46 protein-coding genes are annotated in these 57,671 nt (G+C 76.2%); 30 read left to right on the forward strand and 16 right to left on the reverse strand.

All coding sequences use genetic code 11. The annotated features are described in order from the left end of the window. From ACPCUX_RS07525 to ACPCUX_RS07535, 3 genes are all read left to right on the forward strand, one after another. On the forward strand, positions 1 to 1,330 hold a 1,330-nt coding region (locus ACPCUX_RS07525; RefSeq protein ID WP_423388464.1), incomplete at its 5' end, for an MFS transporter. 240 nt (positions 1,331 to 1,570) lie between these two features. Continuing rightward, positions 1,571 to 2,692: an FAD-dependent oxidoreductase gene (locus ACPCUX_RS07530; protein WP_423388531.1), complete on the forward strand. Its 1,122-nt coding sequence runs from the start codon at positions 1,571 to 1,573 to the stop codon at positions 2,690 to 2,692. A gap of 40 nt (positions 2,693 to 2,732) precedes the next feature. After that, positions 2,733 to 4,184 (forward strand): MFS transporter, encoded by a 1,452-nt coding sequence (locus ACPCUX_RS07535; RefSeq protein WP_423388465.1) that lies wholly within the window; start codon positions 2,733 to 2,735, stop codon positions 4,182 to 4,184. A 102-nt stretch (positions 4,185 to 4,286) separates the two neighbouring features. On the opposite strand, the gene ACPCUX_RS07540 is transcribed toward ACPCUX_RS07535, so the two are convergent. Then, positions 4,287 to 5,258, reverse strand: coding sequence for a pentapeptide repeat-containing protein (locus tag ACPCUX_RS07540; protein ID WP_423388466.1), 972 nt, complete (start codon positions 5,256 to 5,258; stop codon positions 4,287 to 4,289). A gap of 142 nt (positions 5,259 to 5,400) precedes the next feature. Beyond that, positions 5,401 to 7,431, reverse strand: a complete 2,031-nt coding sequence (acs, locus tag ACPCUX_RS07545; RefSeq protein WP_423388467.1) for an acetate--CoA ligase — start codon at positions 7,429 to 7,431, stop codon at positions 5,401 to 5,403. A 343-nt stretch (positions 7,432 to 7,774) separates the two neighbouring features. Between acs and ACPCUX_RS07550 the strand changes: the two genes are divergently transcribed. From ACPCUX_RS07550 to ACPCUX_RS07560, 3 genes are all read left to right on the forward strand, one after another. Continuing rightward, entirely contained in the window at positions 7,775 to 8,449 is a 675-nt protein-coding gene (locus ACPCUX_RS07550; protein WP_423388468.1) for a response regulator transcription factor, read from the forward strand. Positions 8,450 to 8,574: 125 nt separating this feature from the next. Beyond that, positions 8,575 to 9,048: a hypothetical protein gene (locus tag ACPCUX_RS07555; protein WP_137279705.1), complete on the forward strand. Its 474-nt coding sequence runs from the start codon at positions 8,575 to 8,577 to the stop codon at positions 9,046 to 9,048. Positions 9,049 to 9,115: 67 nt separating this feature from the next. After that, complete coding sequence (locus tag ACPCUX_RS07560; RefSeq protein ID WP_021483279.1) at positions 9,116 to 9,832, forward strand: hypothetical protein; 717 nt, start codon at positions 9,116 to 9,118, stop codon at positions 9,830 to 9,832. A gap of 81 nt (positions 9,833 to 9,913) precedes the next feature. Here the strand turns inward: ACPCUX_RS07560 and ACPCUX_RS07565 are convergent, their stop codons facing one another. The 3 genes from ACPCUX_RS07565 to ACPCUX_RS07575 form a co-directional block, all read right to left on the reverse strand. Beyond that, on the reverse strand, positions 9,914 to 10,735 hold the full coding sequence (locus tag ACPCUX_RS07565) for a TrmH family RNA methyltransferase (protein ID WP_338074486.1): 822 nt from the start codon (positions 10,733 to 10,735) through the stop codon (positions 9,914 to 9,916). Positions 10,736 to 10,737: 2 nt separating this feature from the next. Then, entirely contained in the window at positions 10,738 to 12,210 is a 1,473-nt protein-coding gene (locus ACPCUX_RS07570; RefSeq protein ID WP_082774168.1) for an NAD-dependent malic enzyme, read from the reverse strand. 415 nt (positions 12,211 to 12,625) lie between these two features. Next, entirely contained in the window at positions 12,626 to 13,447 is an 822-nt protein-coding gene (locus ACPCUX_RS07575; RefSeq protein ID WP_409141337.1) for an HAD family hydrolase, read from the reverse strand. Between the two features lie 141 nt (positions 13,448 to 13,588). On the opposite strand from ACPCUX_RS07575, the gene ssd reads away from it, so the two are divergent. The 8 genes from ssd to ACPCUX_RS07615 all read left to right on the forward strand — a co-directional run bounded on the left by ssd (position 13,589) and on the right by ACPCUX_RS07615 (position 19,454). Continuing rightward, a complete protein-coding gene (ssd, locus tag ACPCUX_RS07580; RefSeq protein ID WP_409141338.1) occupies positions 13,589 to 14,305 on the forward strand; it encodes a septum site-determining protein Ssd in 717 nt (238 codons plus the stop codon). A 140-nt stretch (positions 14,306 to 14,445) separates the two neighbouring features. Next, a complete protein-coding gene (locus ACPCUX_RS07585) occupies positions 14,446 to 15,705 on the forward strand; it encodes a TadA family conjugal transfer-associated ATPase (RefSeq protein ID WP_249355827.1) in 1,260 nt (419 codons plus the stop codon). Positions 15,706 to 15,772: 67 nt separating this feature from the next. Then, positions 15,773 to 16,423 carry a hypothetical protein gene (locus ACPCUX_RS07590; RefSeq protein WP_043660460.1) on the forward strand — a complete coding sequence of 217 codons (651 nt, stop codon included), beginning with the start codon at positions 15,773 to 15,775 and terminating at the stop codon, positions 16,421 to 16,423. 43 nt (positions 16,424 to 16,466) lie between these two features. Then, entirely contained in the window at positions 16,467 to 17,066 is a 600-nt protein-coding gene (locus tag ACPCUX_RS07595; protein WP_085386547.1) for a type II secretion system F family protein, read from the forward strand. 115 nt (positions 17,067 to 17,181) lie between these two features. After that, positions 17,182 to 17,985 carry a phosphotransferase gene (locus ACPCUX_RS07600; RefSeq protein WP_423388469.1) on the forward strand — a complete coding sequence of 268 codons (804 nt, stop codon included), beginning with the start codon at positions 17,182 to 17,184 and terminating at the stop codon, positions 17,983 to 17,985. Between the two features lie 356 nt (positions 17,986 to 18,341). Beyond that, complete coding sequence (locus ACPCUX_RS07605; protein WP_043655695.1) at positions 18,342 to 18,548, forward strand: DUF4244 domain-containing protein; 207 nt, start codon at positions 18,342 to 18,344, stop codon at positions 18,546 to 18,548. Between the two features lie 4 nt (positions 18,549 to 18,552). After that, complete coding sequence (locus ACPCUX_RS07610; RefSeq protein WP_043655698.1) at positions 18,553 to 18,942, forward strand: TadE family type IV pilus minor pilin; 390 nt, start codon at positions 18,553 to 18,555, stop codon at positions 18,940 to 18,942. Positions 18,943 to 19,085: 143 nt separating this feature from the next. Beyond that, positions 19,086 to 19,454 carry an Rv3654c family TadE-like protein gene (locus ACPCUX_RS07615; RefSeq protein ID WP_163185851.1) on the forward strand — a complete coding sequence of 123 codons (369 nt, stop codon included), beginning with the start codon at positions 19,086 to 19,088 and terminating at the stop codon, positions 19,452 to 19,454. Positions 19,455 to 19,588: 134 nt separating this feature from the next. Here ACPCUX_RS07615 and ACPCUX_RS07620 read toward each other — a convergent pair whose 3' ends face one another. Beyond that, positions 19,589 to 22,156, reverse strand: a complete 2,568-nt coding sequence (locus ACPCUX_RS07620) for a DEAD/DEAH box helicase (protein WP_423388470.1) — start codon at positions 22,154 to 22,156, stop codon at positions 19,589 to 19,591. A 100-nt stretch (positions 22,157 to 22,256) separates the two neighbouring features. Between ACPCUX_RS07620 and ACPCUX_RS07625 the strand changes: the two genes are divergently transcribed. Continuing rightward, entirely contained in the window at positions 22,257 to 22,904 is a 648-nt protein-coding gene (locus tag ACPCUX_RS07625) for an SRPBCC family protein (protein WP_423388471.1), read from the forward strand. 105 nt (positions 22,905 to 23,009) lie between these two features. Here ACPCUX_RS07625 and ACPCUX_RS07630 read toward each other — a convergent pair whose 3' ends face one another. After that, positions 23,010 to 24,401, reverse strand: coding sequence for a M18 family aminopeptidase (locus ACPCUX_RS07630; protein WP_396049381.1), 1,392 nt, complete (start codon positions 24,399 to 24,401; stop codon positions 23,010 to 23,012). Between the two features lie 69 nt (positions 24,402 to 24,470). On the opposite strand from ACPCUX_RS07630, the gene ACPCUX_RS07635 reads away from it, so the two are divergent. Both ACPCUX_RS07635 and ACPCUX_RS07640 read left to right on the forward strand, forming a co-directional pair. Then, a complete protein-coding gene (locus tag ACPCUX_RS07635; protein WP_085386542.1) occupies positions 24,471 to 25,250 on the forward strand; it encodes an alpha/beta fold hydrolase in 780 nt (259 codons plus the stop codon). Positions 25,251 to 25,392: 142 nt separating this feature from the next. After that, positions 25,393 to 27,708, forward strand: coding sequence for a sodium-translocating pyrophosphatase (locus tag ACPCUX_RS07640; protein ID WP_423388472.1), 2,316 nt, complete (start codon positions 25,393 to 25,395; stop codon positions 27,706 to 27,708). A gap of 66 nt (positions 27,709 to 27,774) precedes the next feature. Here the strand turns inward: ACPCUX_RS07640 and ACPCUX_RS07645 are convergent, their stop codons facing one another. After that, positions 27,775 to 30,072, reverse strand: coding sequence for a glycoside hydrolase family 3 N-terminal domain-containing protein (locus tag ACPCUX_RS07645; protein ID WP_423388473.1), 2,298 nt, complete (start codon positions 30,070 to 30,072; stop codon positions 27,775 to 27,777). A gap of 123 nt (positions 30,073 to 30,195) precedes the next feature. Continuing rightward, positions 30,196 to 30,831 (reverse strand): TetR/AcrR family transcriptional regulator, encoded by a 636-nt coding sequence (locus tag ACPCUX_RS07650; protein WP_423388474.1) that lies wholly within the window; start codon positions 30,829 to 30,831, stop codon positions 30,196 to 30,198. A 95-nt stretch (positions 30,832 to 30,926) separates the two neighbouring features. On the opposite strand from ACPCUX_RS07650, the gene ACPCUX_RS07655 reads away from it, so the two are divergent. The 6 genes from ACPCUX_RS07655 to ACPCUX_RS07680 all read left to right on the forward strand — a co-directional run bounded on the left by ACPCUX_RS07655 (position 30,927) and on the right by ACPCUX_RS07680 (position 37,401). Continuing rightward, a complete protein-coding gene (locus tag ACPCUX_RS07655; protein WP_021482095.1) occupies positions 30,927 to 31,637 on the forward strand; it encodes a DUF981 family protein in 711 nt (236 codons plus the stop codon). A gap of 83 nt (positions 31,638 to 31,720) precedes the next feature. Then, entirely contained in the window at positions 31,721 to 32,332 is a 612-nt protein-coding gene (locus ACPCUX_RS07660; protein WP_144721555.1) for a hypothetical protein, read from the forward strand. A gap of 108 nt (positions 32,333 to 32,440) precedes the next feature. Continuing rightward, on the forward strand, positions 32,441 to 32,971 hold the full coding sequence (locus tag ACPCUX_RS07665) for a hypothetical protein (RefSeq protein WP_144721557.1): 531 nt from the start codon (positions 32,441 to 32,443) through the stop codon (positions 32,969 to 32,971). 110 nt (positions 32,972 to 33,081) lie between these two features. Then, positions 33,082 to 34,773 (forward strand): DUF7059 domain-containing protein, encoded by a 1,692-nt coding sequence (locus ACPCUX_RS07670; protein ID WP_423388475.1) that lies wholly within the window; start codon positions 33,082 to 33,084, stop codon positions 34,771 to 34,773. A gap of 42 nt (positions 34,774 to 34,815) precedes the next feature. Continuing rightward, entirely contained in the window at positions 34,816 to 35,787 is a 972-nt protein-coding gene (locus ACPCUX_RS07675; RefSeq protein ID WP_423388476.1) for a LysR family transcriptional regulator, read from the forward strand. 117 nt (positions 35,788 to 35,904) lie between these two features. Next, positions 35,905 to 37,401 carry a S1 family peptidase gene (locus ACPCUX_RS07680; RefSeq protein WP_034652773.1) on the forward strand — a complete coding sequence of 499 codons (1,497 nt, stop codon included), beginning with the start codon at positions 35,905 to 35,907 and terminating at the stop codon, positions 37,399 to 37,401. A gap of 84 nt (positions 37,402 to 37,485) precedes the next feature. Here ACPCUX_RS07680 and ACPCUX_RS07685 read toward each other — a convergent pair whose 3' ends face one another. Beyond that, positions 37,486 to 38,184 carry a vitamin K epoxide reductase family protein gene (locus tag ACPCUX_RS07685; protein ID WP_232322624.1) on the reverse strand — a complete coding sequence of 233 codons (699 nt, stop codon included), beginning with the start codon at positions 38,182 to 38,184 and terminating at the stop codon, positions 37,486 to 37,488. A 342-nt stretch (positions 38,185 to 38,526) separates the two neighbouring features. On the opposite strand from ACPCUX_RS07685, the gene ACPCUX_RS07690 reads away from it, so the two are divergent. Genes ACPCUX_RS07690 through ACPCUX_RS07700 form a run of 3 tightly spaced genes read left to right on the forward strand, consistent with a single transcriptional unit; the run spans position 38,527 to position 44,620 of the window. After that, complete coding sequence (locus tag ACPCUX_RS07690) at positions 38,527 to 40,203, forward strand: DUF3375 domain-containing protein (RefSeq protein ID WP_085386538.1); 1,677 nt, start codon at positions 38,527 to 38,529, stop codon at positions 40,201 to 40,203. Further along, positions 40,200 to 40,955, forward strand: a complete 756-nt coding sequence (locus ACPCUX_RS07695) for a DUF4194 domain-containing protein (RefSeq protein ID WP_423388477.1) — start codon at positions 40,200 to 40,202, stop codon at positions 40,953 to 40,955. Before ACPCUX_RS07690 ends, ACPCUX_RS07695 begins: the two co-directional genes overlap by 4 nt. After that, positions 40,955 to 44,620: an ATP-binding protein gene (locus ACPCUX_RS07700; protein WP_423388478.1), complete on the forward strand. Its 3,666-nt coding sequence runs from the start codon at positions 40,955 to 40,957 to the stop codon at positions 44,618 to 44,620. The genes ACPCUX_RS07695 and ACPCUX_RS07700 overlap by 1 nt, the downstream gene beginning before the upstream one ends. 4 nt (positions 44,621 to 44,624) lie before the next feature. Here ACPCUX_RS07700 and ACPCUX_RS07705 read toward each other — a convergent pair whose 3' ends face one another. Further along, a complete protein-coding gene (locus ACPCUX_RS07705; protein ID WP_423388479.1) occupies positions 44,625 to 45,338 on the reverse strand; it encodes a TetR/AcrR family transcriptional regulator in 714 nt (237 codons plus the stop codon). 148 nt (positions 45,339 to 45,486) lie between these two features. On the opposite strand from ACPCUX_RS07705, the gene ACPCUX_RS07710 reads away from it, so the two are divergent. Together ACPCUX_RS07710 and topA are read left to right on the forward strand one after the other, a co-directional pair. Further along, positions 45,487 to 46,620 (forward strand): phosphatase PAP2 family protein, encoded by a 1,134-nt coding sequence (locus ACPCUX_RS07710; RefSeq protein ID WP_232322623.1) that lies wholly within the window; start codon positions 45,487 to 45,489, stop codon positions 46,618 to 46,620. A gap of 155 nt (positions 46,621 to 46,775) precedes the next feature. Further along, positions 46,776 to 49,553: a type I DNA topoisomerase gene (gene topA / locus ACPCUX_RS07715; protein ID WP_085386534.1), complete on the forward strand. Its 2,778-nt coding sequence runs from the start codon at positions 46,776 to 46,778 to the stop codon at positions 49,551 to 49,553. Positions 49,554 to 49,740: 187 nt separating this feature from the next. Here the strand turns inward: topA and ACPCUX_RS07720 are convergent, their stop codons facing one another. The 3 genes from ACPCUX_RS07720 to ACPCUX_RS07730 form a co-directional block, all read right to left on the reverse strand. Next, positions 49,741 to 50,886, reverse strand: a complete 1,146-nt coding sequence (locus ACPCUX_RS07720; RefSeq protein ID WP_423388480.1) for a glycerol dehydrogenase — start codon at positions 50,884 to 50,886, stop codon at positions 49,741 to 49,743. Positions 50,887 to 51,032: 146 nt separating this feature from the next. After that, the gene (locus tag ACPCUX_RS07725; RefSeq protein WP_423388481.1) at positions 51,033 to 51,770 is read right to left on the reverse strand and encodes a hypothetical protein; all 738 of its coding nucleotides are present in this window, start codon (positions 51,768 to 51,770) and stop codon (positions 51,033 to 51,035) included. Further along, the gene (locus tag ACPCUX_RS07730) at positions 51,767 to 52,183 is read right to left on the reverse strand and encodes a PadR family transcriptional regulator (RefSeq protein ID WP_423388482.1); all 417 of its coding nucleotides are present in this window, start codon (positions 52,181 to 52,183) and stop codon (positions 51,767 to 51,769) included. The genes ACPCUX_RS07725 and ACPCUX_RS07730 overlap by 4 nt, the downstream gene beginning before the upstream one ends. Before the next feature lie 93 nt (positions 52,184 to 52,276). On the opposite strand from ACPCUX_RS07730, the gene ACPCUX_RS07735 reads away from it, so the two are divergent. Continuing rightward, positions 52,277 to 52,783, forward strand: coding sequence for a MarR family winged helix-turn-helix transcriptional regulator (locus tag ACPCUX_RS07735; protein ID WP_076403422.1), 507 nt, complete (start codon positions 52,277 to 52,279; stop codon positions 52,781 to 52,783). Position 52,784: 1 nt separating this feature from the next. Further along, positions 52,785 to 54,113: an MFS transporter gene (locus ACPCUX_RS07740; RefSeq protein WP_085386532.1), complete on the forward strand. Its 1,329-nt coding sequence runs from the start codon at positions 52,785 to 52,787 to the stop codon at positions 54,111 to 54,113. A 64-nt stretch (positions 54,114 to 54,177) separates the two neighbouring features. Here the strand turns inward: ACPCUX_RS07740 and ACPCUX_RS07745 are convergent, their stop codons facing one another. Beyond that, on the reverse strand, positions 54,178 to 56,832 hold the full coding sequence (locus ACPCUX_RS07745) for an ABC transporter permease (RefSeq protein WP_423388483.1): 2,655 nt from the start codon (positions 56,830 to 56,832) through the stop codon (positions 54,178 to 54,180). Next, positions 56,829 to 57,614: an ABC transporter ATP-binding protein gene (locus tag ACPCUX_RS07750; protein ID WP_144681809.1), complete on the reverse strand. Its 786-nt coding sequence runs from the start codon at positions 57,612 to 57,614 to the stop codon at positions 56,829 to 56,831. Before ACPCUX_RS07750 ends, ACPCUX_RS07745 begins: the two co-directional genes overlap by 4 nt. Positions 57,615 to 57,671: the final 57 nt, after the last annotated feature.

The raw sequence follows: 57,671 nt of genomic DNA on the forward strand, positions 1-57,671 counted from the left end.
TGAGAGGCAGGGCGGCATGGGCGCGTGCGCGGTCGAGGAGGCGGCGGAGGTTGCAGCAGGGCGGGTCCCGGGCCCGGCCCCGGCCCCGGTCCCGGTCCCGGTCCCGGCCCGGCCGGTCGGGGAACCGACGGGACCGGCCGTCTGGTCGCGGGACTTCCGGTTCTACTTCACCGCGCGCAGCGCGGGGCTGCTCAGCTGGGCGATGCTCCCGGTCGCGGTCTCGGCCGGCCTGCTCGCCTCGGGCTACGGGCTCGCGGTCGCCGGGTACGCGATGGCGTTCCTCGTCGCCCCGTTCGCGGGGCTCGTGCTCTTCGGCGGCGTGCTCGCCGACCGGTTCACCGCGCGCCGGATGATGATCGTCGCCGACCTCGCGAACCTCGCCGCGCACGTGCTCCTCGCGGTCCTGTTCGTCCGGGGGATCGACCACCTCTGGCACCTCTACGCCCTCCTCGCGGTCGCCGGCACGGCCAACGCGCTGTTCCAGCCCGGCGCCGCGTCGACCGTGCCCCTCGTCGCGCGCGACGTCCAGGGGGCCAACGGCGTCCTGCGGACCTCCGAGGCGATCACCGGGCTCGGCGGCCCGGCGCTCGCGGGCGTCCTCGTCGGGTTCGGGTCGACCGGCGGGGTGATGGTCCTCTCCGCCGTCGCCTACGCGACGAGCGCGCTGTGCCTGCTCGCGCTCCGGCTCGGCGTCGTGCCGGCGCCCCCGGCGGGCGCGGGCCTGTGGCGCAGCCTGGCCGTCGGGTGGCACGAGTCCCGCTCCCGCACGTGGCTGTGGGGCGTCGTCGTCATCTGGATGGTCTACGCGGTGCTCGCCTGGGGGCCGCAGCTCCCCCTGGCGGCGAGCGTCGTCGTGCCGACGCACGGGGCGACCGCGTTCGGCGTGCTCAACAGCGCGCTCGGGGTCGGGACCGTGGTCGGCGGGCTGCTCGCGATCCGCTACCGGCCGCGGCGGCCGCTCGCCGCGGGCGCCGTGGCGCTCGTGGCCTACCCGCTCTACCCGCTCGGCCTCGTGCTGGGCTGGCCGGTCGGGGCGCTCGCCGTCGCGCAGGTGCTCGTGGGCGTCGGGGTCGGGGTGTGGGGCGTCATGTGGGCGACGAGCGTCCAGACGCAGGTGCCGGGCGACGTGCTCAACCGGGTCCACGCCTACGAGGTCGCGGGGTCGGTCGGGATGTACCCGATCGGGGCCGCGCTGGCCGGTCCCGCCGTCGCCGCGTTCGGGACGGACCGGGTGCTCCTGGTGGGCGCGGTCGTGGGGACGCTCACGGTCGTGGCGCTCCTCGCCGTCCGGCCGATCCGCACGCTCCGGCGGGTCCCGGACCTCCCCTGAGCGCGCGCCGCACGCGCGGCGGCGCGTCGCCGAGCACGGGGTTGCTCGCCGTCGACCACGGGGTTGCGGTCGTTCAGAGCGCGATGACGACGGCAACCTCGTGTTCGGCACCTCACCTCGGGGTGGGGGAAGGTTCCGTGCGCCCGGGTCGTTGTGGTCGGCGTGAGCGAGCGGAACCACGGACGAGAGCCGGCGGCACCGGGCGCGGCGGGCGCGGACCTGCTCGGCCCGGGCGGGGCCGTGCACGACGTCGTGGTCGTCGGTGCGGGCCAGGCCGGGCTGTCGTCGGCGTACCACCTGCGGCGCGCCGGGCTCGACCCGCTCGTGCTCGACGGCGGTCGCGGCCCGGGCGGCGCGTGGCAGGACCGCTGGGACTCGCTCACCATGGCCGAGACGCACGCGGTGCACGACCTCCCGGGCGTCCCGCTCCCGGCCGGCGACCCCGGCGAGCGCGCCAACGTCGCCGTCCCGCGCTACTACGCCGCGTACGAGCGCGAGAACGACCTGCGCGTGGTGCGGCCCGTCACGGTGCACGACGTGCGCGACGACCCCGCGCTCCTGCTGGTCCGCGCCACGGTCGGCGCCGGGCCGGACGCGCGCGACGTCGTCGTCCGCACGCGCACGCTCGTCAACGCGACCGGCACGTGGACCCGCCCGTTCTGGCCGCGCTACCCCGGGATGGAGACGTTCCGCGGGCGCCAGCTCCACACGCACGACTTCCGCGCCGCCGAGGACTTCGCGGGGCAGCACGTGGTGGTCGTCGGCGGCGGGGCGTCGGCGACGCAGCTCCTGCTCCAGATCGCGCCGCACGCGTCGGGCACGACGTGGGTGACGCGCCGCGAGCCGGTGTGGGTCGAGGAGGAGTTCTCGCCCGAGCTGGGCCGGGCCGCCGTCGCGCGCGTCGCGGAGCGCACGGCCGCGGGGCTGCCGCCCGGGAGCGTCGTCTCGGTCACGGGCCTGCCGCTCACGCCCCGCTACCGCGCGGGGATCGCGAGCGGGGTGCTGCGGCGTCGGCCGATGTTCGAACGCGTCACGGCGACCGGCGTCGAGTGGGCACCCGGCGCGAACGACGACGGGCTCCTGCACCAGCCCGCCGACGTGATCCTCTGGGCCACCGGGTTCCGGGCCGCGCTCGACCACCTCGCGCCCCTCGGCCTGCGCGCGCCCGGCGGCGGGATCGTGCTCGACGGCACGACGGCGGCGAGCGACCCGCGCGTCCAGCTCGTCGGCTACGGGCCGAGCGCCTCGACGATCGGGGCCAACCGGGCGGGACGCGAGGCGGCGCGCGGCGTGCTGCGGGCGCTCGGCCGACAGCCCGGTCGCAGCCCTGCGGCAGGATCTCGGCGGCCGGTGGCGGTGTGAGGGCTCGTCAGCGCCCGCCGCGGAGCCCTAACGTGCACCCGTGAGCACCGAGTCCTCCCCGCCCCCCGACCCGCACCCCGCCCGCGGGCCCGCCCCGACCGCCGTCGACGCGCCCGCCCTCCCGACGCAGCGCCGCACCCTGACGACCCTCGCCGCGACCCAGGTGCTGTCCGGTGTCGGGGTCGCGAGCGGCATCGCCGTCGCACCCCTCGTGGCGTCGGCGCTGTCCGGGTCCGACGCGATCGCGGGGCTCACCTCGACCTCGGGCGTCGTCGGCGCGGCGCTCGTCGCGCTGCCGCTCGCCCAGGTCGCGGGCCGGCGCGGCCGGCGGCCGTCGCTCCTGCTCGGCTTCGGCCTCGCGACGGGCGGCGCGGTGCTCGCGACGGTCGCCGTCCTGCTGGGCTCGTGGCCGCTGCTCGTCGTGGCGATGCTGCTGTTCGGCTCCGGCACGGCCGCCGGTCTCGCCTCCCGCTTCGCCGCGACGGACCTCGCGACGCCGCAGCGCCGGGCCCGCGACCTGTCCGTGGTGGTCTGGGCGACGACCGTCGGGTCCGTCGTCGGGCCGACGCTCGCGGGCGTCGCCGACCGGGTCGCCGGGCCCGCCCTGCGCCTCGGGGACGCGCACGCCGAGCACGGGAGCACCGCGGGGAGCGCCGCGCCGAGCGCGGCCCCGTTCGTGCTCGCGACGCTCGCGTTCGCCCTCGCGGCGACCGTCGTCGCGGTGTGGCTGCGCCCGGACCCGCTGCTCGCGTCGCACGCGCCGTCGGGGGCGGGTGCGGCGGGGTCCGGCGCGGAGGGTTCCGGCGCGACGGGTTCGGGTGCGGCGGGCTCCGGTGCGGCGGGTGGCGACGGGGGTGCGCCGGGCGCGGGTGGAGCGCCGGGCCCGGCGTCGTGGCGCGACGGCCTGCGCGCCGGCTGGGCCGTCGTCGCGGCCAGCCCGACGGCGCGGCTCGCGCTCGGCGCGATCGTGCTGAGCCACCTCGTCATGGTCGGCCTCATGTCCATGACCCCGGTCCACATGAACCACGGCGGCGCGACGCTCCAGGTCGTGGGGCTCGTGATCAGCGCCCACATCGCGGGCATGTACGCGCTGAGCCCCGTCGTCGGGTGGCTCGCGGACCGGCTCGGGCACGCGCGCGTGCTGTACGCCGGGGGAGTGCTGCTCCTCGCGGCGGCGGTCGTCGTGGCGGGCGCGCCGGGCGAGGACTCCGCGCGCCTCACGGTCGGCCTCGTGCTGCTGGGGCTCGGGTGGTCGTGCGGGCTCGTCGCCGGGTCGGCGCTGCTCGTGGACGCGACGCCGGGGCCGTCGCGCACCGCCGTGCAGGGCCTGTCGGACCTCGCGATGAACACGGGCGGCGCTGTCGGCGGCATCCTCGCGGGGGCGATCATCGGGTTCTCGTCGTACGGCGCGCTCGCGTGGGGTGCGGCGGCGCTCGTCGTCGTGTGCGCGGTCGTGGCGGCTCCGCTCGCGCGGCGGGCTGCGCTCCGCTGACGACGGCCGCCGAGATCGGCACCCGGGGGTGGGATCGGCGGTCGCGACCGCCGATCCGGTCTGGGGGTGCCGATCTCGTGGGGTGGGCGGCCGCGGCCAGGGTCAGGCGAGCACGGCCGGGAGCGCCGTGCGCTCGTCCCGGCGGACGGCGCCGACCTGCGCCGGGGTGAGGAACAGCGCCCTGGAGAGGTCGGTGCCGCGCGCGTCCGCGCCCCGCAGGTCGGCGCCGAGCAGGTCGACGGCGTCGAGCCGGGCCCCGCGCAGGTCGGCACCGAGGAGCAGCGCGCCCCGCAGGTCCGACGCCGTGAGGTCCAGCCCGCGGAGGTCGGCACCGACGAGGTCCGCCCCCGGCCGCAGCCGACGTCGCACCCCCGCGCCCGGGGCCCGGAGTGCCGGCGAGGCGTCGGGCGGGGCCGCTGCGCGGGCGGTGCCGTGCGGCGCCGCGGCGCCGCGGCGGCCGTCCCGGTGCCGGCGGTCGCGCGCCTGCGAGCTGTCGCGCGCCGCGCCGCGGGCCGCGTCGCGCACGAGCGCGCTCGCGCGGTCGACCAGCGGGCCGACGGCGCGACGGACCGCGCCGACGTCGAGCGCGAGCAGGTCCGCCGGGGCGAGGTCGGCGAGCGGTGCGGTGCGGTCGAGCGCCTGCCGGGCGTCGTCGTGCACGGCGGTGGCCGCGGGGAGCGTGAGCACCTCCGCGAGGTACCAGAGCAGCTCCTGGAGCTGCGTGACGACGGGCAGGGCGGCGAACGCGTCGCGCGCGGCGGCGGGGTCGTCGCGCCAGGTCGCGCCGTCGTGCGCCGCCCGGACGGCGGCCGTCACGCGCCGGCCCGCGCCCAGGCAGTCGTAGGCGACGCAGCCGGGGAAGCCGGACTCGGGCAGCCGGGCGTGGATGCCGCAGCCGAAGTCGGTGCGCAGGTTCGGGCAGGGCGTGCCCGCGGGCTTGTCGATCGCGAAGTCGGCGGACCGCACGAGGTGCAGGCCCACGCAGCACAGGCCCGTGCAGCGGGAGCAGTCGCTGCGCAGGTCGAGCTGCTCGACGAGGAGGGCGCGGCCGTCGGCCGCGGGGACGCGGGGCACGCCTCGACGCTACGCCGTCGTGGGGACGCCGGGCACGGGCAAATCGCGGTGCGCACCGGCCGGGCGGTCGGCGCACGAGAACGGGGCCGGTGCCGTCGTCGCGCGGACGACGGCACCGACCCCGTGGTCGACGAGCGGCGCGTCAGTCGTCCGAGGACGACGGCTTCTGCAGGCCCGCCGAGATGAGCTCCATCACGGACGAGTCCGCGAGGGTCGTGGCGTCGCCCACCGTCCGGTTCTCCGCGACGTCGCGCAGGAGGCGGCGCATGATCTTGCCGGACCGCGTCTTCGGGAGCTCGGGCACGACGAGGATGCGCTTCGGCTTGGCGATCGGGCCGATCTCCTTCGCGACGTGGTTGCGCAGCTCCGTCTGCACGGCCGCCGCGCCGTCGGCGTCGGACGCCCGGCCGGCGTGCTCGCCGCGCAGGATGACGAACGCGACGACGGCCTGGCCCGTGAGGTCGTCGCTCGCGCCGACGACCGCGGCCTCCGCGACGATCTCGTGGGAGACCAGGGCCGACTCGATCTCCGTGGTGGACAGGCGGTGCCCCGAGACGTTCATGACGTCGTCGACCCGGCCGAGCAGCCAGATGTCGCCGTCCTCGTCCTTCTTGGCGCCGTCGCCCGCGAAGTAGATGCCCGGGAAGCGCGACCAGTACGTGTCCTTGAAGCGCTCGAGGTCGCCCCAGATGCCGCGCAGCATCGACGGCCACGGCTCGGACAGCACGAGGTACCCGCCGCCGCCGTTCGGCACGGAGCGCGCCTCGTCGTCGACGACGTCCGCCACGATGCCCGGCAGCGGCACCTGGGCGGAGCCCGGCTTGGCCGCCGTGACGCCCGGCAGCGGCGAGATCATGATCGCGCCCGTCTCCGTCTGCCACCACGTGTCGACGATGGGCGTGCGGTCGCCGCCGATGACGCGGCGGTACCACATCCAGGCCTCGGGGTTGATGGGCTCGCCCACCGACCCGAGCACGCGCAGCGACGACAGGTCGAACTTCGCGGGGATCTCCTCGCCCCACTTCATGCACGCGCGGATCGCCGTCGGCGCGGTGTAGAGGATCGAGACCCGGTACTTCTCGACGATCCCCCACCAGCGGCCCTGGTGCGGGGAGTCCGGGGTGCCCTCGTAGATCACCTGCGTCGCGCCGTTGAGGAGCGGGCCGTAGACGACGTACGAGTGGCCCGTGACCCAGCCGATGTCGGCGGTGCACCAGTAGACGTCGGTGTCGGCCTTGAGGTCGAACACGTTGCGGTGCGTGTATGCGGCCTGCGTGAGGTAGCCGCCCGTGGTGTGGAGGATGCCCTTGGGCTTCCCGGTGGTGCCCGACGTGTAGAGGATGAACAGCGGGTGCTCCGCCTCGACCCACACCGGGGTGTGCGTCGTGTCGGCGGCCTCGAGCGCGTCGTGCCACCACACGTCGCGGCCCTCGGTCCACGCGGTGTCCTGGCCGGTGCGGCGCACGACGAGGACGTGCTCGACCGTCGTCGGCTCCGCGCCGTCCTTCGGCGCGAGCGCCTCGTCGACCGCCGGCTTGAGCGCGGAGGCCGCGCCGCGGCGGTAGCCGCCGTCGGCCGTGATGACGAGCTTCGCCTCGGCGTCGGCGATGCGGCTGCGCAGCGCGTCGGCGGAGAACCCGCCGAACACGACCGAGTGCGGGGCGCCGATGCGCGCGCACGCGAGCATCGCCACGACGGCCTCGACGACCATCGGCAGGTAGATGACGACGCGGTCGCCCGTCTCGACGCCGAGGGCCGCGAGCGCGTTGGCCGCGCGCGAGACGTCGCGCTGCAGCTCGGCGTACGTGACCGTCCGGGTGTCGCCCGGCTCGCCCTCGAAGTGGATCGCGACCCGGTCGCCCAGACCTGCCTCGACGTGACGGTCCACCGCGTTGTACGCGGCGTTGAGCGTGCCGTCGGCGAACCAGCGCGCGACGGGCGCCTGCGACCAGTCGAGGGTCTCGGTGAACGGGGTCTGCCACGTGACGAGGTCGTTCGCCTGCCGCGCCCAGAACGCGAGCCGGTCGGCCCGCGCCTCCTCGTACAGCTCGGGCTGCGCGTTCGCCTGCGCGGCGAACTCGGGGCTCGGGGGGAAGCTCCGGGTCTCGTGGAGGAGGTTCTCCAGGCTGGACGTGGTGGCCGCTGCTGCGGCCTCGGGCTCGTTCTCTGGCACGCTGACCTCCGGTGCGCATCGACTCTGGTGCGGTCCCGCCGACCGCGGCGGCCGCCCGGGGGCGGCGTGACGGTACGACGGTACGACGGGGCGGACGGCCGCACGACCGGGGCCCCGACCTGGCGAGTGTAGACCTCCCGCGGTGAGCGCGGTCACATCCGTCCGGGATTCGGCGAGAGTGCTCGCAAAGGAACGGGCGAGTGCCCCGGACGGTGGGGGAGCGCGCCGTCGGGCGACCCGCCGGGCACCCCGGCGCGCTGTTGCCGCGCACGGGGTGGTGACCCACCATGGGCTCACGTTCCTCGCGGAGCGTGCGGCCTCACGGCGAGGCACAGGGGGCGGGTTGGCGTACGCGGCGGTGCGGGGCGCGCGGTCGCGCCCTGCCGCGCCCGCACGCCGGGACGACGGCGTCGACGTCGCCTCCCGGGACCGCGTGCTCGCCGTCGCCGTGGCCGCCGGGCTGCGCGCCGTCGGCCGCTGCGGGGCGCGCACGGTCCCCGAGGACGCCCTCCGGCCGGGGTCCGGCGGCCGCCGCGGGCTCGTGCTCGTGGCCGACGACGCGGGCTCCCTCCCCGGCCCGCCGCTGCTCGCGGTCCTGCGGCGCCCGGGCCCGGTCGTGGTCGTGGGCGGCGCGGTCGCGGCGGACCGGCTGCTCGTCGCCGCGCGGGCCGGCGCCCTGGTCGTCGCCGCGGAGCGACCGTTCGGCGACCAGGTGCGGACGGTCGCCCGCATGCTCGCGGGGGACGTGCGCGCGGGCGACGCGCTGCCGGTGGACCAGCTCGTCGGGGTCGTGCGCGACCGCCGGGCGGTGGCGTCGCTCACGGGGCGGGAGACCGAGGTGCTGGAGCACCTCGCGGGCGGACGGTCGGTGGCCGAGATCGCGGCTGCCCTCGTCCTGTCGGTCGCGACCGTGCGCGCCCACGTCCGCTCGATCCTCGGCAAGCTCGGCGTCTCGTCGCAGCTCGCGGCCTCCGCCGCCCTGGCCCGCGCACGGGGCGGCCGTCCCGTCCACAGATAGTCAGAACTGACGATGTGGGGCGGTCGGCGCCCGGCGGATCCTGGCGACGGACCCGGACGAAGGCACCGGGCCGACGGCGGGGCGACGCAGCCCCGCCGACGCACGAGAGGGGGCACGACATGCTGGTGGTCTGCACACAGGACGACGACATCCGCGAGGCCGTCGAGAGGCACGGTTCGGGGGCGGACGCGTGGGGCGAGGTCGTCCTGCTTCCGAAGGGCTCACGGGCCGCGGCGGAACGGGCGCTCGTCGCGGCGCTCGCGACGGCGCGGGGCCCGGTCTGCCTGTCCGCGCACGGCAACGACGAGGAGATCGGCGACGAGGGGCACGGCGCCGACGACTGGGGGTGGAACCGGCGGCAGGTCGCACGGCTCCTCGCCCGGGTGCCCGGGCCGGTCGGCCCGGTGCTCGTGCACGCGTGTGCCGAGAACGTCTCCAACTTCTCGGCGGGGCTCGCCCTCGCGCTCGAGGAGGAGCGGGCGCTCGAGGGCGTCTGGGTCTACGGCTACAACCGGCCCGTCCCGGCGACCGCCGGCTACCCGCGGCCGGACGCGCTGAGCAGGCAGGTCGACCTGCAGGGCACGCAGGTCGTCTTCTGACCTCGCGCCACGGGGGCGCGGCGGTCGCCGTGCTCCGACACCGCACCACACGTCATCGGAGGAAGTCATGTCGCTCGTGAGAGACATCGTCAAGCAGTTCGACAACAGCGACGAGCTCGCGCAGACGCAGCGCGAGGTCGTGGAGTCGCTCGCCCGGCTCGGGGAGACCAAGGCCGAGCTGTTCGAGGCGAAGATCCAGGAGTCGCTCCGCGGGGCGGGAGGCACGAACTCGACCGTGCCCATCACGTCCATCCTCGCGTCCAAGAAGGAGGTGCACGCCTTCACGTCCACGTCGACGGAGCACCTCGCCGACACCGTGAAGTCGTCGCTCAAGTCGTTCGTCTCGGGGACGGCGGACAGCATCATCGACGGGGTGGGCGGCCTCATCTCCGAGGCCCTCACCGTGTTCCTCGGCGGCGCGTCGGCGTCGACGGGCACGATGGAGGAGTACTACGTCGTGACCGAGGGCCTGTCCATCGTCCGGGTGGACCTCAAGGCGTGGTACCTCAACGTCTCGGCCCGCGGCATCTACGAGAAGATGGAGCGCATCAGCGCGTTCGTCGCGGTCAAGTCCACGGTGGACCTGACGAAGATCGACTTCAACACGTTCCTGTACCTCTACCAGAACCAGCTGACCGCGGCTCACCTCGACAAGAACCAGGTCAAGCAGGCGCTCCAGGAGGCGAAGGAGATCTACCAGGAGTTCAACGGGGCCGGCCTGCGCACGCAGGCGGTGCACCACATCACCCGCGCTCCGGGCAGCACGGCGCCGCGCTCGTCCTGACGCGGGGACGACGGCGGGTGCGGCGCCCCTCGGACGCCGCACCCGCCGTCGGGCGTGCGCCGACCGCCGCCGTGGGTGCCGTCAGCGCGCCCGGCGCTGGCGCACGGCCTCGTACAGCACGACCGTCGTCGCGCTCGCGGCGTTGAGCGAGCTCGCCGAGCCGAGCATGGGGATGCTCACCATGACGTCGCACGCCTCGCGCCAGCCTGCGCTGAGGCCTGTGGTCTCGTTGCCCGTCACGACGAGCGTCGGGCCCGTGAGGTCGTGCGCGGCGAGCTCGACGTCGCCGTGCTCGTCGGTCCCGAGCACGGTCAGCGGGACCCCGGAGGAGCGCTGCGCGGCGACCCAGTCGAGGACGTCGCGGCCCGCGGGGACGCGGACCGTCGGGACGGAGAAGATCGAGCCGGTGCTCGCGCGCACGGCGCGCGGGTCGTACGGGTCGGCCGCGTGCCCGGCGACGACGAGCCCGCTCCCGCCGAACGCGTCGAGCGACCGCGCGACGGTCCCCACGTTGCCCGGGCTCGTGGGCCGGTCCAGCACGACGCCGAGGAAGTCGGCGCTCACGGTGCCGCCGCCGATCCGGCCCAGGTCGTCGGGTGGCGTCGCGACGACGGCGAGGAGCTCGGGCGTCTCGTCCTCCTTGCCGCCGAGCTCGCGCAGGAGCGCGGACGACACGGCGAACCGCTGCGCGCGGACCCGGTCGAGCATCGCGTGGGCCCACGACGACAGCGACCGGTCGGCGTCGACGAGCCACGTCCGCACGGTCCACCCGGACTCGACGGCGAGCGTGATGGGCCGGACCCCCTGGACGACCATCTCGCCCGCCCGGTGCCGCTTCGTGCGGTTGGTGAGCAGGGCCTCCCACTGCTGGAACGCCGCGTTGCGGGTCGTGACGCGCTGCACGCTCAGGCCTCCGGGGCGGTGGTCGGGGCGGACGTCGTGGTCGCGACGCGCGGGAGGCCGCCGGTCAGCGCGGGCGGCTCGGCGACGCCGTCCTCGCGCGCGGCGCGCTCGACCGCCGCGGCGACGAGCGTCGTCACCTCGGGGTTGAACACGCTCGGGATGATGTAGGTCGGGTTGAGCTGGTCCTCGTGGATCGCGGACGCGAGCGCGCGCGCGGCGGCGAGCAGCATCGCGTCGGTGATCCGGTGCGACCGCGCGTCGAGCAGGCCGCGGAACACGCCCGGGAACGCGAGCACGTTGTTGATCTGGTTCGCGAAGTCGGACCGCCCGGTGCCGACGATGGCCGCGTGCTCCGCCGCCTCGACCGGGTCGACCTCCGGCCGCGGGTTCGCCATCGCGAACACGATGGCGTCGGGGGCCATGCGCGCGACGTCGTCGCCCGTGAGGACGTCCGGCGCGGAGACGCCGATGAACACGTCCGCGTCGACGACGGCCTCGCGCAGCGTGCCGGTGACGCGCCGCGGGTTCGTGTTGACCGCGGTCCACGCGAGCGACGGGGACAGGCCCGGGCGGCCCGGGTGCACGACGCCCTCGATGTCCGCGACGACGACGTCGTGCGCGCCCGCCGCGAGGAGCAGCTTGAGCACCGCGGTCCCGGCCGCGCCCGCGCCCGAGAGGACGATGCGCACGTCGGGCAGCTGCTTGCCCACGACCTTGAGCGCGTTGGTCAGCGCGGCGAGCGCCACGATGGCGGTGCCGTGCTGGTCGTCGTGGAACACGGGGATGTCGAGCTCGGCCCGCAGCCGCGCCTCGATCTCGAAGCACCGGGGGGCCGAGATGTCCTCGAGGTTGATGCCCGCGAACACGGGCGCGATCGCCTTGACCGTCCGCACGATCTCGTCGACGTCGGTCGTGTCGAGCGCGATGGGGAACGCGTCGATGTCCGCGAACCGCTTGAACAGGGCCGCCTTGCCCTCCATGACGGGCAGCGACGCGAGGGGGCCGATGTCGCCCAGCCCGAGCACGGCCGACCCGTCGGTGACCACCGCGATGGTGTTGCGCTTGATCGTCAGGCGGCGGGCGTCGTCGGGCTTGGCGGCGATGGCCTCGCACACGCGCGCGACGCCGGGCGTGTAGATCATCGACAGGTCGTCGCGGTTGCGGATCGGCACCTTGGACTCGATCTTCAGCTTGCCGCCCAGGTGCAGCAGGAACGTGCGGTCGGAGACGCGGTCCACGACGACGCCCGGGAGCGCGCGCAGCGCCTCGACGATCTGCCCGGCGTGCTCCTCGCCGCGCGTCGCGACCGTGACGTCGACCGTGATGCGTTCGTGGCCCGACGCCGTCACGTCCAGGGCGGTGACGATGCCCCCGGTGTGCTCGATCGCCGTCGTCAGCTCGCTCACGGCGGTGGGGCGGGCCTCGACCTGGAGGCGGGCGGTGATGGAGGAGGAGACACTCGGCGCTGACGTCATGGGCCCCAGTATCGCCCGGCCGGCGGGCCGCGACGCGGGAACGGGGCGCGTGAGCCCGGACACGACGACGGCGCCCTCGCGGACGCCGTGGTCGCCAGCGGCGGCGGTGAACAGGCGCGCTCGCTCCAAGTCGCTGCAACGGGTCGGGGGCCGTCGTGGCCTGGTCCGCTCCGGTCAGCGCGTCCTTCGGTGGACTGCCCTGCGCGTGGGTACCGCCGCGGTGCTGTTGTCCTTCCATCACAGCCCGCCGGGGCGGCGGGCGCAAGCGCTCCGGGGGTTCTTCCACACCGTGTTCTACCGGGGTTCGAACACGCCGGTGCGGTTGGTCCGGGAGGTCCGGATCGGGCCCTTCGGCGGTCGTCCGCGGGGGGCCGGACGGGCGGGTCAGCCGCGCGGGCAGCGACGCTGAAGAGGGTCAGCCGCGCGAGCGGCGGCGCCACGCCCGCCACGTGAGCCACCCGACGACGCCGAGCCCGACGAGGCCTGCGGCGGCGAGCACCGGCGTCGGCGCGGCGAGCTGCGAGCGCAGGGCGACGGGCCGCGAGAACGTCAGCGCGCCCCACCCGTGCTCGGCGGCGAGACGACGCAGCGTCCGGTCGGGGTTGACGACGAACGCGTGGCCGACGGCGCTCAGCATCGGCGCGTCCGTCACGGAGTCCGAGTACGCGTAGCTCGCCGCGAGGTCGTAGCCCTCGCGCTCCGCGAGCTCGCGTAGGGCGACGGCCTTGTTCTCGCCGTACGCGTAGAAGTCGATCGCGCCGGTGTAGCGACCGCCCTCGACGGCCATCCGGGACGAGATGGCGTGGTCGGCACCGAGCACCGCGGCGATGGGCTCCACCACCTCGCTCCCCGAGGCCGAGACGATGACGACGTCGTGCCCGTGCTCGTGGTGCGACTCGATGAGCTCGACCGCCTCCGCGTACACGACCGGGTCGATGTGCTCGTGGAGCGTCTCCTCGACGATGCGGGAGACGGTCGCGACGTCCCAGCCGGTCACGAGGTTCGACAGGTGCGCACGCATGCGCTCCGTCTGGTCCGCGTCGGCCCCGCCCACCATGAACAGGAAGTGCGCGTACGCGCTGCGCAGCACGTCCCCGCGGTTGATGAGCCCGCCCGCGAAGAACGGCCGCGAGAACGCCGCGGCCGACGACGTCGCGATGATCGTCTTGTCCAGGTCGAAGAACGCGGCGACCCGGCCGGCGCGCGGCGGGTCCGTCGGGTCCGGGAGCGGGGTCACGGTCGCGAGCCTAGCGGCGGAACGTGGCCGTCCCCAGGAGCGCTCGCCGACGGGCCCGTCCCCAGGACGGGTGACGGGCCGACGGCGGCCCGCGTCGCCGGGCCAGGGTGGTCCCCGGTCGACGGAGGGCGGGGGAGCGCGATGGACGGAGCGGTCGTGGCGGTGGTCGGTGCGCGCGGCGGGGCGGGGGCGAGCGTCGTCGCCGCGTCGTTGGCCCGGGCGGTCGCGCGGCGGCGCGCGCCGACGTGCCTGGTCGACCTCTCCCTCCTGGGCGGGGGCCTCGACGTCCTGCTCGGTGTCGAGCAGGACCCGGGCGTGCGCTGGCCGGACCTCGCCGACGCGCGGGGCAGGATCGACGGCGACGACCTCCTCGCGCGCCTGCCCCGCTGGGGCACCGTGCCGGTCGTCAGCACCGAGCGCGGCGGGGGCCCGGAGCAGGCGGCGCTCGCCGACGTCGTCGCCGCGCTCGCCGAGGCCACGGCGGCGAGGTCCGGGGTGCTCGTGCTCGACTCCGACCGCGCGGCCCTCGGGGCGGGCGCGGCCGGGGCGTCGCTGCTCGAGGCCTGCGACGAGGTGCTCCTCGTGACCCCGCTCGACGTCGCCGGGGTCGCGGGCGCCGCGGCGGTGCGCGACCGTCTGCCGGGCCGGGCCGCCCTCGTCGTGCGCGGCCCCGCTCCCGGTCGGCTCTCGCCGCCCGAGGTGGCCGCCGCCGTCGGGCTCGACGTCGCCGCCACCGCCGGGTGGGACCGTGCGCTCGCTGGCGCGGTCGAGCGGGGCCACGGACCGTGCGTCGGGCGCGGGCCGGTCGTCCGGGCCGGTCGCGAGCTCGCGGCGCGCTACCTCGGGCCCGCCCGGTGAGCGCGCGGGAGGCGCGTGCGCCGCGCGGCGGGCGTGGTCGGGACGGAGGTGTCGCGGACGGGGCGCAGCGCCGCGGGGAGGAGCCGCCGCGTGCCGAGCGCGGCCGGGTCGCCCTGCTCGACGGGGTCCGGGACCGCCTCGTGCGGTCGAGCGACGACCCAGGCGGCGCCACCGAGGTGCTCGGCGACGCGGCCGTCGCGGACGCGCTGCGGGCGTCGGGCCGGGTGCTCGGCACGACCGCGCTGCGCGAGCTGACCCGGACGGCCCACGCGGAGATCTTCGGGGCCGGGCCGCTCCAGCGGTACCTCGACGAGCCCGGCGTGACGGACGTGCTCGTCAACGGGCCCGACGACGTGTGGGTCGACCGCGGCGCCGGCCTCGAACGGGTCGAGGTCGCGCTCGGCGGCCCCGAGGCCGTGCGGGCGCTCGCGGTGCGCCTCGCCGCGGCGGGCGGGCAGCGGCTCGACGACGCGTCGCCCGTCGTCGACGCCCGCCTCCCGGACGGGACGCGCCTGCACGCCGTCGTCGCGCCCGTGTGCGCGACGGGGGCCGTCGTCTCGCTGCGCGTCCTGCGGACCCGGACGTTCCGGCTCGACGACCTCGTCGCGGGCGGCACCGTCCCGCACGCGTGGGAGCCGGTGCTGCGCGGCCTCGTCGCGCGGCGCGCGAACGTCCTCGTCTCCGGCGGCACCGGCACCGGCAAGACGACGCTCCTCGCCGCCCTCCTCGCGCTCGTCCCGCCCGACGAGCGGGTCGTCTGCGTCGAGGAGGCGCGCGAGCTCGACCCGGACCACCCCCACGTCGTCCCGCTCACGGCGAGGCGTCCCAACGTCGAGGGCGCGGGCGGCGTGGACCTCGCCGACCTCGTGCGCGCCGCGCTACGCATGCGGCCCGACCGCATCGTGCTGGGCGAGTGCCGTGGGCCGGAGGTCCGCGAGGTGCTCATGGCGCTCAACACCGGCCACGACGGCGGCCTCGCGACGATCCACGCCAACGACGTCGAGGTGGTCCCCGCCCGGCTGGAGGCGCTCGCGGCGCTCGCGGGGATGGACCGGGCCGCCGTCGCCGCGCAGGCCGCGGGCGGGCTCGACGTCGTGCTGCACCTGCGCCGCGTCCGCACGGCGGGCACGACCCGGCGCGTCCTCGCGCAGCTCGGCGTCGTGCGGCAGGACGAGCGCGGCGCCCTGCGCGTGGACGTCGCGGGGTCGTGGGACGGGACCGTCGTGCCGCCGGGCGGTGGGTCACCGGGCGGTGGCTCGCTGGGCGGCGGGTCGACGGCAGGCGGGTCGCCGGGCGCCGGGTCGCCGCGCGGCGGTTCGACGGGAGACGGGTCGCCGGGCGCGGCGGGGCCGGTCGCGGGACCGGCGTGGGACGAGCTCGTGGGGCGGTGGTCCGCATGACGCGACGACGTGCCGGGAGCCTCCGCGCCGGTGCGGCCCGGACGGTGCGCGGCGGGGGAGCGCGCGCATGACGGTCCTCGTGGGTCTGCTCGTCGGTACCGCGGTCTGGTGCGCCACGGCCCGGGGCGGTCGGTCGGCGCGCCAGGTCGTCGGTCGGTCGGCGTCGCGCGGCGTGCGGTGGTCCGTCCTGCGCCGCCCGGCCCGACCCCAGGCGGTGCCCGAGCTCGTGCGCGTCGTCGTGACGCAGGTCGGCGCGCTCCTGCGGTCCGGAGCCGCGCCGGGCGTCGCGTGGGGTCGTGCGGTCGGGGTCCGGGTCGACGGCGGGGGCGTCCCGCGGGTCGCGGACCTCGCGCCGCACGTCGGCGGCCCGGCGACGGCGCGTGCCCTCGTCGCGGCGTGCCGGCTGGCCGCGGAGCTCGGTGCGCCGCTGGCGACCGTGCTCGACGAGGTTGCCGTGTCCGTGGCCGCGGACGCCGAGGCGCGGGCCGAGCGGGAGGCGGCGCTCGCCGGACCGCGCGCGACCGCCCGCGTGCTGCTCTGGCTCCCGGTCGTCGGGGTGCTGCTCGGCTACGTGCTGGGCGCCGACCCGCTCGGCACGGCGACCGACGGCGGCCTCGGGACGGCAGGCGTGCTCCTCGGGGTCCTGCTGCTCGTCGCGGGCCGCACGTGGTCAGCTCGGCTCGTCGAGCGGGCGCGCACCGCAGGGGACGACCGGTGACCGCGCGGCGCGCGGCGCGGCCCGCCCGAGAAGGAGAGCACCGATGACCCTCGTCCTCGTGGCGCTCTGCGTCCTGGCGGGCGCGGCGCCGTGGTGGTCCGCGCGCACGGAGGCCGGACGGCGCGCCGTCGCCGTCGGGCGGGCAGCGCCCGCGCCGGACGATCCCGCCGGCAACCCGAGTGGCCGACGGCGCCGGGGCGACGACCGCGAACCCGGCATCGAGACCGGGGTGCTCCTCGAGCTCCTCGCGGCCGCCGTCGGGTCGGGGGCGGCGATCCCGCGAGCGCTCGACGTCGTCGGGTCGTGCGTCGGTGGCCGCGACGGTGCGGGGCTGCGCGCCGCCGGCGCGGCGCTCCTCCTCGGGGCGTCGTGGGACGGGGCCTGGGCGGGTGCACCGCCGCGGCTCGGGGTCGTGCAGCGCGCGCTGCGGCCCGCGTGGCTGCACGGCGCCGCTCCGGCGTCGTCGCTGCGGGCGGCGGCCGGGGCGTCGCGCCAGGACCGGACCGGGGCGGCCAAGGCTGCCGCGGCACGGCTCGCCGTGCACCTCGTGCTCCCTCTCGGTGCGTGCTTCCTGCCCGCGTTCGTGCTCGTCGGGCTGCTGCCCGTCCTCGTCTCCCTCGGGGCGGGTCTGCTCTCCGGATAGGCGTCGGAGGTCCGGAGGCAGAGGCGGGCGTCGGTGTGATTATCGGGGCCGGGCCGGGCCGGGGCCGGGGCCGGGGCCGGGGCCGAGGTCGGTGTCGGGTCGCTACGGTGGCCGCATGGACCCGTCCCCTGTCTCCCGTGTGCCCGCTGCGCTCCGGGACGACGCCTGGCGGGACGTCGGGAGCGGCGAGTCCTCGGCCCGCGTGCTCGTCAGCGCGGACGGCGCACGGCACGCCAAGGTCGTGGGCCCGGACCAGGCGGCCGCCCTGGCGGACGAGCGGGACCGCGCGCTCTGGGCGGCTGAGCGCGGGATCGTCGTCCCCGAGGTGCTGGCGTGGGAGGACACGGGGGAGCAGGCCGTGCTCGTGACGCGCACGGTGCCGGGCGTGCCCGCCGACACGGTCCGCCCCGACCAGGTCGACCGCGCCTGGACGAGCGTCCTCGCGGCGGCGCGGACCCTCCACGACCTCCCCGTGGCCGGCTGCCCGTTCGACCGGAGCCTCGACGCCATGGTCGCCCTCGCCCGCGACGTGGTCGACGGCGGCCGCGTGCACCCGGAGTTCCTGCGGCCGGAGCAGGAGTCCCGGGATCCCGCCGACCTTCTTGCGGAGCTCCTCGCCGAGCTGCCGTGGCGGCGGGAGCAGCAGGCGGCCGACCTCGTGGTCTGCCACGGCGACCTGTGCCTGCCCAACGTCCTGCTCGACCCCGAGACGCTGGAGCTCCGCGGGTTCGTCGACGTCGGGCGGCTCGGGGTCGCCGACCGGCACGCCGACCTCTCCCTCCTCCTGGCGAACGCCCAGGACACCTGGCCGGAGCACGCGCGTGCCCTGGAGGAGTCGCTCGCGCCGCTCTACGGGTCCCCGGTCGACCCGGGCAGGCTCCGCTTCCACCTCGAGCTCGCCCCGCTCACCTGGGGCTGACCGCGCCCCGGTTGGCCGGGGTTGGTCTCTCGACCCGTCGACGGGGGTGCTGCTCGCGCGACCTGTCGACGGGGTGCTCCTCGGGCGACGGGTTGCCGGTGGCTCGACCTGTCGACCGGGTGCTGATCGTGCGACGGGGTGCCGGTGGCTCGACCCGTCGACCGGGTGCTGATCGTGCGACGGAGTGCTGGTGGCTCGGCCCGTCGACGCGGGCGGAGGGCGCGCTGCCGTGCACAGGTCGTCGTCTTGAGAGCCCCGTCCACCGACGCCCCGCGGTGGGGTGCGGCAGGGGTGCAGGTCCCGGCAGGGTCTCCCCGACCGCCCGCACGACGCGGGCCACACGAGGGGAGCCGGAGATGACACGACAGCCGCGACGCGCGTTCGCGCGCCTGACGGGGACGAGCACGGGGCAGGACGGCGAGGCGGGTCTCGCGACGGCTGAGTACGCCATCGCGACGGTCGCGGCGGCAGGCTTCGCCGGGCTGCTCATCGTCGTGCTGAAGAGCGGCGAGGTGCGCGAGATGCTGCTCGGCATCGTGCGCAGCGCGCTCTCGCTGGGCTGAGCCCGTGCGACGGGACGCCGGGGCGGAGAGCCGCCGGCCGAGGGGTCGGGTCCGTGAGGGCGGCGAGCGAGGTGCGGTCACGGCCGAGCTCGCGGTCGCCCTGCCCGCGGTCGTCCTGGTGCTCGTCGTGGTCCTCACCCTCGCCGCGGCGGCGGGCGCCCAGATGCGCTCCGCCGACGCGGCGAGGGCCGCCGCCCGGGCGGTGGCCATCGGTGAGGACGACGCGACCGTGCGCGCGACCGCGCTCCGGGTCGCCGGAGCCGGCGCGACGGTCGGCGTGCTGCGCGGCGACCCGTGGGTCGAGGTGCGCGTCACGACGCCCGTCGTGGGCGGGTGGCTCGCCGGGTCGCCGTTGCGCGCGAGCGGCGCGGCCGTCGCGTGGGCGGAGCCGTGACCGCGGCGCGGCCTCCGCGGGGACGGCGCACCGAGACCGAGACCGGGTCCGGGACCAGGTCTGGCGCCGAGACTCGGGCCGGAAGCGGGATCGAGACCGCGATCGGGACCGAGACCGACGGCCGGCCAGGTGCGAGGCCGGGGGTGGCCGTCCACCTCGACGTCGAGCACGGAGCAGGCACGGTGCTCGTGCTCGGGGTCGTCGCGGCGGTCCTCGTCCTGGCGCTCGCGCTCGCCGGGCTCGCGCAGGCGCAGGCGGCGCGTGGCACCGCGCAGACCGGAGCTGACCTCGCGGCGCTCGCGGCGGCGACGGCGGTCCGCGACGGGTGGGAACCCTGCGGCCGGGCGCGCGAGGCCGCGGCGCGCAACCGGGCCGTGGTCGTCGCGTGCACGGAGCAGGGCGCCGGGGTCGTCCGGGTGGACGTCGAGTCGAGAGCCGGCGTGACGTTCCTCGGCGCCACGCTCGGCCGCGCGACCGCCGCCGCCCGCGCCGGCCCCGCGAGCGCGCGATGAACGGCCGCCACCGGCAGGGGCAGCGGTCCGTCGGGCGGCGCGAGCGTTGTGACCGGCGGGCGCGATCCTTCGTGGGACGGGTGCCGTCAGCGACCGGACGGTACTCGTCCTCGACCCTGCGGAAGTGCCGTGCCCTATCGCGGGATACCTGCGGTCCGCCCCGCGGCGTCGGCGTCGGCGTCGGCCTCGGTCCCGGTCTCGGCGACCGGGGCGTGCGCCAGCACGGCGTCGAGCAGCCGGACGGCGGCGGCCTTCTCGAGCGGGGCGTTGTACGACCCGCACTTGGGCGACTGCACGCACGCCGGGCAGCCGTCGTGGCACGGGCAGCGGGCGATGGCGTCGCGCGTCGCGCGGAGCCAGGTCGCGCCGAGCTCGAAACCGCGCTCGGCGAAGCCGGCCCCGCCGGGGTAGGCGTCGTGGACGAACACGGTGGCCTCGCCGGTGTCGGCGTGCAGCGCGGTGGACACCCCGCCGAGGTCCCAGCGGTCGCACGTCGCGAGGAGGGGGAGCAGACCGATCGACGCGTGCTCGGCGGCGTGCAGCGCGCCGGGCAGCTCGTCGGCGTTGACGCCCGCCTCCTCGATCACGGAGGCGGGGACGGTCCACCAGACCGCCATCGTCGGCAGCGTGCGCTCGGGAAGGTCGAGGGTCTCCGTGCCGAGGACCTGCATGTCGAGGAGGCGGCGGCGCTGGAAGCTCACCACCTGGGAGCACACGTCGACCGGGCCGTAGCCCCAGCCGACCGGGCCCCAGCTGCGCTCGACGACCTCGCGGCCCGTCGCGACGTCCCCGTCGGTGGGCTCGTCGACGATCGTGATGGACGTGGTCGACCGGGACCACGTGCCGTGGTCGACGTCCTGCCGACGCACGAGCGCGACGTGGTCCGCGAGGTCGAGGTGCTCGACGACGTAGGTGCGGCCCTGGTGGACGTACACCGCGCCGTCGTGCACGGAGCCGTCCGCGGAGGCGGCGTCGACGGTCCCGAGCAGCCGGCCGGTGCGCGCCTCGGCGACCCGGACGGGCGCGCCGCCGGAGCCGCGCAGGTCGGTCATGCCCGACGCGGGCTGCGCGTGCGTCCAGTACCAGCCGGAGGCCCGGCGCCGCAGGGCGCCGCGCGCGACGAGCACATCGAGCAGGCCGCGCACGACGTCGGGCGTGCCGAACGCGGCGAGGTCCTCGGACCGCAGCGGCACCTCCGCCGCCGCCGCGCACAGGTGCGGCGCGAGGACGTAGGGGTTCGCGGGGTCGAACACGGTCGCCTCGAGCGGTGCGTCGAACACCGCCTCGGGGTGGTGCACGAGGAACGTGTCGAGCGGGTCCTCGCGTGCCACGAACGCGACGAGGCCGTCGGCGCCCGCCCTCCCGGCGCGGCCCGCCTGCTGCCAGACCGACATGCGGGTGCCGGGCCAGCCGGCGATGAGGACGGCGTCGAGCCCCGAGATGTCGACGCCCAGCTCGAGCGCGTTGGTCGTCGCGAGGCCGAGCACGTCGCCGGTGCGCACCGCGTCCTCGAGCTCGCGCCGCTCCTCGGGCAGGTAGCCGCCGCGGTAGGCGGCGACGCGGCGCACGAGCCGGGGGTCGACGACGCGCACGCTGTCCTGCGTCTGGACCGCGACGGACTCCGCGCCGCGGCGCGAGCGCGTGAACGCGAGCGTGCGGGCGCCCGCGATGACGAGGTCGGCGAGCAGGTCGGCCGTCTCGGCGGTGGCGCTGCGGCGGGGGTGCTCCGGCCCCTCGGCGGGCGTCGCGACCGCCGGGTCGTCGTCGTGGCCCTCGGCGGGACCGTCGTCCGCGGACGCCTCGAAGCCCACCACGACGGGCGGCTCCCACAGGGCGAACGTCTTGCGCCCCGCGGGGGAGGTGTCGCGCGCGACGGTCACGACGTCGTCGGGCTCGACCCCGACGAGCCGGGCCGCGCTCGTGGCCGGGTCGGCGGTCGTCGCCGACGCGACGACGAACGTCGGAGGCGGGTCGCCCTCCCGCGCGTAGTGCGCGGCGAGCCGCCGCAGGCGCCGCAGGACGAGGGAGACGTGCGCGCCGAACACCCCGCGGTAGGCGTGCCCCTCGTCCACGACGACGTACCGCAGGTCCCTCAGCAGCCGCGTCCAGCCGCGGTGGTGCGGCAGGAGCGCGAAGTGCAGGAAGTCCGGGTTCGTGAGGACGACGTCGGCGTGCTCCCGCACCCACCGGCGCTCGTCCTGCGCGGTGTCGCCGTCGCACGTCGCGACCCGCACGTCGCGCGTCCCGGCGGCGTCGAGGAGCCGCTGGAGGCCGGAGAGCTGGTCGGCCGCGAGCGCCTTCGTGGGCGAGAGGTAGAGCACGGCACCACGGCGCGCGACCGACTCGATGCGACCGGGGTCGAGCACGCGCGCCGCGGCGTCGGCGCGGACGGCCGTGAGCGCCGGGAGCCAGAACGCGAGCGACTTGCCGGAGCCCGTGGAGGTCGCGAGCGCGACGTGCCGGCCCGACCACGCGGCGTCGGCGGCCTCCACCTGGTGCTCCCAGGGTCGCTCCACGCCGAGCGCGCGGTACCCGGCGACGAGCGACGCGTCGGCCCATGCGGGCCACTCGCCCTGGGTGCCGGGGCGCGCGGGCAGCTCGCGCACGTGCCGCAGCCGCTCGTCGCGCCGACCGCCCGCGCGCAGCACGTCGAGCAGCGTCGCGCTCGTCGGTCGCGGGGAGGTGGTGGGGGCGTGCAGCACGTCTCCGAGTGTCCCACCTCGGGCCCACGCTTCGGCCGAGGGCCGTGCTCGGGACCTCCGGCCCTCGCGCGGGGAGGGGCGCACGGCCGACGATCGACGCATGGCAGCGTGGCGTGGGGTCCGGGTCCTGACGACGACGGCGCTCGCCGCCGGGGCGCTCCTGCTCACCCGGCGCATGACCCAGACGTGGGGCACGTGGGAGGGCGAGCACGAGTGCGTGCTCCCGGGCGACGACCTCGTCCCCGACGCGCGCGCCGTCGTCGCGACGCGGGCCGTGACGGTCGACGCGCCGCCGGCCGACGTCTGGCCGTGGCTCGTCCAGCTCGGCCAGGGCCGCGGCGGCTTCTACTCCTACGACGCGCTCGAGAACCTCGTTGGCCTGGGCATCCGCAGCGCGGACGCGATCGAGGAGCGCTGGCAGGGCCTCGCGGTGGGCGACGACGTCCACCTGGCCGACGAGGCCGTCCTGCGGGTCGCAGAGCTCGAGCCGGGCTCGCACCTCGTGCTGCTCGGCGCACCCGGGCCCGGGCAGCCGGACACGATGCCGTTCCGGTTCTCGTGGGCGTTCGTCGTGCGACCGCTGCCGCCGGGGTCGGACGGCACCCCGCGGTCGCGCCTGCTCGTCCGCGAGCGGTACCTGCCGCTGGGCGCCGCGGGCCGCGCGGTCGTCGAGGCGGTGCAGCCGGTGAGCTTCCTCATGACGCAGAAGATGCTGCGCGGCGTCCGCGCCCGCGCGGAGCGCCCCTGACTGGTCCCGACCAGGCGATCGCGGCTGCCCGACCAGGCGGTCTTGGCCCGTCCCGCGCCCAGGACGAACCAGAACCGCCTGCTCGGCCGGCGGGGTGGGGGAGACTCAGCCTTGGAAGATCTTGAGCACCGCGCGCGAGAGGTACCACGGGTCCACGACGGCGGTGAGCTCGCGCGCGGAGTGCATCGAGAGGATGGGGACGCCCACGTCGACCGTGCGGATGCCGAGGCGGGTCGCGGTGAGCGGCCCGATGGTCGAGCCGCACGGCACGGTGTTCTTCGAGACGAACTCCTGGCTCGGCACCCCGGCCCGGGCGCAGGCGCGCGCCCATGCCGCGGCGCCGTGCGCGTCGGTCGTGTAGCGCTGGTTCGCGTTGATCTTGAGGATCGGCCCGCCGCCGGCGAGCGGCCGGTTCGCGGGGTCGTGCCGCTCCGGATAGTTGGGGTGCACCGAGTGGCCGACGTCGCTCGACACGCACAGCGACCCCGCGAGCTGACGGTGCCGCTCCTCCTCCGTCGCGCCGAGGCTGGCCGCGACCCGGGCGAGCACGTCCGCGAGGAACGGGCCGGACGCGCCGGAGCGCGACTCCGACCCGATCTCCTCGTGGTCGAACGCGGCGAGCACGGGGATCGTGGCGCCCTCGACGGGCCGGTCGGGCGTGCCCGCGATCTCGAGCAGCGCGACGAGACCGGCGTGCACCGACAGCAGGTTGTCGAGGCGCCCGGACGCGAGGAACGCGCCGTGCGCACCGAACACGCGGGGCGACTGGGTGTCGGCGACCACGACGTCGTACCCGGCGATCTCGCTCGCCCGCACGCCCGCGTGGTGCGCGAGCTCGGCGAGCACGTCCCCGCCGCTCGTCCCGTGCGGCGCGCCCGCGACGTCGGACCCGGCCGGACCGGACGCCGACGCGAGCCCCCACACGGGCTGCGTGTGCTGCTGCTTGTCGAGCGTGAGCCCGTCGTTCGCGGCGCGGTCGAGGTGGATCGCGAGCTGCGGGATGCGCAGCAGGGGGCCCGTGCGCACGAGGTGCTCCTCGCCGTCGGCCGTGACGAGGCGACCGGCGAGCTCGAGCTCGCGGTCGAGCCACGAGTTGAGCAGCGGGCCGCCGTAGATCTCCACGCCCGCCTGCCACCAGCCCTCGCGGCCGACGCTCGGGCGCGGCTTGAGCTTGAAGCCGGGCGAGTCGGTGTGGGCGCCGAGGATCGCGAACGGCGTGGTCGCCGTCGCGCCCGCGGGCACGGCCCAGGCGATCACCGCGCCGTCGCGCACGACGACGTACCGCCCGCCCGCGGGCCCGTCGCCCTCGGTCACCGACGGCCACGCCGCGGTCTCGTCCAGGCGCTCGAAGCCGACGGCCTCGAGCCGGCGCGCGACCTCGTGCGCCGCGTGGTACGACGACGGGGACGCCTCGACGAACGTCGCGAGGTCGTGCGCGTGGGCGAGGGCGCGGTCGTGGAGGGTCGGGTCGGTCACGGGGGTGCTGGGCGTCGACACAGGCTCCACCCTACGCACGCCCAGGAGCGCTCCGTAGGGTGGTCGCGCACCGCGAGAGAGGGAGTCCGCATGACCTGGGTCGTCCTGCCGGGCCTCGCGCTCACGCCCGAGGACTTCGCCCCGCTCGCACGTGCACTCGGCACCGCGTCCGGCACCGACGACGTCCGGGTCCTCGACGCGTGGCGCGTGCCCGTGACGGGACCGGTCGACGTGGTGCGGGAGGGTCTCGGCGTCGGCGGGTCGCGGCCCGTGGACCTCGTCGGGCACTCCGTCGGCGGGCTCACCGCGATCGAGTGGGCGCTGCGGCACCCGGACGAGGTCCGCCGGCTCGTGCTCCTCGACCCGACGAGCCCGTGGGAGGCCCATCTCCCGGCCCTGCACACGGGGCGGGTCACGGCCCGGGCCGGCACCGCGGCGGCGGGCGTGCTCGCGAGCGGCCTCGCCGTGACGGGCGCGACCCTGCGCCGCGTGGGCGTCCGGGTCGTCACGCGCGCCCCGGACCGCCTCCCGCACGACGTCGCGCGCGCCCGCTACGGCTCGCGCGAGGCGTGGACACTGCTCGCCCACCAGTGGTTCGCGAGCTGGGAGCAGGCGCCGCGGGTGCGCGACCTGCTCGACGACGGCCGCCGTCTGCCCGCGGGCGCCGAGCCGCTGCTCGTCACCGGCCTGCGGGCGAGCGCCCGGTTCCTGCGCGCGCAGCGCGAGCTGTCGGACCGGCTCGGGGTGCCGCGCGTCGGGCTCGCGGGGGAGGGCCACCTCTACCCGCTCACCCGGCCCGACGCCGTCGCGCGCCTCGCCACGGACCTCGCCCCGGACGCCGGCGGAGCGACCGCGCGACCGCCGGGCTGACAGGGCCCGGGGCGCCGTCACCGGGTGCGCTCGTGACGTCCTGCACGAGTGGTCGTGACGTACGACACACGTGCGTAGACTCACCCCCATCGCTCCGGCAGGGGACCGGCGCGACGGTCGCGCGGTTCGTCAAGGAGGACGGATGCTCACGCTCGGTACGGAAAGTCTCACCATCGTCGCGGTCATCGCGGCGATCGCCCTCGTGGCCCTCGCCTTCGCGGTCGTGCTGCGCAGACAGGTCCTCGCCGCGGACGAGGGCACGGCGAAGATGCAGGACATCGCCCAGGCGGTGCAGGAGGGCGCCGGCGCGTACCTGAGCCGCCAGTTCCGCACGCTCGCGCTGTTCGCGGCGATCGTCTTCGGCCTCCTGTTCCTGCTGCCGGGCGACGGCGGCATCCGCGTGGGGCGCTCGGTCGCGTTCCTCGTGGGCGCCGGGTTCTCGGCGGCGATCGGCTACCTCGGGATGTGGCTCGCGGTGCGCGCGAACGTGCGCGTCGCGTCGGCCGCGACCCGGCCGGGCGGGCGCTCGGAGGGCGCGCGCATCGCGTTCCGGACGGGCGGCGTCGTCGGCATGTCGGTCGTCGGCCTCGGCCTGCTCGGCGCCGCGGGCGTCGTGCTCGTCTACAAGGGCGACGCCCCGGCGGTGCTCGAGGGCTTCGGGTTCGGCGCGGCGCTGCTCGCGATGTTCATGCGCGTCGGCGGCGGCATCTTCACCAAGGCGGCGGACGTCGGCGCGGACCTCGTCGGCAAGGTCGAGCAGGGCATCCCCGAGGACGACCCGCGCAACGCCGCCACCATCGCGGACAACGTGGGCGACAACGTCGGCGACTGCGCGGGCATGGCGGCCGACCTGTTCGAGTCGTACGCGGTGACGCTCGTCGCGGCGCTCATCCTCGGCAAGGCGGCGATGGGCGAGGAGGGCCTCGTGTTCCCGCTCGTCGTGACGGCCCTGGGCGCGCTCGTCGCGGTGCTCGGCGTGTTCATCACGCGCGTGCGCGGCCAGGAGAACGGCCTCAAGGCCATCTACCGCGGGTTCTACCTCTCGGCGCTCATCGGCGCGGTGCTCGCCGCCGTCGCCGCGTTCGTCTACCTGCCGTCGTCGTTCGCCGCGCTCGACGGCACGGCCGACCTCGGCGACCTGTCCGGGATCGCGGCCGACCCGCGCGTCGTCGCGAGCCTCGCCGTCGTCATCGGGATCGTCCTCGCGGGCATCATCCTGTGGATCACGGGCTACTTCACCGGCACGACGTCGAAGCCCACCCTGCACGTGGCGGCCACCTCGCGCACGGGCGCGGCGACGGTCGTGCTGTCGGGCATCGGGGTCGGGTTCGAGTCGGCCGTGTACACGGCGGGCGTGATCGCCGCGGCGATCTGCGGCCTGTTCCTCCTCGCGGGCGGGTCGGTGTGGCTCGCGCTGTTCCTCGTCGCCCTCGCCGGGTGCGGCCTGCTCACGACGGTCGGCGTCATCGTCGCGATGGACACGTTCGGCCCCGTCTCCGACAACGCCCAGGGCATCTATGAGATGTCGGTCGGCGAGTCGGGCGACGGCGACGCAGAGGCCGCGCAGATCCTCACGGACCTCGACGCGGTGGGCAACACGACGAAGGCGATCACCAAGGGCATCGCGATCACGACGGCCGTCCTCGCGGCGACGGCCCTGTTCGGGTCGTACGCCGACGCCGTGAGCCACGCGCTCGCGGACGTGCAGGGCGTCGGGAGCGGTCTCGTCACGGCGATGCTCGACTACCAGATCATCTCGCCGATCACGCTCGTGGGCGTGATCCTCGGCGCCGCGACCGTGTTCCTCTTCTCGGGCCTCGCGATCGACGCGGTGACGCGCGCGGCCGGGGCGATCGTGTTCGAGGTGCGCCGCCAGTTCCGCGAGCACCCCGGGATCATGACGTTCCAGGAGCGCCCCGAGTACGGCCGGGTCGTCGACATCTGCACGCGCGACTCGCTGCGCGAGCTCGCGACCCCCGGTCTGCTCGCCGCGTTCGCGCCCATCGCCGTCGGCTTCGGCCTGGGCGTCGGGCCGTTGGCCGGCTTCCTCGCGGGCGCGATCGGCGCGGGCGTGCTCATGGCCGTGTTCCTCGCCAACTCGGGCGGCGCGTGGGACAACGCGAAGAAGATCGTCGAGGACGGCGCGTACGGGGGCAAGGGCTCGGAGGCGCACGCCGCGACCGTCATCGGCGACACGGTCGGCGACCCGTTCAAGGACACCGCCGGCCCGGCGATCAACCCGCTCATCAAGGTGATGAACCTCGTGTCGGTGCTCATCGCGCCCGCGGTCGTGCTCATGAGCGTGCCCGAGGACGCGAACCACGTCCTGCGCATCGCGATCGCGGTCGTCGCGGCGGCCATCGCGTTCGGCTCGGTGATCATGTCGCGGCTGCGTGCGGCGCGCGTCGACCGCGAGGAGTCCGCCGTCGAGCGGGAGCGCGTCGCGACGGGCGCCTGACGCCCGGCCACCGCAGACGACGGAGGGCGCCCGGGTCGACCCGGGCGCCCTCCGTCGTGCGCGGGACTAGCCCGCGACGGTGAACGACGCGCGCAGGAGCGCGTCCTCGCGCGAGGACGGCCCGACGCGCAGCTCGAACTCGCCCGGCTCGACGACGCGGCGCCCATGCGCGTCGACGAGCGTGCAGTCCGCCACGGGCACCTCGAGGCCGACGGTCGCCGACTCGCCCGGCGCGAGGTCCACCTTGCGGTAGGCCTTGAGCTCCTTCTCGGCCCACGTCACCGACGTGACGGTGTCGCTCACGTAGACCTGGACGTTCTCGCGCACCGGGCGCGACCCGGTGTTCGTCAGCGTGACCTCGGCGCGCACGACGTCGTCGGGCCCGTGCTCCGTGCCGAGCACCCGCAGGTCGGCGTACTCGACGGTCGTGTAGCTCAGGCCCTCGCCGAACGCGAACGCGGGGCTCTGCGTGAGGTCGGCGTAGCGGACGCCGTGCTGGCCGCGGACCACGTTGTAGTAGGTCGGCTGCTGGCCCGCGTGGCGCGCGAACGAGATCGGGAGCCGGCCCTCGGGCTCGATCAGCCCGAGCACGAGCTCGGCGACGGCCTGGCCGCCGCGCATCCCGGGGTTGGCCGCCCAGACGACCGCCGCCGCCGCGTGCGCCGACGGCGGGAGGACGAGCGGCTTCGACGCGACGACGACCACGACCACGGGGGTGCCGGTGGCGACGAGGGCGTCGAGCAGCGCGACCTGGCCGCCGACGAGCTCGAGCGTCGCGGTCGAGCGCCCCTCGCCCACGAGCTCGATGCGGTCGCCCACCACGGCGACGGCGAGGTCGGCGTCGCGCGCGGCGGCGACGGCCTCGGCGATCAGCGCGTCGTCGGGCGCCGCCGGGACGACGACCTGCGGCCGCGGCTGCCCGTCGGGGAACAGCTCGCCCTCCGGGTCGGGCGCGAGCGTGAGGATGTCGGCGCCGCGCGCGTGGGTCACGGCCCAGCCCTCCGGGGCGAGCGCGCGGAAGCCGTCGAGCACGGTCGTCGTCATCTCGCGCGGGTGGCCGTCCGGCAGCCAGTCGGCCTGGCCCGACGCGCCCGCCCAGTCGCCGAGCTGCGTGTGGTCGTCGTCCGCGTTCGGGCCGACGACGGCGATCGTCCGGGCGGGCGCCCCGGCCGGGGCGAGGGCCCGGCCGTCGGGCGTGCCGGCGTCGCGGTCGAGCCCGCCCGCGAACGGGAGGGTCCCGTCGTTGGCGAGGAGCACGAGGGAGCGGCGCGCGACCTCGAGGTTCACCGCGGAGTGCCCAGCCGACGCGATGACCGCCTGCTGGCGCGCGACGTCCGGCCGCCGCGGGTCCTCGAACAGGCCGAGGCGGAACTTGAGCGTGAGGATGCGCCGGACGGCGGCGTCGATCGCCGCCTCCTCGACGAGGCCGCGGTCCACCGCCTCGAGCGCGCCCTCGAAGAAGCGCGGAGTCGTCATGACCATGTCGTTGCCGGCGCGCACGGCCGCGGCGGACGCGTGCACGTAGTCGGGCTGGATGTGCTGCTCCCAGACCATGCGGCCCACGTTGTCCCAGTCGGTGACGAGCGTGCCGGTGTACCCCCACTCGCCGCGCAGGACGTCGTCGAGCAGCCAGCCGTTCACGGTGACGGGCACGCCGTCCATGGACTGGTAGCCGAGCATGAACGTGGCGCAGCCCTCGCGCGCGACCCGCTCGAACGGGGGCAGGAACCAGGACCGGAGCTTGCGCTGCGAGATGTCGGCCTCGCTCGCGTCGCGCCCGCCCTGCGTCTCGGAGTAGCCCGCGAAGTGCTTCGCCGTAGCGAGGACGCCCGTCGGGTCGGACAGCCCGTCGCCCTGGTAGCCGCGGACCATCGCGGACGCGAGCTCGCCGATGAGGAACGGGTCCTCGCCGAACGTCTCGTCGACGCGGCCCCAGCGCAGGTCGCGGGCGATGCAGAGCACGGGGGAGAAGGTCCAGTGGACGCCGGTCGCGGCGACCTCGACCGCGGTCGCGCGCGCGACCTGCTCCACGAGCGCGGGGTCCCACGTCGCGGCCATGCCGAGCTGCGTGGGGAAGATCGTCGCGCCGACCCAGAACGAGTGGCCGTGGATGCAGTCCTCGGCGATCAGCAGGGGGATGCGCAGCCGCGTCCGCCCGGTGAGCTCGTGCGCGGCGAGGACGTTCTCCGGCGACGTGTGCAGCAGCGAGCCCGCGTGCTTCTCCAGCACCGCGGGGCCGACGCCGTCGCGCGCGTCGAGCTGGAGCATCTGTCCGACCTTCTCGGGCAGCGTCATGCGGGCGAGGAGGTCCTCGACGCGGTCGGCCACGGGCACGGCGGGGTCGAGGTAGGGCAGGGTGCTCAAGGACGGTCCTTCCACGGCGGCGGCGACGGCACCCGGCGGCGCCGCGGGTGCGGGCACGGCGTCGGCGGACCGGGCGCCGTCACTCTACCGGAAACCAAGTAACTGGTCAGTAAGTTTGCGCCGTCAGTGCCAGTGGTCGAGGAAGCGGGCGACGGTCCGCGTCGCGTGGTCGAGCACGTGGCCGTCCTCCGCGGCGGCCCCCGAGAGCAGCGCCGCGTCCACGACGTGCGCGACGAGGTCGGTGTCGGTCACGTGCCCGTGGCCCGACGCGTCGAGCACCGTCCGTGCCGCCGCAAGCAGGCGCGGGCGCGACGCGCGCATGATCGGCCGCAGCGCCGGGTCCCGCATGGCCGTGAGCATGGGGTCGAGGCGCACGTCGACCACCGAGTCGTCCACGTGCGGGGCGTACAGCGTCTCGATGAGCTCGCGCGCCGTCGCGGCGCTCGAGCGACGCCGGTGGGCGAGGGCGTCGGCGTGCTCCTGCGCGGCCGTCGCGCGCACGTCCTCCGCGGCCTCGACGGCGGCGGCGACGAGCGAGGCGCTCGTCGGGAAGTAGTACGACGCCGACCCCTGCGGCACGCCCGCGGCGCGGGCGACCTGCCGGTGGGTCACGGCGGCGAAGCCCTGGTCGATGAGCAGGTGCGCGGCGGCGTCGACCATCGCGCGCTGTCGCTCCGCGCTGCGCCCCTGCACCGTGGTGCGTGCGCCCCGCGCGCCGCTCGTCGCCGACCGGTCCCGGGCACCCGCAGCGTCGTCCACGCGGCCATCGTAGTGAGGAATAACCTATACGCTCGTATGGTTATCGCCCTCGGACCGCGAGCGCGGCCCGTGGAACGAACGAGGAGTGGAGAAGGATGGTCGCCGCCGAGGGGCTCGTCATCGACTGGGCACAGATGCCCACCTACAACACCGTGATGTCCGTCGCCGTCGGCGCCGGGCTGATCCTGCTGGTCATGCTCGGCCGCGAGCTCCTGCGGGCGCCCGGGAAGATCGTCGTGGAGGGCTGGTCGCTCGCGTTCGGCGTGCTGGGCACGATCCTCACGGCGACCGGGCTGCACATGACGCTCACGTGGCCGCTCGCCGCGGGCGGCTTCCCGTTCGACAACATCATCTTCGGCGAGACGAGCCTCGCGTTCGGCGTGCTGCTCCTCGCCGCCGCGTTCTACCTCTGGACCCGCGGCCGCGCCGCGCTCGAGCGGGCCGACGCCACCGAGCACCTGCAGGCCGTCGCGCGCCCCGTCTCGGTGTTCGTGCTCGGCATGGGCCTCGGCCTCGTCGCCATCGCGATCGCCGGCGTGACGTACCAGCTCTTCGCCGCGCCGCCGGAGGAGCCGATCTCCGGCGCGTTCGCCGCCTACCCGCTCGTCGAGGCGATCTTCATGTCCGGGCTCATCGCGCTCGTGGGCGTCGGCGCGATCCTCTTCCCGTTCGCGGTCCGCTCCGGGCGGCGCGTCGTGCGGGTCGTCATCGGGTGGGCCTGGGGCCTGTCCGGCGTCGCGTTCCTGCTGTTCGGCGCGATGAACTTCTTCACCCACATCGGTCTCATCGTCAACACGATGGGCTGACGCCGCGGCGACCCCGAGGACCCCGCCGGCCGGCAAGGCCCGCGGGGTTCTTCGCGCCCGCGGGAGGCGTCATCATAGGGGCCATGCAATCACCGGTGCGCGCCGTGGCCCACGCCGCGGTCCTCGCCGTCGTCGCCGGGCTGTGCCTCGCCGTCGTCGCGAGCGGGGCGTTCGACGTCGTGTCCCTCCCGGGCGCAGCGCCCGCCGCCGCACCGCCCCCGCCCGCCGCACCCGCGGCGTCGTCCCCGGGTGCCGGGAACGACGCGGACGACGGCGCGGCACCCGCCGACGGCACGGACCCCGAGACGTCGGACCCCGCCGCGCCCGACGACGGCACGGACCCGGGGGCGGGCGCCGTCGACCCGGCGTGCCGGGAGGCGGAGGTCGCGTGGGGCGCGGCGGCCAAGGCGCAGGTCAACCTCACGGTCGACCACCCCGAGGCGCTCGTCGAGGGGTTCACCACCGCCCGCGACACGCTCGCCGGGGCCACCCCGCCCGCGGCGGTCGCGCGCGACTGGGCCGTCGTCACGACCTACCTCACGATGATCGCGGACGAGGTCGAGGCCACCGGCACGCGGGACACGGGCGAGCTGTCGCGGGCGATCGACCGCGTGGGGCGCCGGATCGACACGGCGGCGCTCACGTCGTCGTCCCGGGCCGTCACCGATTACTTCCGGGCCGGCTGTGCGCGCTGACCGGCACCCGCCGGAACTTCACCCCGTGGCGATGGCCACATGGGGAGCGGTCCCCACTTCGAGGCTTTGAGGGCGCGCGACGCGCGTCCGTGGGAAACCATGGGCGTCATGCGCACCCGACTGACGATCACCAAGACCACGACCGCCCTCGCGACGAGCGCCCTCCTCGTGCTCGGCCTGGCCGCCTGCGGTGGCTCCGGCGACGACGCGAGCACCGACTCGGAGACCACGCCTGCGGAGGAGACCAGCACGTCGGCCGAGGAGGAGACCACCCCGTCCGAGGAGCCCACCGAGGAGGAGTCCGGCGACACCGAGGCGTCGGGCGACTTCTGCACCGCCTACGACGCCCTGCTCGACGCCCAGACGACCCTGAGCTCGATCGACACGAGCGACCCGGCCGCCGCCGTGACGCAGTTCGAGACGTTCACCGCGTCGCTCGAGGCCGCCGAGGCCCCGGCCGAGATCAGCACCGACTGGGACAACGTCACGGGCGTCTTCCGCCAGCTCACCGACACGCTCGAGACCGCGGTCGACGACCCGGCCAACGCCGACACCTCCTCGATCATGTCGCTCATGACGGACGAGACCTTCCAGACCTCGGCGCAGAACGTCGCGGTCTACGGCACGCAGAACTGCTGACGACGTCGTCCCCCACGGACCCCCGGCACGCCTCGGCGCGCCGGGGGTCCGTCGCGTCCGGGGCGGCGCGGGCCCTCGGCCGCCGCGCGCGGATCGGTGAGGATGGAGCCATGCCTCCCGCCACCAGCACCCCGAGCCCGTCGTCGCGCACCGCCGCGGACGGGCCCGGCCCCGTCCCGCCCGGCGCGGGCCTCGCCTTCGCCGACCTCGCGGCCGCCGCGGCGACGCTGCGCGAGGACCTCGCGGCGGCGGGCTTCACGGTCGACGGCGTCGAGCGCGTGCTCGGTCCCGTCGCGTCCGCCGCGCTGCACCGCGAGCAGGCCGTCCCGGCGCGGCGCGCGCTGCGCGACCGCGGTCGGGAGGGGGCCGACCCCACGGCCGCTCTCGCCGCCCTCTTCCTCCTCGGCGACGACGTGCCCCGGCGCGCCCTCGACGCGGCGCTCGGGCGCACGGGGGTCGACGGCGCACGGCGGCTGGGTCTCGTCGAGGCGGCGGGCGCGGGCGACGACGACGCGGTGCGCGCGCTCGTCGACCTGCGGCCGTACGCGGCGACCGACGCCGCGGGCCCCGTCACGTGGTGGCTGTCGTCGGACCTGGGCGAGCTCGCGACGGGTCGCCGGCTCGCCCCGGACCACGTGCTCGGTGCGGGCGGCGCGTCCCTGACCCTCGCCCAGGTGACGGTCCGGACGCCGGTCGGGCGCGTGCTCGACCTCGGGACAGGTTGCGGCATCCAGGCCCTGCACGCCGCGCGGCACGCGCGCGCGGTCGTCGGCACGGACATCTCGCGCCGGGCGCTCGGCTTCGCCGCGTTCAACGCTGCGTTCAACGCCGCGTTCGACGAGGACTCCGGCGACTCCTCGGCGGCCGGGCCCGGAGGCGCCGCACCGGCCGGGCGGGTCGAGCTGCGCGAGGGCTCGATGCTGGAGCCGGTCGCGGGCGAGCGGTTCGACCTCGTCGTGTCGAACCCGCCGTTCGTCATCACCCCGCGCGCCGGCGGGGGCGCGCTCCCGGACTACGAGTACCGCGACGGCGGCCGGTCGGGCGACGACCTCGTGCGCGACCTCGTGACCGGGGTCGGCGCCGTGCTCGAGCCCGGCGGCGTGGCGCAGCTCCTCGGCAACTGGGAGCACCGCCGGGGCGTCCCGTGGGACGAGCGCGTCGGCGCGTGGCTCGACGAGGCCGGCCTCGACGGCTGGGTGGTCCAGCGCGAGGTGCTCGACCCCGCGGAGTACGCGGAGACCTGGATCCGCGACGGCGGCACGACCCCCGAGCGCGAGCCCGCGGCGTGGGCGGCGGCGTACGGCGCGTGGCTCGACGACTTCGCCGCGCGCGACGTGGAGGCCGTCGGCTTCGGCATCGTCACGCTGCGTCGTCCGCTCGCGGGCGCGCGCCCGACGCTGCGGCGGCTCGAGGAGCACACCGGGTCGGTGCGCCAGCCGCTCGGCGCGCACCTCGCGGCGTCGCTCGCGGCGCACGACTGGCTCGCGGCGCGCGACGACGCGGCCCTCGCGGGCGAGCGGCTCGCCGTCGCGCCCGACGTCACGGAGGAGCGGTTCCACACGCCCGGCGCGCCCGACCCCACGGTCGTCCTGCTGCGCCAGGGCGACGGCCTGGGCCGCGCCGTGCGGGCGACGACGGGGCTCGCCGCGCTCGTCGGCGCGAGCGACGGCGAGCTGACGGTCGGGCAGCTCGTGGGGGCGATCGCCGCGTTGTTCGAGGTCGGCGCCGAGGACCTCGCGGGCGAGCTCCTGCCCGACGTGCGCGGGCTCGTGCGCGACGGCTTCCTCGCACCCGTGGGCTGACGCGCGCGACACGCCCCGGCCGCACCGATACGTTGGGGCGGCATGGACCTCGAGGTGCGGCACCTGCGCATGATCGTGACGGTGGCCGAGACGGGCAGTGTGACCAAGGCGGCGGCGTCGCTGGGCCTCGCGCAGCCCGCCCTCACCGCTCAGCTCAACCGGATCGACCGCACGCTCGGCGGGTGCGTCTTCACGCGCGACCGGCAGGGCGCGCGCCCCACGGAGCTCGGCGAGCTCGTGCTGCGGCACGCGCGCGTCGTGCTGCCCGCCATGTCCGCGCTGGTCGACGACGCCCGGCGGCTCACCAGCGAGCACGGCACGGTCGGCCGCGTGCACGTGGGGACGGTGAGCTCCGCGATCGGCGGCCTGTTCGCGAGCCGGCTGCACACCGCGCTGCCCGGCGCGCTGGGGGTCGACGACCTGCTCGTCACGACGGCGACGTCGTGGTCCGTCGAGGAGACCGCGGACCGGCTCGCGAGCGGGACCCTCGACGTCGCGCTCGTCGGCATGTGCGGCGACGCGTCCCCGCCCGCGGCGGGGGGCCTGGTGTGGACGGCGGTGTCCACCGACCCGGTGTTCGTGCTCGTCGACGAGTACCACCCCGTCGCGGGGCGCGACGCCGTCGGTCTGGGCGAGCTCGCCGACGCGCTGTGGCTCACGGCCCCCGGGAGCGGGTGCTTCGAGCGCTGCTTCGTCGGGGCGTGCGCGCGGGCGGGCTTCACGCCGCGCGCGATGGGGGAGTCGGACCGCACGTCGTGCATCGACCAGGTGCGCGGCGGGCACGCGGTCGCGCTCGTCCAGCCCGTGCTCCTCGACGCCCCCGGCGTGCGGACCGTCGCGATCGAGGGCGCCCCGCTGCGCTGGACGCACCACGTGGGGTGGCGGCGCGACGCCGTCGACCGCCTCCCGGTCGACGCGGTCCTGCGGGCCGCGACCGGCGCGCACCGCGACGCCGTCCAGCGCTCGCCCCGCTACCGGCGGTGGCGCGCCGAGCACCCGGTGGAGACCGCGTAGGGGCGAGCCCCCACATAGCGCCCGCGTATGACCTGATCGTGATCTGGGCGCCCCCTGGACGTGTCCCTAGCGTGGCCTCGACCGGGCCACCCGGGCCCGGCGAAGGGAATGGACGACATGACACGACCACTCCGCAGGAGGCTCGCCGCGGTCACCGCCGCGGCGACGCTCCTGGCGGGCGGGGCCGCGACGCACGCCGTCGCCGCCACGCCCGCACCCGACGACCAGCGCGCGACGGTGCGCGCGGTCCCCAAGACGGCCCCCGGCCTGGAGCGCGCGCTGGAGCGCGACCTGGGCCTCAGCGCGCGGGACGCACGGACGCGCCTCGCCTTCCAGTCCGACGCGGCGGGCACCGAGGCCGCGCTCGAGCGGCGCCTCGGCGCCGACTACGCGGGCGCGTGGGTCGACGACGCCGCGAACGTCCTCTACGTCGGCGTCACCGATGCCGCCGACGCGCGCACGGTGCGCGCCGAGGGCGCCACAGCGGTCGACGTCGACCACACGCTCGCCGACCTCGAGACCTGGCGCGCGACGCTCGACGGCGCGCTCGCCGACGACCCGGCGGCGCTGCCGGGCTGGTACGTCGACGTGACGCGCAACCGCGTCGTCGTCTCGGTGCGCGAGGGCGGCCAGGCCGACGTCGCCGCCCAGGTCGCCGCCGCGGGCGTGCCCGCCGACGCGGTCGCGTACGAGGAGACGACGGAGTCCCCGCGGCCGCTGATCGACGTCGTGGGCGGCAACGCGTACACGATCGGCGGCGGCAGCCGGTGCTCCGTCGGGTTCGCGGTCCAGGGCGGGTTCGTCACCGCCGGGCACTGCGGCTCGACCGGCGCGCGCACGTCCGGGCCGGCGGGCACGTTCCGCGGGTCGAGCTTCCCGGGCAACGACTACGCGTGGGTCCAGGTCGACGCGGGCAACACGCCCGTCGGCGCGGTGAACAACTACGCCGGGGGCCGCGTCGCGGTCGCGGGCGCGACGCAGGCGCCGGTCGGAGCCTCCGTCTGCCGCTCGGGCTCGACCACCGGCTGGCACTGCGGCACCGTCCAGGCGTACAACGCGTCCGTCACCTACCCGCAGGGGACCGTCACGGGCCTCATCCGCACGACGGTGTGCGCCGAGCCCGGTGACTCCGGCGGCTCGCTCCTCGCGGGCAACCAGGCGCAGGGCGTCACGTCCGGCGGGTCCGGGAACTGCAGCTCCGGCGGGACGACGTACTTCCAGCCGGTCGGCGAGATCCTCTCGGCGTACGGCCTGACGCTCGTCACGAGCGACGGCGGGGGCGGCACGCCGCAGCCGCCGACGGGCTGCAGCGGCTACGCCCGCACGTACACCGGGTCGCTCGCCGCGGGCACGACGGCCGTCCAGCCCAACGGGTCGTACTACACGGCGGGGGCCGCCGGGACGCACCGCGCGTGCGTGAGCGGTCCGAGCGGCGCCGACTTCGACCTCTACCTCCAGCGCTGGAACGGGTCGACGTGGGCGACGGTCGCGCAGTCGACCTCCCCGGGCGCGAACGAGTCCGTCTCCTACTCGGGGGCCGCGGGCTACTACCGGTTCGTCGTCCAGGCGTACTCCGGCTCGGGCGCCTACACGCTGGGGGCGACGACGCCCTGACCCGCCCGCCGCGCGCCGAGCACGAGGTTGCCGTCGTTCCCGTCCGCTTCCCGGGAGCAGCCTCGTGCTCGGCCGCGTGGGCCGTCAGGCCAGCAGCGCCGGGCCGTACTTGAGCAGCACGAGGGCGGCGAGGCCCACGAGCCACGCCGCGACGAGGTAGCCGTACGCCCCCGACCGCACGAACCCGAGCAGGCGCGCCTGGGCGCCGCGCGGCAGGTAGAGGTTGTCCTCCAGGACGTTCCAGTGCAGGAGCGACGCGAACACGAGCGTCGTGGAGACCGTGATGAGCAGGCACCACGGGCACAGCGCCCCGATGACGAACATCGACTGGTAGAAGAGCCAGTACGCGAACACGACCCCGAGCAGGTACACGCACTGCGCGGCGAAGAGGAACCACCGGGGGAAGCGGGTCCCGCCGAGCGCCGCGACCGCCGTCGTGATGACGATCGGCTCCGCGACGAGCCCGAGGAACGCGTTGGGGAAGCCGAACACCTGCGCCTGCCACGACTGCGCGACCGTCCCGCACGACAGCACGGTGTTGACGTCGCACGACAGCACCGCGCCGGGGTCCCCGGCGAGGAGGACGGCGTCGTACGACAGCACGAACGCCGCCGTGAGGCTGAGCAGCCCGAACAGCAGCATCTCGCCGAACAGCACGCCGCGGGAGTGGGTCCAGCCGGTGGGCCGGGCGAAGGGGTCGAAGCCCGCGTCCGGCGTGGGGCCCGACGCCGTCGGGCCGGGCGAGCGGGCGTCGTCCGCGAGCGCGGTGGTCGTTCCGGTCACGGGCGGTCCTCGGGTCCGCGGGGCCCCGCCGGAGAGGTCCGGCGGGCGGGGCAGAAGGTGGCGCCGGCCGGCAGGGTGGGCGCGCTGCCGGCCCGGCGCCGCACCCAGCGTACGAACGTGCGCGGCGGGGCCGACAGGGACCATGGTCCCGGATCCGGGGCGCTTCTCGGGCGGTCCCGGGCCGACCGGTCGGACGCCCACCGAGCCCGGCGGGAGGGCGGCCTCGCGGTGGGTCGTGGGGGCGGTGCGGGCGGTCCGCCCTAAGATCTGGGGGCGCCCCCTCGCGTGGCGCGCCCTGGCCGCCGCGCCGGGCACCGACCCGCCCCGCCCGAGAGGACCTGCGTGCAGCACGACGACGTCGACTCCCTGCGACGGTCGAGCGCGGCGTGGCGGCTCCTGCGCGCGGACACGGCGCCGCTCGTGCTCTCGTTCCTCGGCACCCTGTTCGTCGAGGACAACGTGCGCGCCATCCCGGAGAGCGAGCTCGTCGCGCGCCTCGACGACCACCTGTGGGCCGTCGACGGCCGGGCCGCGCGCGCCTCCGGCACGGAGCCGCGGTACCCGCGGGCCCCGCAGGCGTACGTCGACCACTGGACGCACCCGGACCAGAGCTGGCTGCGCGCCTGGTACCCGCCCGGCTCGGCCGAGCCGCACTACGACGCGACGCCCGCCGTCGAGCAGGCCGTGCGCTGGGTCGCGTCCCTGCGCGGGCGCGGGTTCGTCGGCACCGAGTCGCGGCTCAACACCGTCTTCGAGCTGCTGCGCCAGCTCGCCGTCGGCACGCAGACCGACCCGGCGGAGCGCCTGCGCGAGCTCGAGGAGCGCCGCGCCGCGATCGACGACGAGATCGCCCAGGTCCGCGCCGGGCGCGTCGCCGTCCTCGACGCGGCGGCGCAGCGCGACCGCTACCAGCAGCTCACCCAGACGGCGGCCGATCTGCTCTCCGACTTCCGCGAGGTCGAGGCGAACTTCCGCTCCCTCGACCGGGAGCTGCGCGAGCGCATCACGGGGTGGGACGGCGCGAAGGGCGAGCTGCTCGAGGAGGTCGTGCGGTCGCGCACGGCCATCGCGGAGTCGGACCAGGGGCGGTCGTTCCACGCGTTCTACGACTTCCTCCTCGACCGGCGCCGCCAGGAGGAGTTCACCGCGCTCGTCGAGCGCGTGCAGTCCCTCGACGCGATCGCGCCCGACGTCGTCCGGCCGGCCCCCGGGACGCCGGGCCCGGTCGTGGACGCCGCCGCGCAGGCCGCGGCCCGGGAGCAGGAGCACCGCCGCCTGCGCCGCGTCCACTACGACTGGCTCGACGCCGGCGAGCGCACCCAGGCGACCGTGCGGACCCTCTCCGAGCAGCTCCGCCGCTTCCTCGACGACCAGGTGTGGCTCGAGAACCGACGGGTCATGGACATCCTGCGCGGCGTCGAGGCGAAGGCGCTCGCCGCGCGCGACGTCGCCCGCGCGGCAGGCCGCGCCGGTGCGCCGCCGGGGATGCCGGTGGACGCCGTCGCGCCCGAGGTCGTGCTGCCGACGGAGCGGCCGCTCTTCACGCCGCGGCCCACGGCCCGCCTCGACTCCGACCACGTCGAGGTCGGCGACGACGACTTCGAGGTCGACGCGCTCTACGACCAGGTGCACGTCGACCCGGAGCGCCTCGCGCGCACGGTCCGCGCGACGCTCTCGCGGCCCGGCGGCCCGGGGGAGGTCGCGCTCGCGGACCTGCTCGCCGACGCGCCGCTCGAGCACGGGCTGGCCGAGCTCGTGACGTACCTGTCGCTCGAGGACCCGCGGTTCGTCGTCGTGCACGACGACGAGCGCAGCGACGAGGTGCGCTGGGAGGGCGAGGCCCCGGCGGGGCCCGTCGCCGAGGACGGCGCGCCGGACCCGGTGGTGCGCGTCGCGCGGCTGCCCCGCGTCACGTACGCGCGGCGGACGAGCGGCTCCCCGCCCGGCGGGCCCCCTGCCGCGCGACCCGACGCACGACCCGACGCCGCCCCCGACCCGAGCCCGGAGGAGACCCCGTGAGCACGACCCGCACCGCGCGCGACCCGGAGCTGTCCGTCGTCGTGACGTCGCTGCTCAAGGGCGTCGTCTACCGCGAGTCCGGCGAGGCGCTGTGGCGCGACCTGCTCGCCCGCGAGGCGCAGGTGCGCGACGCCGTCGCGATGCTCGGGCTGCAGGTCGTCGTCGACGAGGGCGACGGCTACGCCTACCTGCGCTCGCAGCCCGAGCACGAGCGCGACGAGCGCGTGCCGCGGCTGATCCCGCGCCGCGAGCTGCCGTTCGACGTCAGCCTGCTGCTCGCCCTGCTGCGCAAGCGGCTCGCGCAGGCGGACTCGGAGGGCGGCGAGACGCGCCTCGTGCTCACGCGCTCGGAGATCGTCGACCTGCTGCGGGTCTTCCTCACCCAGGACGCGGGCGCCGCGGCGAACGAGGCGCGGCTCGTGGACCGGGTGGACGCGCTCGTGCGGCGCGTCGTGGAGCTCGGCTTCCTGCGCCCGGCGGGCCGCCCGGACCCGGACGGGCCCGACGCCGTCGCACCGGGAGACCCCGGCGACCCGGCCGACGCGGAGGCCCGGCGGTACGAGGTGCGCCGCATCCTCAAGGCGTTCGTCGACGCGCAGTGGCTCGCGGACTTCGACGCGCGCCTCGCGCAGTACCTGGAGCTCGCCGCCGAGGGCGGCGGCCCGGGGGCGGGAACGCGCACGGGGGTGGCGGGCGCGGGGACAGGCCTGGCGACGGGTACGGCGGGGACGACGACGAGGACGGTGGCGTGATGGAGGGCCTGTTCAGCGCGGTCGAGCTGCACGACCCGGCGGCCGACCTCGACGCGCGCGCCGGGTTCCGGCTCGAACGGCTCGAGGTGCTCAACTGGGGCACGTTCGACCAGCGCGTGTGGGCGTTCGACCTCGACGGTCGCAACGCCCTGCTGACCGGCGACATCGGCTCGGGCAAGTCGACCATCGTCGACGCGGTGACGACGCTGCTCGTGCCGTCGCACCGGATCTCGTACAACAAGGCCGCCGGGGCGGGGGCGCGCGAGCGGTCGCTGCGGTCGTACGTCGCGGGGCACTACAAGTCCGAGCGCGACGAGGCGACGGGCACGACGCGCCACGTGGGCCTGCGCGAGCGCGGCACGTACTCGGTCGTGCTGGGGCGGTTCTCGAACCGCGGGTTCGACCAGGAGGTCACGCTCGCGCAGGTGTTCTGGCTCGCCCCGGGCCAGGCGGGCCAGCCGGACCGCTTCTTCGTGACGGCGGACCGCCCGCTGACGATCACCGAGGACTTCGCGGGCTTCGGCGGCGACGTCACGGCGCTGCGCCGCCGCCTGCGCGAGTCCGGCGCGCAGGTGCGCGACCACTTCCCCGACTACGGGCGCGACTTCCGCCGCCTGCTCGGCATCCCGTCGGAGCAGGCGATGGACCTGTTCCACCAGACGGTGTCGATGAAGTCGGTCGGCGACCTCGGCGAGTTCGTGCGCGAGCACATGCTCGAGCCGTTCGACGCCGACCGCTGGACGGACCGGCTCGTCGCGCACTTCGACGACCTGACGAGCGCCCACGACGCCGTCGTGCGGGCCACCGCCCAGATCGAGCGGCTCGCGCCCCTGCTCGCGGACTGCGACGCGCACGACGCGCTCGGGGAGCGGGCCGAGGCGCTCGTCGCGCGCCGCGACGCCCTGCGCGCGTTCACCGCGTCGCGCCGCGTGGCGGACCTCGACGGTCTCACCGCCGCCCTCGACGAGCGCGTGGCCGACGGCGAGGCCCGCCGCCGCCGCGTCGTCGACGAGCTGGGGCTGCTCGGCGCCGAGCGGCAGCGGCTCGAGCTCGAGCGCGCGGGCCACGGCGGCGACCGGCTCGCCGCGATCGAGGGCGAGGTCGCGCGCCGCGAGGTCGAGCGCGCCGCGCGCGAGCGACGCGTCGCCCAGCTCGCCGGGTACGCGGCGGCGGCCGGCCTGACGCTCGGCGCCCCGGACGGCGCCGACGCCGCGGCGGGGGACTCCGTCCCGGCGGGGCCGGGGGAGGGCGCCACCGCGGGCGCGGTGGCGGCCGCGCTCGTCGACGCCGAGGCGTTCGCGGCGCTCCGTCGCGCGGCCGACGACGCCGCCGTGCGCGTGCGCGACGACCTCGCCCGGGCCGAGGAGCAGGCGAGCGAGGTCGCGGCGCAGGTGCGCGCCGTCGAGCAGGAGACCGCCGACGTCAAGGCCGAGCTCGCGAGCCTCGCCGACCGCCGGTCCAACCTGCCGCGCACCCACCTGGAGGTCCGGGACCGGCTGTGCGACGGCGTCGGGCTCGCGCCGGGCGACGTCCCCTTCGTGGGCGAGCTGCTCGCCGTCCGCCCCGAGCACGCCGACTGGGAGGGTGCGGCCGAGCGCGTGCTGCGCGGCTTCGCGCTCTCGCTCCTCGTGCCGGCGGCGCACTACGACGCGTTGTCCGCGTGGGTCGACCGTGAGCACCTCGGGCTGCGGCTCGTCTACCACCGGGTGCCCGAGCGCGTCGCCGCCGCCCGGCCGGCTCCGCGCGAGGACGGCGTCCCGCTCCTCGCCGACCTGCTCGACGTGCGGCGTCTCGACGACGCGCCGACCCTCACGGCGTGGGTCGAGGCCGAGCTCGAGCGCCGCGCCGACCACGCGTGCGCGCCGGACCTCGACGCGTTCCGCCGGCTCCCGCGCGCGATCACGCGGGCCGGCCAGGTCAAGCACTCGCCGGACCACCACGAGAAGAACGACACGCGCGCGGTCGACGACCGCCGGGGCTATGTGCTGGGCTGGTCGACCCAGGCGAAGATCGACGCGCTGCTCGAGCAGGCCGCCGAGGTCACGGCGCGTCGCGACGCGCTCGCACGGCGTCGGGACGAGGCGGCCGCCACGCGCGAGGCGCTCCAGGCCCGTTCCGCCGCGCTCGGGCGGCTCGACGTCTACCGCGACTGGGACGAGCTCGACCGCGGGGCCGAGACGGCGCGCATCGCCGAGCTCGCCGAGGAGAAGCGACGGCTCGAGCAGGCGAGCGACGAGCTCGGCCGCCTCGCGGCGCTCCTCGACGACAACGCGCGCCGCCAGGCCGAGCTCGAGGCGGAGCGCGACCGCGTCGTCGCGACGCTCGGTGCCGACCGGCACGCGCTCGACGAGGCGCGGACGGCGCGGGAGCGGGCGCGCGCCGTGCTCGACGGCGCGGGCGAGACGCTCGACGAGGAGACGACGGCGGCCCTCGCCGCGGAGTTCGACCGCGAGCTCGCCGGGTTCGGCACGGTGGGCCCGGGCGGCGCCGCCGACGGCCCGACGCGCGCGGCCGACCTCGACGCGGTCGAGAACGCGGTGCGCTCGCGGCTCACGGCCGAGGCCGAGCAGGCGCAGCGCGAGCGCGCGGACCTCGGGACGCGGATCGCGGGGCAGATGGCCTCGTTCCGGTCGGCGTACCCGGTCGAGACGGCGGAGCTCGACGCGGACGTGCGGTCGGCCGACGGCTACCGCGAGATCCACGACCGGCTCGTGCGCGACGACCTCCCGCGGTTCGAGGCTGACTTCAAGGCGTACCTCAACACGAACGCGATCCGCGATATCGCCGGCTTCGCGGCCGAGCTCGCCAAGCAGGCCGACGTCATCCGCGACCGGATCGACACGATCAACGACTCGCTCCGCGCGATCGACTACAACCCGGGCCGGTACATCCGTCTGGAGATGTCGCGCACGCCCAACCTCGAGGTGCGCGAGTTCCAGCAGGACCTGCGCGCGTGCACCGACGGCGACGGGATCCTCGCCGAGGACGACCGCGCGCTCGCCGAGGGCGACGGGTCGCTCGCCGACGGCGCGCTGTCCTACTCGGAGGACCGGTTCCTGCGGGTCAAGGCGCTCGTCGAGCGGTTCCGCGGCCGCGAGGGCATGACGGACCTGGACGAGGCGTGGCGCCGCCGCGTGACCGATGTGCGCAACTGGTTCGTGCTCTCCGCGTCCGAGCGGTCCCGCGCCGACGACTCCGAGCACGAGCACTACTCCGACTCCGGCGGCAAGTCCGGCGGCCAGAAGGAGAAGCTCGCGTACACCGTGCTCGCGGCGTCGCTCGCCTACCAGTTCAAGCTCGACTGGGGCGCGGTGCGGTCGACGGCGTTCCGGTTCGTCGTCATCGACGAGGCGTTCGGGCGGGGGTCGGACGAGTCGACGCGCTTCGCGCTCGAGCTGTTCCGCCGCCTCGGGCTGCAGCTGCTCATCGTCACGCCGCTGCAGAAGATCCACGTCATCGAGCCCTACATCTCGGCCGTCGGGTTCGTCGACAACCCGACCGGCCGGTCGTCGCGCCTGCGGACGCTGTCCATCGCCGCGTACCGCGAGGGCCGCCGGGAGGGCGAGGCCGCGCCGTCGGACGGCGACGCCGCGCCGTCGGACGGCGGTGCGGAGCCCGCGGTCGAGCCGGTGCCCGAGCCCGTGCCGGAGAGCGTGGCGACGTAGCGCGTCAGGCGAGCGGGCGGGCGCCCGCCAGGGTCGCGGCGAGGACGGCCTCGATCGCGAACGCGGTCGCCTCGGCGAGGTCGACGGCGTCGGGGTCGAGGAGCCACTGGGTCTGGAGGCCGTCCATCGCGGCGATGATCGTAGAGGCGGCGAGGTCGAGCGCGCGGTCGTCCGGCACGGCCGCCGTCTCGTCGCCCGCGGCCCGCCGCTCCTCGACGACCTCGCGGAGAGCACCGGCGACGTCGGCGCGCAGTCCGGCGAAGCGCGCGGTGACCCACGCGCGCGCCGGGTGGTCGTCCGTGACGGCCTCGCCGGCGAGGACCGTGTAGGTCTGCACGATCCCGGGGCGCTCGGCGTTCGCGGCGGCGGTCGCGACGAGGTGCCGGAACAGGTCGAGCCCGCCCGGCATGTGCTGCCCCTCGAGGTGCGCGACGCCGTCGCGGTCGCGGGACGCGAGGACCTCGGTGAGCAGGCGCTCCTTGGACCCGAAGTGGTGCAGCACGCCGGCGTGCGTGATGCCCACCTGCTCGGCGACCTCCGCGAGCGACCCCTGGTGGTAGCCCCGCGACCCGAAGACGCGCATCGCCGCGCGCAGGATCTCCTCCCTCCGCTCGGCGGTCCCGGGGCGCGGGCGCCGGGGCCGCGGGCTCCGGGGGGACGCGGAGTCGCTCGCGTCGGCGTCGCCGGGGGCGCTCGGCGCGGGGGAGGCGTCGGTCATGGCGTCACCCTACTGGCGGCCTGCGACGCCGTGCCCGGGCCCCTCGACCCGGACGGGCGGGCCGTGCCCCGGACCGGTCCGGGGCAGCGCCCGCAGCTCTTCCCGTCGTCTTCCCCGAATGCGCACACGCGTCCTCTACGGTGGTGGGATGCCTTCCGACCACGCCCCGACCCGGCCGCTGCCGACCAGCGGCGGGGCGGGTACGCGGCCGCTCCCGGCGACGCAGCCGATGCCGCCCACGCCCGGACCGACGGCCGCGCCGCCGCCCGCCGCAGCGCCCCCGGCAGTGCCTCCCGCAGGCCCCGCCGCAGCGCCCCCCGCCGGGACCCCGTACCCGCCCGTCCCGCAGGCCGCCGCGGGCGGTCCCTCGGCCCCGGCGCCGCGCCGGGCGCCGCACGCGCACGCCGTCCCGGGTCCCGACGGACCGAGCACCGGCTCGCGCGTCGTCGCGGCCGTGGTCGCGCTGCTCGCGGTCGCGGGGGCGTGGCTCGTGTGGCGGTTCTTCGTCGACACGTTCGCCGGGCAGATGCTCGAGCGGGCCGCGTTCGACGGCGCCGTGACCGGCCAGGGAGAGCTGTGGGCGGTCGCCGAGCCGGTGCTCGACACGGTCTCCGTCGCGTTCGTCGTCGGCGGCCTGGGCGCCGCGATGGGCATCGCGCTCCTCCGCCGCCGCTGGGGGCTCGCGGTGCAGGTCGCGTTCCTCGTCGTCGGCGCGAACGTCACGACGCAGCTCGTCAAGCACTCCCTCCTTGGCCGCGAGGAGCTCATCGGCGGCTGGCACTGGGAGAACTCGCTGCCCAGCGGCCACACCACCGTCGCGGGGTCGGTCGCGGCCGCGCTGCTGCTCGTCGTGCCGCGCGGCGCCCGGGCGCTCGTCGCCGTCCTCGGCGGCGCGTACACCGCGGCCACCGGGGTCTCGACCCTGGTCGGCCAGTGGCACCGCCCGAGCGACGTCGTCGCCGCCGTCCTCGTCGTCCTCGCGTGGGCCGCCCTCGTGTGCGTCTTCACGCCGAGGTCGTCGCTCGACCCGGGCGCCGGGCCCACGCCCGGCTCCACCGTGACGGCGGTGCTCCTCCTGCTCGGCGCGGCCGCGGCGGGGGTCGCGGCGGCGCTCGCGCTGCGCGCGACGCCCGCGACCTGGGGCACGACGGCGGCGCAGGAGGTGACGGCCTACGCGGGCGGCGTCGCGGGCGTGCTGGCGGTGACGGCCGCGGCCTTCGCGGTGCTGCTCCTCGTCCGTCAGTCCACAGCCCGCCCCGACCGTCGTCCCGTTCGGGGGTAGGGTGCGTGCGGCTGGCGCGACGGGAGTAACGTCGTAGGCTGCCACGGCGGGCGACCGGACGGTCGTCCGGGTCGCCGGGGCCCCGGCGGGGCCCCCCGCCGTCGGGCAGGGAGCGCCCGCCACGGACACGTACGCACGGACGAAAGCAGGATCGGATGCCACGCAAGCTCGTGATCGTCGAGTCGCCCGCCAAGGCTCGCAAGATCCAGGGCTACCTCGGCGACGACTACGAGGTCGAGGCGAGCGTCGGGCACATCCGCGACCTGCCGCAGCCGTCCGAGCTGCCCGCGGACATGAAGAAGGGCCCGTACGGGAAGTTCGCGGTCGACGTCGACCACGGCTTCGACCCGTACTACGAGGTCTACGCGGACAAGAAGAAGAAGGTCGCCGAGCTCAAGCGCGCGCTCAAGGACGCCGACGAGCTCTACCTCGCGACCGACGAGGACCGCGAGGGCGAGGCCATCGCGTGGCACCTCCTCGAGGCGCTCAAGCCCAAGGTCCCGGTCAAGCGCATGGTCTTCCACGAGATCACGCGCGAGGCCATCCAGCGGGCGCTGCAGAACACGCGCGACCTCGACGAGCACCTCGTCGACGCGCAGGAGACCCGCCGCATCCTCGACCGCCTCTACGGCTACGAGGTCTCGCCCGTGCTGTGGCGCAAGATCGCCCAGGGGCTCTCGGCCGGCCGCGTGCAGTCGGTCGCGACGCGCCTCGTCGTCGAGCGCGAGCGCGAGCGCATGGCGTTCGTCCCCGCCGAGTACTGGGACGTCACGGGCACCTTCGAGCACGCCGACGCGTCGGCACCGGACGCGGGCAAGGCCTTCGGCGCCCGGCTCGTGCAGCTCGGCGACGCGCGCGTCGCCTCGGGCCGCGACTTCGACGACCGCGGGCAGCTCAAGCCGGCGGCGGCGCGCGACGGCGTCGCGCACCTCGACGAGACGACGGCGCGCGCCGTCGTGACCGGCCTCGCGGACGCGGCGTTCGCCGTGCGCTCGCTCGAGACCAAGCCGTACACGCGCCGTCCCGCGGCGCCGTTCACGACGTCGACCCTCCAGCAGGAGGCCAGCCGCAAGCTGCGCATGTCGTCGCGCCAGGCGATGCGCACCGCGCAGTCGCTGTACGAGAACGGCTACATCACCTACATGCGTACGGACTCGCCGTCGCTGTCGGCGGAGGCCACGACGGCGGCCCGCCGCCAGGCGGCCGAGCTGTACGGGCCCGAGTTCGTCCCGGAGAAGCCGCGCGTCTACGCCGCGAAGAACCAGGGCGCGCAGGAGGCGCACGAGGCGATCCGCCCCGCGGGCGACTCGTTCCGCACGCCCGCGCAGGTCAAGCGCGAGCTGAGCGACGACCAGTTCAAGCTCTACGAGCTCGTGTGGAAGCGCACCGTCGCGTCGCAGATGGCGGACGCGAAGGGGTCGACGGCGTCCGTCCGCCTCGGCGCGACCCTCTCGGCCGCCGCGGGCGACGTCGCGGGCCGCGACGCGGTGTTCGCCGCGTCGGGCACCGTCATCACGTTCCGCGGCTTCCTCGCCGCGTACGAGGAGAGCTCGGACGTCGACCGCTACGCCGAGGACGCGCCCGTCGTCGGGGCCAAGGGCGGCGACGAGGCGCGCCTGCCGCAGATGAGCGAGGGCGACGCCCTGCGGGCCGACGACCTCACCGCCGACGGTCACTCCACGTCCGCGCCGCCCCGGTACACCGAGGCCAGCCTCGTCAAGGCGCTCGAGGAGCTCGGGATCGGGCGGCCGTCGACGTACGCCTCGACGATCTCGACGATCCAGGACCGCGGGTACGTGCTGTCGCGCGGGCAGGCGCTCGTGCCGAGCTGGCTCGCGTTCGCCGTCGTGCGGCTGCTCGAGGAGCACTTCGACCGGCTCGTCGACTACGACTTCACCGCGCGCATGGAGGCCGACCTCGACGAGATCGCCGCCGGTCGCCGCGACCGCGTCGCGTGGCTCACCGAGTTCTACTTCGGCGACGCCGCGAAGGGCGAGGACGCCGAGGGCCTGCGCGACCTCGTCGCGAACCTGGGCGACATCGACGCGCGCGGCATCAACTCGGTGCCGATCGGCGAGGGCATCCAGCTCCGCGTCGGGCGCTACGGGCCCTACGTGGAGGACCTCTCCGTCCCCGTCAAGGAGGGCGAGAACCCGCCGCGCGCGTCCGTGCCCGACGACGTCGCCCCCGACGAGCTGACGGTCGCCAAGGCGCGCGAGCTGCTCGCCGCGGGCGCCGACGACGGCAAGGTGCTCGGCACCGACCCGGTGTCCGGCAACGAGATCATCGCGAAGGCGGGCCGCTACGGCCCGTACGTGACCGAGGTGCTCGACCTCCCGCCGATCGACGCGAGCCTCTCGGCCGCCGCGCAGAAGAGGGCGAAGGCCGCGCAGCCCAAGCCGCGCACGGCATCGCTGCTCAAGACGCAGTCGCTCGACACGATCACGATCGACGACGCGCTGCGCCTGCTGTCGCTGCCGCGCGTCGTGGGGACCGACCCGGAGTCGGGCGAGGAGATCACGGCGCAGAACGGCCGCTACGGCCCCTACCTCAAGAAGGGCACCGACTCCCGGTCGCTGCCCGACGAGGAGTCGATGTTCACCGTCACCCTCGACGAGGCGCTCGAGCTGTACAAGCAGCCCAAGCGCGGGCGCGGCCAGCGTGCCGCGACGCCGCCGCTGCGCGAGCTCGGTGACGACCCGAACAGCGGCAAGCCGATCGTCGTCAAGGACGGCCGGTTCGGCGCGTACGTCACCGACGGCGAGACGAACCGCACCCTGCCCCGCGACGTCACGCCCGAGTCGATCACGCCCGAGCAGGCGATCGAGCTCCTCGCGGAGAAGCGCGCGCAGGGCCCGGCGAAGAAGCGCACCACGGCCCGCAAGCCAGCCGCGAAGAAGACCCCCGCCAAGAAGACGGCCGCGAAGAAGTAGCCGCGGTCAGCCCTCACCCGTCGGCCATCAGCCGTCGGCCGTCAGCCGTCGGCCGACCAGGTGATCGTGGTGCGTCCGGGCCGCTGGACGCACCAGATCCACCTGGTGGGCCGGTCGGGACCGCCTGGTCGGCCCGTCCCGGGCCGGGCCCCTCCGGCGACGGCGGGGCCCGGCCCGGTGGGAACGGTCAGTGCGCGGTGTGCTTGACCGGCTCGGGGAGGCCCGCCTCGGCGCGGACGCGGCGGGAGAAGCCCTCGATCGAGCGCAGGGCGTCGACGAGCTCGGGCACGCGCACGGGGAACGGCATGGCGTGGATCGTCTCGCCCTCCGCGGTGGCGGCCTCCGCGACGCGCGTGAGGTCGTGCACGTCGTCGGCGGTCAGGCCGATCTCGGTGAGCGTGTTCGGCAGACCGACGCGCGTCGTGAAGCGCACGAACTCCTCGATCTCCTCGGTCGGTGCACCCTCCAGGACGAGCTGCGTGACGGAGCCGATGTTCACCTTCTGGCCGTGCGTGAGGCCGTGCGTCTGGGGCGCGGCGGTGAGGCCGTTGTGGATCGCGTGCGCCGCGGCGAGGCCGCCGGACTCGAAGCCCAGCCCGGACAGCAGCGTGTTCGCCTCGACGACCTTCTCGACCGCGGGCGTCACGAGGTGGTCCTTCACCGCGTCGATCGCGGGCAGCGCGTTCTCCCAGAGGATGTCCCACGAGAGCTGCGCGAGCGCCGTGCCCGTGACGAGGGGGAGGCCGCCGGCCATGGTCGACGCGTTCGCCTCGGCGACGGCGCGCGCCTCGATCCACGTCGCGAGCGCGTCGCCGACGCCGGCGACGAGGAACTTCACGGGCGCGTTCGCGACGAGGCCCGTGTCGACGAGCACGAGGTCCGGGTTGTGCGGGAAGAACCGGTACTCCTCGAACGCGCCGTCCTCGGTGTAGATCACGGACAGGGCGGAGCACGGGGCGTCGGTGGACGCGACGGTCGGCACGGACACCCAGCGGATGCCGCGCAGGTGGCCCGCGGCCTTTACCGCGTCGATGGTCGAGCCGCCGCCGATGCCGACGATCACGTCGGCGCCGAGCTCGTCGATCTCGCGCGCGAGCCGGTCGACCTCCGCGGCGGTGGCGTAGGTGCCGAACCCCGTGCGGTGGCGGGGGAGGTCCTGCTCCTGGAAGGACACCGCGACGGTGTCCTGGACGATGCCCCACACGACGTCGTCGGCGACGAGCAGCGGCTTCGTGCCGATCGGTCGGACGAACTCGCCGAGCCGCGTGAGCGAACCGCGGGCCTGGACGTAGCGCAGCGGGCTGATGAGCGTGCGGACGGGAACCTCGGACATCGTGGCCTCCTGTGGAGTCGGTGGGTCGCCGTCGGGCGCGCCGCAGCCGTGCGAGGCCGGTGCCCGCCGGCCATCCCCACCGTGTCACGCGTCCCCGGGGACCACCACCGGGACGCCGGGTCGCGTGACCTAGGTCCCCTCCCGGCTCAGCGGACGAGCACCGTGACCGTCCCGAGCACCACCGTCACGGCGGGCAGGAGCAGTGCGCCCCAGCGCCCCGTGCTGTCGGTGCGGGCGTGCGGCGCGTCGTCGAGCGGGTCGACGACGGGGTCGCCCGAGCCCTGCTCGCGCAGGCCCCAGACGGTCCCCACGAGGAGCGCGACCGCGGCCGCGACCAGGACCGGGACCGCAGGGAGGCTCGTGACCGGGGCGCGCAGCGTGACCGCGACGGCCACGAGGGCAGCCGTCACGACCATGTTCCCGAGGACGGTCAGCACGGGGTGGGCGAGCGCGGCGCGCAGCACGCGGTCGCCGGCGCGCCACAGCCCGACGAAGCCCGCGAGCGCGGCGACGAGCACGAGCAGCATCCCGGCCGGGACGACGAGGGCGCCGCCGTCGAGCGCGGGTCGCAGCGACCAGAGCACGCCGAGCATCCCGACCGTCTGCACGGCGGAGGCGGCGACCGTCCGCCCGATCGAGGAGCTCGACTGCGCGGGGTCCTCGGGCAGGTCGAGCGAGCGCGCGTACGCCACGGGATCGCCGAACGCCTCCTGCGCGGTCTCGCCGGAGTCGACGACGTGCGCGTCCACCTCGGCGAGCACCGCGCCGATGCGCGCTCCGGCGACGCCCTGGAGCCGCAGCTCCAGCAGGAGCGCCTCGGCCCAGCGCGGGTCGACGTGCGGCGCGTGGCGGCGCTCGATCGTGTAGCGGGTCGTGTCGCTCATCGGGGGGTCCTTGTCGGGGTGGGATCGGGAGGGGGTGCGTCGGCCGGGATCGCGCCGTCCGGCGAGGGCGCGCCGGACGCGCCGGCGACGAGGGTGGTCGCCGCCGTCGTCACGGCGTCCCAGCGGGAGGTCGCGGCGGCGAGCGCGACGCGACCCTGGTCCGTGACGGCGTAGTACCGACGGCTCGGCCCGCGCTCGCCCTGGTGCCAGGAGGTCGTGACGAGGCCGTCGTCCTCCAGCCGCTGCAGCAGCGGGTAGAGCGTGCCGCCCTTCACGGTGCCGAGGCCCGCGTCGGCGAGCGACCGCGTGATCGCGTAGCCGTAGGTGGGGCCGTGGGCTGCGACGACCGCGAGCACGCACAGCGGCAGCACGCCGCGCAGGAGCTCGCGGTCGAGCCGCTCGTCAAACGTCATGGGCTAGACAGTACGGCTATCTAGTTAGGGAGGCAACCTAGTCGTTCCCGGACAGCCAACCGACGATCGCATGAGTGCTGTTATAACAGTGCTATGACTTCTCCGGACCCGACCACGGTCCCCGGCCGGTGGGACTCCCTGCACGCCGTGCTCCGACGCCTCGACGACGAGATCGAGACCGTCTACGCCGACCGCGGGATCGTGGGGGTGCGCCCGCGGTTCGTCTACCCGCTCATCCGGCTCGCGCACACCGGCCCCCTGACCATCCGAGAGCTCGCCGCCTCGCTCGGCCGCACGCACTCGGCGATGAGCCAGACGGTCACCGCCATGCGGCGCGAGGGCCTCGTCGAGACCGCGCCAGGCGCGGACGCCCGCACGCGCCGCGTCGCGCTCACCGCGCGGTCGCGCGAGCTCGTCCCGCTCCTCGAGGCGGAGTGGCGGGCGACCGAGGAGTCCGTCGCCGAGATCGACGACGAGCTGCCGCACGCCCTGAGCGCGGTCGTCGTCGAGCTGGAGCGCGTGCTCGCCCGTCGGTCGCTGCGCGAGCGGCTCGTCGAGCGCCTCGACGCGGCCGGCCACCCGGCGCCGCGGGAGCGCTGAGGTGCGCGACCACGTCCTCGACCTGCGGCCGCTGCGCGCGAGCCGCGCGTACCGCGACCTGTGGGCCGGGTCCGCCGTGGGCGGCCTCGGGTTCCAGATCGCGAACGTCGCGGTGCTGCTCCAGGTCTGGGAGCTCACCCGCAGCCCGCTGTGGACGGGCACGATCGGCCTCGCCACGGCGGTCCCGCTCCTCACGCTCGGCCTGGTGGGCGGGCACCTCGCCGACGTGCACGACCGCCGCACCCTCATGCGCCTCGCCGCGGTCGGGCAGGTGCTCTCCGCTGCTGGTCTCGCCGCGCAGGCGCTCGCGGGGAACCGGTCGGTGTGGCTCCTGCTCGGGCTCGTCGCCGCCGGCGCGGCGTGCAACGCGCTCGGCTCGCCGGCGCGCCGGACGGTGCCGCCCCGGCTGCTGCCGCCCGACCAGGTCGCCGCGGGTCTCGCGCTGCAGAACCTCGCGTTCCAGGTGGCCATGCTGGTCGGGCCTGCGCTCGCCGGCCTGGTCCTGGCGCGCTGGGACCTGCCCGCGGCGTACGGCCTCCAGGCGGTGGCCGCCGTCGTCGCGCTGCTCGGGCTCGTGCGCCTCCCGCCCCTGCCCCCGCTCCCCGTCGGCACCCCGGCCGCGACCGCGCTCGCCGCCGGGGCCGAAGCGGCACGCCCGGCCCTGCCGGACGACGCGGGCGGCCCGACGCCCGGGCCCGCGCCTCGCCGTCGGGCGGCCGCGGGCGGGTGGTCGATCGTGTGGCGCAAGCCGACGCTGCGCGGCGCCTTCGCGACGGACGTCGCGGCGACCGTGCTCGCCATGCCGATCTCGCTCTTCCCGCTCGTCAACGAGATCCGGTTCGACGGCGACCCCCGCACCCTGGGGCTGTTCCTCTCGGCGGTCGCGGTGGGAGGGATCGGCGCGGGCCTGCTCTCGGGGGCCGTGACGCGGGCGACGCGCTCGGGCGCGCTCCAGCTCGCCGCGGCGGCGACGTGGGGCGTCGCGCTCGCCGGTTTCGGGCTCGCGGGGCCGCTGTGGCTCGCCCTCGCGTGCCTGGCGGTCGCCGGCGCGGCGGACACGGTGTCGGTCGTGACGCGCGGCGCGCTGGTGCAGCTCGAGACGCCCGACGAGTTTCGTGGCCGCGTGTCCTCGGTCGAGCACGTGGTGGGCGTCGCCGGCCCGGAGGTCGGGAACTTCCGCGGGGGAGTGCTCGCGTCGCTGACGTCCGCGCCCGTCGCGCTGGTGGCGGGCGGGCTGGTGGCGAGCGCCGTCGTCGGGCTCGTCGCGTGGGGCAACGCCCCGCTGCGCCGCTACCGCACCCCGGCACCGGACCCCCTCCCCGTCCCGTGAGCGCCGGAGCTCGTCGCGACCGGGCGTCCGGACGCGACGAGCTCCTGCACTCAGGGGGAGGCGGTCAGTCCACGGTCACCGCGTCGAGGACCGGGAGGCGGGCGGCGCGGATCGCGGGCCAGACGCTCGCGACGAGCCCGATGACGACGGCGACACCGAGGATCGCGAGCACCTGGCCCCACGGCACGGCGAGCGTGCTCAGCCCCTCGTCGGCGAGCACGCCCGGGAGGGCGGCGCCGATGCCGATGCCCGTCGCGACGCCGAGCACCGTCCCGTAGACGGCGGTGAGCACCGACTCGATCGCGATGACCCCCGCGAGCTGAAGGCGTCCCAGCCCGACGGCGCGCAGCAGCCCGATCTCGCGCGTGCGCTCGATGATCGACAGCGCGAGCGTGTTGACGATGCCGAGCAGCGCGATGACGATCGACAGCGCGAGCAGGGCGTAGAGGATGACGAGCACCTGGTTCACCTGGTCGGCGAACGCGGACGCGGTCTGCTCCCGGTCGAGCACCGTGACGACGAGGAACGGCTCGACCGCGGACGTCAGGGCGGTGCGCAGCTCCTCGACGTCGGCCGGGCTCGCGCCGTCGGCCGCCGACACGTAGACGATCCGCACGCTCGCCTGGGCGGCCGGCACGACGGCGTCGAACACGTCGTCGCGCACGAGGACGCCGGTCCCCACGAGCTGGCTGTCGATCACCGCGCCCACGCGCGCCTCCACGGCGGCATCGCCCTCGCCGAGCCGCAGCGTGTCGCCCACCTCCCAGCCGCGCTCGCGCGCGGTGCGCCGGTGCACGACGACGTCCCCGTCCTCGAGCGTCGCCGTCGGGTCCCCGGCGAGCGTCACGGGTTCGAGCGCGGTGTCGAAGAACCCGGCGGGCACGCCCGCGACGTCGGTCCCGCGCGCGCCGTCGTCCGTGCCGTCGGCCGTGCTGGAGCCGCCGCCGACCGTGGCGACCGGCGCCGACCCGAGCCGCACCGTGTCCACGACCGCGGCGCCCGGCGTCGCGGTCACGGCCTCGACCGCGCCCTCGGGCACGACGAGCGTCGCGGAGTCGACCACGAGGTCGGCCCGCACCTCGTTCTCGACGATGCTCCGCACCGACGCCTGGGTCGACGCGGCGATGACGCCCGTGACCGACACGAGCGCCATGCCGATGAGCAGGGCTCCCGCGGTGCTCGCGGTGCGGCGGGGGTTGCGCGTGACGTTGCCGCGCGCGAGGCGGCCGAGCGGGCGCAGCGCGACGACGAGCGGCCACGCGAGCACCGCGAGCACGCCGCGCGCGACGGCCGGCGACCCGACGAGCACGCCCACGAGCACGAGCCCGGCCCCGACGCCGAGGAGCAGGCGGGGGCTCAGGTCGTCGACCCAGGCCCAGCCGGTCGGCGCGTCCACGACGGAGGACCCCAGGTATGCGGCGAGCCACAGCACACCGGCGCCCGCCGCGACGACGACCACCCCGCCCACCGCCCGCAGGCCGGTGCCGCGGTCGGGCGCGACGTCGTCGCGCATCGCCTGCACGGGCGGGATCGCGGCGGCCCGCCGCGCGGGCAGCACGGCCGCGAGGACGCTGACGACGGCCCCGAGCGCGACGGCGGCCACGACCTGCGAGGTCCCGAGCGGGACCCGGCCGGAGAACTCGAAGCCGGCGAGCGCGAGCCCCCACCGGATGACCCGCACGAGGCCGGCCCCCGCGAGCACGCCGAACCCGCCACCCACGAGCCCGACGACGAGCGCCTGGACGAGGACCGACGTGAACACCTGGCCCGGCGACGCGCCGAGCGCGCGCAGGAGCGCGAGCTCGCGCAGTCGCTCGCGCACCGACATCGCGAACGTGTTGGCGATGATGAACGCGCCGACGAACAGCGCGATGGCGGCGAACACGAGCAGGAAGGTCTCGACGAACCCGAGCACCTCTTCGACCGCCTCGCTCGCCTCGGCGCGCGCCTGCTCGCCCGTGACGGCCTCCGCGCCGGACGGGAGGACCGACGCGACGCGGTCCGCGAGGGCGTCCTCGTCCACCGGTCCGCTCGCGTCCGCCCAGACCGCGATCTGGGGCACCAGCCCGTCGGGCGCGTAGACCTCGCGCGCCGTGTCGCCGTCGATCCCGACGAGGACCGCACCCGCGGCGGCGGCCTCGATGCCGAACACGCCGGACACGGTCACGGGGCGCGGCTCCCCGCCGAGCACGACCGTGGTCTCGTCGCCCGTGGCGAGGTCAGCGGTCTCGGCCGCGCTCTGCTCCAGGACGATCTCGCCCGGGCCGGGCCACGCGCCGTCGAGCAGCGTGAGGCTCGGGTCCTCCGGGTCGACGGAGAACGCCGTGCTCGGCGGGCCCGTGGTCACGACGGCGGTGCCGTCGGCCGCGACGAGCACGACGGGGCCGGACACGTCCGCCACGGCCCGCTCGACACCGTCGACCCCCTCGACCTCCGTCGCGAGGTCGGCCGGGACGAGCGTGCGGTCGCCCGCGAACCCGCCCCCGCCGGCGGCGCCGCCGCCACCGGGCCCGGACGCGTCGCTCTCGACCTCCTGCGCGCCGCGCACGTAGACGTCGGCCGTGAGCGTCGTCGCGATGATGTCGTCGAACGTGGAGGAGAGCATGCCGCGGAACGCGAACGTGCCGACGACGAACGCGACGCCGAGCGTCACGGCGAGCACCGACAGGACGAACCGCACGACGTGCGCGCGCACGCCCCGCAGCGCGACGCGGATCATGCGCCGGCGTCCGCGGCGAGCGCGAGCGCGTCGAGGATGTCCTGCTGCGTGGGGTCGTGCAGCTCGCCCGCGAGGCGCCCGTCCGCGAGGAAGACGACGCGGTGCGCGTACGACGCCGCGCGCGGGTCGTGCGTGACCATGACGACCGTCTGGTCGAGCTCGTCGACGGAGCGGCGCAGGAACGTGAGGACCTCGCCCGCGGAGCGCGAGTCGAGGTTGCCGGTCGGCTCGTCGGCGAACACGATCGAGGGCCGCGACACGAGCGCCCGCGCGCACGCCACGCGCTGCTGCTGCCCACCGGAGAGCTCGGAGGGGCGGTGGTGCAGGCGGTCGGTGAGCCCGACGGCGGTCGTCACCTCGTCGAACCAGTCGCGGTCCACGCGGGTGCGCGCGATGTCGAGCGGGAGCGTGATGTTCTCCGCGGCCGTGAGCGTCGGGACGAGGTTGTACGCCTGGAAGACGAACCCGACGCGCGTGCGGCGCAGAGCCGTGAGCCGCCGCTGCGACATCCGGCTGATCTCCTGCCCGTCGATCACCACGCTGCCGGAGGTCGGGGAGTCCAGCCCGGCGAGGCAGTGCATGAGCGTCGACTTGCCGGACCCGGACGGCCCCATGATCGCCGTGAGCCGGCCGCGCGCGAAGTCGACGTCGACGCCGTCGAGCGCGCGGACGGCCGTCGGGCCGGATCCGTAGACCTTGACGAGGTCGCGCGCGCTCGCCCGTGCCTCGGGCTCGGGTCCGGCGTCGGTCGGCGTGCCGGTCCGGGGCGCGGGGGTCGTCATGCCCCCATCGTGACGTGCCGCGCGGCGGCGCGCACCACCCGTGCGGGGGAGGGTGGC

The sequence above is a fragment of the Cellulosimicrobium sp. AB352 genome (genome assembly GCF_049538415.1).
GTDB lineage: Bacteria > Actinomycetota > Actinomycetes > Actinomycetales > Cellulomonadaceae > Cellulosimicrobium > Cellulosimicrobium funkei.

Excerpts from the sequence above, each read along its gene's own strand:
- ACPCUX_RS07560 (WP_021483279.1), top strand. The coding sequence starts at position 9,116 with ATGTCGCTCGTGAGAGACATCGTCAAGCAGTTCGACAACAGCGACGAG.
- ACPCUX_RS07570 (WP_082774168.1), bottom strand. The coding sequence starts at position 12,210 with ATGACGTCAGCGCCGAGTGTCTCCTCCTCCATCACCGCCCGCCTCCAG.
- ssd (WP_409141338.1), top strand. The coding sequence starts at position 13,589 with ATGGACGGAGCGGTCGTGGCGGTGGTCGGTGCGCGCGGCGGGGCGGGG.
- ACPCUX_RS07590 (WP_043660460.1), top strand. The coding sequence starts at position 15,773 with ATGACGGTCCTCGTGGGTCTGCTCGTCGGTACCGCGGTCTGGTGCGCC.
- ACPCUX_RS07595 (WP_085386547.1), top strand. The coding sequence starts at position 16,467 with ATGACCCTCGTCCTCGTGGCGCTCTGCGTCCTGGCGGGCGCGGCGCCG.
- ACPCUX_RS07600 (WP_423388469.1), top strand. The coding sequence starts at position 17,182 with ATGGACCCGTCCCCTGTCTCCCGTGTGCCCGCTGCGCTCCGGGACGAC.
- ACPCUX_RS07605 (WP_043655695.1), top strand. The coding sequence starts at position 18,342 with ATGACACGACAGCCGCGACGCGCGTTCGCGCGCCTGACGGGGACGAGC.
- ACPCUX_RS07625 (WP_423388471.1), top strand. The coding sequence starts at position 22,257 with ATGGCAGCGTGGCGTGGGGTCCGGGTCCTGACGACGACGGCGCTCGCC.
- ACPCUX_RS07635 (WP_085386542.1), top strand. The coding sequence starts at position 24,471 with ATGACCTGGGTCGTCCTGCCGGGCCTCGCGCTCACGCCCGAGGACTTC.
- ACPCUX_RS07640 (WP_423388472.1), top strand. The coding sequence starts at position 25,393 with ATGCTCACGCTCGGTACGGAAAGTCTCACCATCGTCGCGGTCATCGCG.
- ACPCUX_RS07655 (WP_021482095.1), top strand. The coding sequence starts at position 30,927 with ATGGTCGCCGCCGAGGGGCTCGTCATCGACTGGGCACAGATGCCCACC.
- ACPCUX_RS07660 (WP_144721555.1), top strand. The coding sequence starts at position 31,721 with ATGCAATCACCGGTGCGCGCCGTGGCCCACGCCGCGGTCCTCGCCGTC.
- ACPCUX_RS07665 (WP_144721557.1), top strand. The coding sequence starts at position 32,441 with ATGCGCACCCGACTGACGATCACCAAGACCACGACCGCCCTCGCGACG.
- ACPCUX_RS07670 (WP_423388475.1), top strand. The coding sequence starts at position 33,082 with ATGCCTCCCGCCACCAGCACCCCGAGCCCGTCGTCGCGCACCGCCGCG.
- ACPCUX_RS07675 (WP_423388476.1), top strand. The coding sequence starts at position 34,816 with ATGGACCTCGAGGTGCGGCACCTGCGCATGATCGTGACGGTGGCCGAG.
- ACPCUX_RS07680 (WP_034652773.1), top strand. The coding sequence starts at position 35,905 with ATGACACGACCACTCCGCAGGAGGCTCGCCGCGGTCACCGCCGCGGCG.
- ACPCUX_RS07700 (WP_423388478.1), top strand. The coding sequence starts at position 40,955 with ATGGAGGGCCTGTTCAGCGCGGTCGAGCTGCACGACCCGGCGGCCGAC.
- ACPCUX_RS07705 (WP_423388479.1), bottom strand. The coding sequence starts at position 45,338 with ATGACCGACGCCTCCCCCGCGCCGAGCGCCCCCGGCGACGCCGACGCG.
- ACPCUX_RS07710 (WP_232322623.1), top strand. The coding sequence starts at position 45,487 with ATGCCTTCCGACCACGCCCCGACCCGGCCGCTGCCGACCAGCGGCGGG.
- topA (WP_085386534.1), top strand. The coding sequence starts at position 46,776 with ATGCCACGCAAGCTCGTGATCGTCGAGTCGCCCGCCAAGGCTCGCAAG.
- ACPCUX_RS07720 (WP_423388480.1), bottom strand. The coding sequence starts at position 50,886 with ATGTCCGAGGTTCCCGTCCGCACGCTCATCAGCCCGCTGCGCTACGTC.
- ACPCUX_RS07725 (WP_423388481.1), bottom strand. The coding sequence starts at position 51,770 with ATGAGCGACACGACCCGCTACACGATCGAGCGCCGCCACGCGCCGCAC.
- ACPCUX_RS07730 (WP_423388482.1), bottom strand. The coding sequence starts at position 52,183 with ATGACGTTTGACGAGCGGCTCGACCGCGAGCTCCTGCGCGGCGTGCTG.
- ACPCUX_RS07735 (WP_076403422.1), top strand. The coding sequence starts at position 52,277 with ATGACTTCTCCGGACCCGACCACGGTCCCCGGCCGGTGGGACTCCCTG.
- ACPCUX_RS07745 (WP_423388483.1), bottom strand. The coding sequence starts at position 56,832 with ATGATCCGCGTCGCGCTGCGGGGCGTGCGCGCGCACGTCGTGCGGTTC.
- ACPCUX_RS07750 (WP_144681809.1), bottom strand. The coding sequence starts at position 57,614 with ATGACGACCCCCGCGCCCCGGACCGGCACGCCGACCGACGCCGGACCC.